Here is a 53,936-nt window from a genome sequence, read left to right as displayed (position 1 = left end):
TTGGAGCAATGCTTAGTGCCGCAATTGCAGCCAGGAGATGTCATCGTCATTGACAACGCTAGTTTTCATCATCGTCAAGCGATTGAGGAGATCGTCACTCACGCAGGATGTGAGATTTGGTACCTGCCGCCCTATTCTCCAGACTTGAACAAGATTGAGCATTGGTGGTTTGTCCTGAAGAACTGGATGCGACAGCGATGGGATGAGTTTGAAACCTTTGATTGTGTCGACGCTGCTTTCAAAAACTGCCCTAACGTGATTGCGTAGCGCTATACTTGAGGTCTAGTTTATTTTGGATTGTTTTAACCAGCATTGGCTACGCAATCTCTTCAAACATATTGCTGTTTGCCCTCATCACAAAAATCGATCCTCAATCCTTCAGAAGTCTTCTGGCAGCCGCGCTTAATTATGATTTTGGAAGTGGATTAATTCATCTGCTTGGGCTAACGATTCTAGCTTTAGTTCTGTTGAGTAATATTCTAGTTGGGCTATGTCAGTGGCTCTTTTTGCGTCAATCGCTTCACTCAGTTTGGTGGTGGACGTTTATTCCTGTTTTAGCGGGTTTAGCCTGTATTCCTACGTACTTAGGAATTATCGTGATTGCTCGACTATCTTTATCTTTGGAGCTCAATTTCAGTAATAGTATATTTCAGCATTGTTATTGCAATAAACAGTGTTTTCTATGGAGCCATTCAAAGCGTGGGTTTGTGTGGATGTCGGAGGCGTGGCTCTGTATCCTGAAACTCATACGTTACGCTGCGCTAACACATCCTACGACTTTGAACGTTGGGATCATTGGCTTGGTTCTCCCTAGAATTGGGGGCGAGGGGCGGTTCGGAGCATGAGTATCACTTTTCAAATGGGTTCTAAGCGAAGAAACCGATCACCTTTTACTATCAAGTTAAGCGGCTGGCTGGAAACAAGTAGGTTTCTACCGCTAACCCAAGGATCATCGATCACCTAGAGGAAAGCCGTACTCTCTGAAGTCCGATCGCTGGCAGCATCTAGGCTAAAATGGAGCCGTAGTCACCTAGACATTGGATTCTAGACACTCAAAGCACTGCGTCTATGACAACCGCCACCCCCGCCAAAACTCAGTACGAAGCGATTATTGGTCTGGAAACTCACTGCCAGCTCAGGACTGATACCAAGGTTTTCTGTAACTGTTCCACCGAGTTTGGTACGCCACCCAATACCAACGTTTGCCCGATCTGCATGGGAATGCCGGGTGTGCTGCCCGTGCTGAATCAGCGGGTGCTGGAGTATGCCGTGAAAACGGGTTTGGCGTTGAACTGCCAGATTGCCGACTACAGCAAATTCGATCGCAAGCAGTATTTCTACCCTGACCTGCCCAAAAACTATCAGATTTCGCAGTATGACCTGCCGATCGCCGAACATGGCTGGCTGGAAATCGAAGTGCTGGACAAAGCAGGCAACCCGACGCGCAAGAAGATTGGCATTACGCGTCTGCATATGGAAGAAGATGCTGGAAAGTTAGTTCACGCAGGCAGCGAGCGGCTCTCAGGCTCGAAGTATTCCCTCGTAGACTACAACCGCACGGGCGTACCCCTGGTTGAGATCGTGTCAGAACCAGACATTCGATCGGGTCAGGAAGCAGCAGAATATGCTCAAGAACTGCGGCGAATTGTGCGCTATCTGGGCGTGAGCGACGGCAATATGCAGGAAGGATCGCTGCGCTGCGACGTGAATATTTCCGTACGTCCGGTCGGCACAGAAAAATTTGGCACGAAGGTCGAAATCAAAAACATGAACTCCTTCAGTGCAATTCAAAAGGCGATCGAATACGAAATTGAGCGGCAAATCGAAGCGATCGAATCCGGCGAACGCATTGTGCAGGAAACTCGCCTCTGGGAAGAAGGGGCACAGCGCACCATTAGTATGCGGGTCAAAGAAGGCTCGAGCGACTACCGCTATTTCCCCGAACCAGACTTAGCGCCGATCGAAGTCAGTGCAGACCAGCGCAATGCCTGGAAAGATGAACTGCCCGAACTGCCTGCTCAAAAGCGTCACCGCTATGAGACTGAGCTGGGACTGTCCCCCTACGATGCCAAAGTGCTGACTGAGGATGGGACGATCGCTGCCTACTTTGAGTCTGCGCTGGCGACAGGAGCAAGCGCGAAGCCTGCGGCAAACTGGATCATGGGTGACATTAGCGGCTATCTCAACAAAGAGAAGCTGAGCGTGAACGAGATTGCCCTGAAGCCTGAAACCCTGGCAGAAATGATTCAGCTGATTGAGTCCAACACGATCAGCAACTCTGCTGCCAAGGAAATCCTGCCGGAATTGTTGAAGGAAGGCGGCTCGGCAAAGGCATTGGTCGAAAAGAAAGGACTGGTGCAGGTGTCTGACCCGAAGGTGATCGAAGCGGCGATCGATCAAGTCCTGGCAAAGTTTCCCGACGAGCTAGAGAAATATCGGGGCGGCAAGAAGAATATGCTCGGCTTCTTTGTCGGTCAGGTCATGAAGGCAACGGGCGGCAAGGCTGATCCGAAAGTGACCAATCAACTGCTTCAGCAAAAGCTGAACGGTTAGGCGATTTATTCGAGCGAATAAAGGAGATTCGGGGCACAATCATCACCGTTTTGATGACCTGTTTTAGTGACCCGGCTCCTGCTCTAACCACTGCTCAACTGCTCCAGATATCGCTCGATTAGCAGAATCGCTACAATATCGTCGATCGCTCGCGGCGGAGTGCGGAGTCCCCGGGGCAAGAGGCGCGTCAATCCGCGGGGGGGGAACATTTGCCAGTAGCGATCGCGGGCTTCCAGGGTGCTGTAGCGTTCGTTGATCAGGACAATGCGGGGCGGATCGGTGAGCTGCTCGCTGAGCTTCTGCTTCCATTCCTTCGCGCTGGTTTGATTGCCCATGACCAGAGTTGTGATGGGAAACCGCTGCCGAAGTTGTTCGATCGTCTGAATTGCGGCTTCGGCAGCGATGACTTGGTGAAAAAACAGGGTGCGATCGACTCCAACAATAGCCACACCACATTTTTGCCGTCCGGGATCGAAGCCTAGAATCACAGGCTGAGCAGGCGCAGAGGGAACTTGCATGGATGCGGCAGCAGAAAACGACGGGAAAAACAGATTAGTTTCTAGACTTTAGACGATCGACCCAGCGAAGGAAAGAGGCAAAGGACGCGATTCTTATGGAGCTTCGGACGGTGGATCGATCGCAGGCATTTGCAGGGTACTAAACAGGGGTTGCCCATTTTGAACTGCCTGTAGCTCGATTTGCAGCGGGCCAACGGTGCTGATATTGGTGGGGGCAATGACTTGAATGTCGATCGGCTGCTCAAGCGTTTTCACCCGACCCAGAAAAGAGCGAACGGCTTCTGGATCATTGTTTGCCAGGGTTAGGGTTTCGGTCGGAATGCCTGCTCGCCCAGCGCGAAACACAACGGCAGACAGCAACAGATTGAGTTCCTCTAACAAGTCGCTGTTGTCTTGGAGCAGGGGCGGATTGATGGTGGCAGAGGCAATGATTTCGTTTTGGCTAAAGACGCGCTCATTCAAAAACGCGGTGGCATAGACTTTGACGCAAGGTTCGCCTGCCAGCACACAGGGTTCACCCAACACATAGTTTCCCTGCGAGAGAATTCGCACCAGGTAATCGCGCCCGTCTTTGATCTGGTTTGCAAGCTGTTCGACTTCGACATTGGTAATCTGAATCACTTGCTGATTGCGATTTGTGCCGCCTGGAAACACTCTTTGCAAAGCAGAACGATTTGCCTGACGCAAAAGCTGATCAACGGCTTCAGGAGCCGCATCAGGATTGACCACGCGCAGCACGCCCAATGCCAAAGGCTGGTTCCGAAATACGGCAACATTGCCCGATCGCAGCCCTTCGTATTCCTGCCGCAGAATTTCCACATCCTGAGCCAGAAGGGTGCGCTGCTGCTCTAGTGCTTCGAGTTGGGACTGCCGGGAAGCAATTTCCTGATCACGGGCAGCAATTTGCTGGTTGCGCTGGGCAACTTGGTTCTCTGCCTGCCCGATTCGCTGAGTCAATTCTTGACGATCGGACTGAAGCTGCTCAATTTCGTCTTGAAGCACAGCGGCTTGGCGCGAGACAGAACTTAGCAGAGTTTGCGCCTGCTCAAATCGGGACTGAATCTGCTGAAGCCGGGACTGGGTTTGCTCTAGCTGCCCCTGGGTTTGTCGCTGCCGTTCCTGAGAGGTTTGCAGCGATCGGTTAATTTGCTCTAGCTGTCGCTGGGCACCCCGTCGCTGCTGACGAGCCTCCTGTAGCCGATCTTCGACTTCTTCTTTTTCAGTGGTGGCATCTTCGAGATCCTGGCGCGTGGTTTCCAGATCATCCTGAATGTTTTGCAGCTCAAATAGCCCCGTTCGGAGCTGATCGCTGACCGCAAGCAGGACTGCCAGGGTTGAAGCGGAAATAAGTCCTCCAGTCAAAATTGTGATCAGGGTGGCGGTCTGCCGGGGTCGTAGTTTGAATAGGCTCAGACGCGCTTTGCCTACGCGCATTCCCAGACGATCGCCCACCGTGGCAATCACCCCGCCCAGAAGCAATACGGCAAAGATTAGGACCCACCCTGTGGTCATCGTTTCATTGAAGGCACGTTCCAATCCAGCCTACTGTAATTTGGGGCTGAGGTATCAGCTTGGGGCTGAGGTCACTGCCATTGAGGAGTGGCTTTTTGCTGAAAGTTGGTCTCAGAAAAGTTTGGATCAAAGTCTGGATTCAAAAACGTTGGACAGCGCAAAGTTTAATTTTCTTTTCGGCTGGCTGCTCCACAAAGCCCTAGAAAACTTCTTATGCTGGTTTACTAGCGTTTCTTGACATTGATTCATGCCTTTTTTCGATCGGTTCACCCCGCTCTTTTCCTGCCTGAACCCTAAACGCATTGCTCGCATTAGGCATCCTGGGTTACGCCTGCTGGTGATGGGGTTAACGGTGTTCAGTCTGGTTTGGAGCCAGTTTATGCCTGTCGCACTGGCGCAAACCGCTTCTTCGACCAATATTCAGCCTTATATTGATCGCGTCAAAAACCAAATCATGGAATTCACGCTCGATAACGGCATGAAATTTATAGTAATGGAGCGGCATCAGGCTCCCGTGGTTGCATTTGAAACCTATGTCACGATCGGGGCTGCCTATGAGGAAGAAGGCAAAACGGGGGCAGCGCATTTTCTGGAGCATTTAGCCTTTAAGGGAACCAATCGAATTGGCACGACAAACTATCGGGCGGAGAAGCCGTTGCTCGATCGACTCGATCGGCTATTTGAACAGATTGAGGCAGCCAAGGCAGCAAACCGCACCGAACAGGCAAATCGGCTTCAGCAGGAATTTATTCAGGTGCGTCAGGAAGCGACAGCCTTTGTCAGGCAAAATGAATACGGGCAAATCGTGGAACAGGCAGGCGGCGTGGGGCTGAATGCGGCAACTTCTGCGGATGCCACGATGTATTTTTACAGCTTCCCGGCAAACAAGCTAGAACTGTGGATGTCGCTGGAGTCTGAGCGATTTCTCGATCCGGTCTTTCGCGAATTCTACGAAGAAAAGGACGTGATCCTGGAAGAACGCCGGATGCGAACCGACAATTCGCCGATCGGCAAAATGATCGAGCAATTCCTCGAAACCGCGCTGCCGGGGCATCCCTACGGTCGTCCGGTGATAGGCTCCGAGGCAGATATTCGCGGCTTGACGCGCCAGGACATTATTCAGTTTTTTGATACTTACTACACGCCGGATAACATGATTGCGACGGTGGTGGGCGACGTTGACCCCGATCGCGTGAAAGAACTGGCACAAGCATACTTTGGACGCTACAAGGTGCGATCGAGTGCGCCAGATGTGCAGGCAACCCTGCCCAAGCAAACGCAGCCCAAAGAAGTCTTGCTGCAACTGCCGACCCAACCCTGGTATATGGAGGGCTATCAGCGTCCTGCGATTACTGACCCGGATGAGGTGGTTTATCAAGTGATCAGCAGCATTTTGGGCGACGGGCGAACGGCTCGGCTTTATCAATCGCTAGTGCTGAACAACCAGTTGGCACTGGACTATAGCATTTCCAATAGTTTTCCGGGCGATCGCTACTCAAATCTAATGCTGATCTATGCGCTCACCGGGCCGGGACATACCGTTGAAGAAATTGCGGCAGTTTTTGATGCTGAATTCAATCGCCTCAAAACGGAGCCTGTCACCGCCGAAGAACTCGATCGCGTCAAAACCCAGTCCCGTGCCGGACTACTGCAAACCCTTGCCTCGAATGAGGGCATGGCAAGTTTGCTGGCTGAGTACGAAGCCAAAACAGGCTCCTGGCGCAACTTATTTGAGTTGATTCCAGCGATCGAGGCAGTTACTCCAGCCGACATTCAGCGTGTAGCACAGGCAACCTTTAGACCTGAAAAGCAAACGATCGGCAAACTGCTCTCGACGGATGCTCCGGTTCTGCCTGGACGCTAAGAGGATGTTGTACAAATATCTTGTTTTACAAAATTCAGAGCCAAGATAGCCATTCCATTCCTTCTTCTCATAGCCCTTCTATTTCTCACCGCTCATGAAATTTTCGCTTCGCCCCTGGCTGCGTTACAGCCTGACTTCGATCGCCGTCCTGCTCACTGTAATCCTGGGATTCGGACGTGCCCCGGCTCTGGCAGTCACGCCCCGCCACTACAGTGACTTGGAACTGCCTGCTGCACCCGAGATCACCCTGCCCGAATATAGCCGCTTTGAGCTACCCAACGGACTCCGGGTTTACCTGCTCGAAGACCACGAACTGCCTCTGGTCGGCGGCACGGCAACAATCTACACAGGCGATCGGCTAGAACCTGCGGACAAGGTAGGTTTGGCAGGTATTACCGGAGCAGTGATTCGCAGCGGCGGCACAGCAGCTCACCCGCCCGACATGTTAAATCAGTTGCTAGAGCAGCGGGCAGCCTCGATCGAAACGGGCATCGATACCACCGCAGGCAGTGCAGGCTTTAGTGCCCTGAGTGAAGATCTGGAAGAAGTGTTTGGCTTGTTTGCAGAAGTGCTACGCCAGCCTGCCTTGCCTCAGGACAAGATCGATCTGGTGAAAACGCAGATTCGTGGTTCGATCGCTCGCCGCAATGACGATCCAGACTCGATCGCCCAGCGCGAGTTTAGCAAGCTGCTCTACGGAGCAGACAGTCCCTATGCTCGTACTGTTGAATACGCCACGCTGGACAATATCTCGCGGCAGGATGTGCAGCAGTTCTATCAGCAGTATTTCCACCCGAATAAGATGCTGCTCGGCATTATCGGCGACTTCGACTCGGCAAAAATGCGATCGCTGATCGAAGCAAAGCTGGGTGACTGGCAACCCGTCGGAGCAGATAAAATCGATCCGCCTCAAGCAACCCAGGCAAAGCAGGGCGGCGTATTTCTGGTTGATCAACCCCAGCTCACCCAGAGCTCAGTTCTGATGGGACATCTGGGCGGCAAGCTAAACGACCCGGACTACGCGCCGCTCACCGTGATGAATGAAGTTCTCAGTTCCTTTGGCGGACGCTTGGTGAACGAAGTGCGATCGCGGCAGGGACTCGCCTACAGCGTCTACGCTTTCTGGTCACCCACCTTTGATTATCCGGGCACGTTTACAGCAGGCGGACAAACGCGATCGGATGCCACCGTTCCCTTTATTCAATCCACGCTGGAGCAAATTGAGAAAATCCGCACCCGTCCCGTCACCGAAGCCGAACTGAGTCGAGCTAAGGACTCAGTGCTGAATGCCTTTATCTTCCGCTTCTCTACTCCTTTTGCCACCCTGTCGCGGGTCATGCGCTATGACTACTACGGCTATCCGCAGGACTTTATCTTTCAATATCAAAAGCAGGTCGAAGCGACCACTGCCGCAGACATTCAGCGAGCCGCTCAAACCCACCTTCAGCCTGACAAGCTCGTAACGCTGGTGGTTGGCAACGCCAAGGACTTTACGCCACCGCTCCGCTCGATCGCCCCCAACGGTCAGGTCACCCCGATCGACATCACGATTCCGGCGGCTCTAGGGGCGAAGTTTTAGCAATCGTCCCCAACTTTCTCTAACGGATTGGTCTGCTTAAACGGCAACTCCTGGTTGATTGCGTCCATTTCCTGCTGCTCCATTTCGTTGATTTCATCAATATAGGTATGCAGGATTTGGCTCAGCCGGGGCTGATAGAGACGGTGGAGTGAATAGTTAGGGGTTGCCGCGAAGCCGCGCCGTTTTTTGTGTCGTCCGCCTGCGCCCGGATCAAAAAGCTGAATGCCGTTGGCAATGCCCCACTCGATCGGTGTGTAGTAGCAGGTGTCAAAGTGCAGATTATCAAACTCCTGCGTTGCGCCCCAGTAGCGTCCATAGAGCCGATCGCCCTTGGTTAAACAGAAGGACATCCCGATGGGGTGCTGGTTTTCTTCGGTGGAATACACACCAAACAGCACCACACGATCGAGATAGTCGGGATAAAGCTGCTCAAAAAAGCGGCGCGTCAGATATTTGCTGCCCCACCAGCCGAACTTGTCACAGGTATCGGCGTAGAAGTGGTACACATGCGACAGGAGCGATCGGCTAATCTCTTCCCCAGTAAGCGGCTGAAGCCGTAGACCGGCCTGGGAAACTGCTTTTCGTTCGCGCTTGATATTGCGCCGCTGGTTGGCATTAAACGCGCCCAGATAATCCTCAAAGCTTTGAAAGTTCTGATTTTGCCAAATATAGCTGTGGTGCAGCCAGGTAAAAAAGCCGTGTCGCTCCATGGTCGATCGCCATTCGGGATCAACGTAGAGAAAATTGCAGCCAGAAATCTTGTGCCGCATACAGAAATGATCGATCGCGTTGACCATCAGCTCGGTTAATTCATCTTCGTCCTCACCGGGCGCAATCAGAAAGCGATAGCCTTCGGCAGGCGTAAAGGGCGACATCCCCAACATTTTGGGATAGTAGGCAACCCCGATTCGCGCCGCCAGATCTGCCCACTGATGGTCAAACACAAACTCACCATAGCTGTGGCTCTTAAGATAGAGCGGAGCCGCCGCCACAAGGGATCGATCGCGCCAGACCGTGAGGTGAGTCGGCAGCCAGCCCGAGTTCGCACCGACGCTGCCCGATGTTTCCATGTTGTGCAGCCACGTCCACTCCAGAAAAGGCGTTTTGAGTGGCACAGCGATCGCATCCCATTCTGCTTGGGGAATTTCCTCGATTTTGTGAATCCACTGGACGGCGTAGCGAGGCTGGAGTTTTTCAAACATGAGGAAAAGGATGGAGGGGTGGGAGGAGTAAGGGGTAAGGAGATGGGGGAATGAGGGAGTGAGGGAGGAGCGTTCTTTACATTAGTTTAGATGAGTCTTTTGCTGGACGCGGTAGTGCAGGAACACCTCTTGATCGATCGCCTCTGCCGAGAGCAGTTCTAGCCGGGGCGCGAGATTTGCTGGAAAGCCGCTTCCTTCGACTGGGGTTGGAGCAATTGTGCCGCCAAGCAGCAACGGGCAAACGGTCAGCCAGAGTTCATGGACGCGATCGGCTGCCAGCAGAGAAGCCACCAGTTCGCCGCCGCCCATCACCAGCAGTTTATTTAGACCCAGTTCGTTGAACTGTTGAAGGACAGTATTCCAGTCAAACGGCTCAGGAAAGGGCAGAATGCGATCGAACTCAGTGCCCTCAGTCCCTTTGCAGGACTGCCAGCATTTTGCACCTGATTCGGTTGTCAGTAGCCAGCGCGGAACTCCCTGCTTGAAAAAGGGAAGTTGAGGATTGAACTCGCCCGAGGCAGAACAAACGATGTGAAAGGGCTGGGGCGGTTTGTGCTGTTGCTGCCGCTGAGCCAGCAAAGCCGGATTTTTGATCAGCAGCGTTGTGCCATACGCCCGCAGTGTCCCTGCGCCAAACAGAGCTGCATCGACTTCTGCAAGTCTGGCTTCTAGATGAGCCTTGTCCTGAGCCGAGCCGAATCGGGCAGCCGATCGATCGCGATCCGCAATTTTACCGTCTGCACTCATGGCAAGCACGACGATTGTATAGGGCAGGCGGGAGGAAGCAAACGCAGAAGTCATCAGGAGCCATCCGGAAAAACGATTGAACAACAGAATTTATACGGAATTGTGCGGCATCCGGCAGGCGATTTGTACCAGATTTCCAGCCCCGTGAAGCCCCACAATCGATCGCATCAGTGAAGCTTTAATCAGGTTTTGTCAGGAGTCTAAAGGAACCATTGCCACAGGGGAACCCTTGAGCAGTATTGAACAGTATCGTCTGAGAAGTATTGTCAAGGGCGATCGTTCAAGTCATTCCCAAGACAGCAGGATTCGGGGCGGCATTATGCAGGGCATCGTTGGATTTTTGCTTCAAAACGCGCAATCGCTGTTTTTGTTGATCTTATGCGGCGTGATCGGCTGCGGAGTTTACCTTCTGGTACGGGAGCTTCAGGATCAGAAATCATCGCCTCGCCGTCAGCATTCCTCTATCCGCTCTACCCCTATCCGCTCCAGCCCTACCCGCTCCAGCCCTCAAAATCGCAGCATCAAACGAAATACTCCCGGTCGATTTCATCTAGCCCATCCCCTGCACGGCAAACTGGTTAAACTGCTGGGCGGGGATCAAAAGGCAGCTATCCGGCTGATTGCCAGCTATCAAGCCAAGTTTCCCGACAAGCCTAACCAATGGCACTACGAGAAGGCAATTTATGACTTGAGCCGCGATCGCCACTGAGCAGTCGTTTGAAGTGCGTCGAGTGCCTGTGTCTTTTCAAACCTCCCTGCTGCGGGATCGCTACTGAAGCGAGGTTTAACTTCTGAGTAAAGAATGTTCGCCACTGCACCTCGATCGCAAAAGTTTGATATTACGATTAAGCCAGTTGGTTCACGGTCTTTTTAAAAAAAGGCTTTGTGTGAGGAGAATTTGAAATTATTCCGTTTGCCTGTGGATGCCAAGCCGTCGTGATCCATTGAGTATTAATGTGGATACATTACGATGGAGTTCTGCATGTGATTGCGGAGTCGTTTTAGCACTCAAACAGCGGTTACGACTATGCTTGGTCAGTCTTCCTTCCGCCGAATACTCCTGCTGCGGATTCTCCTGCTCAGCATCCCAATTCTGTTTCTGGGGATGGCAGTCACATTTCGCAATGCTCGCACGAGCCTGCTACACACCGCCCGGTTAAACCTGGAACAGAGTGCCATTCGCAAAGCCGACACGCTGCAATCGTCGATTCAATCGCTCCAAACGACCCTCTCGGTCACGAGTCAGACTGCAATTTTAAAGTCGGGTTCGCCGACCACCGTGCAGCCCTTTTTGACGCAGGTTCAAAGCCAGTTGCCTAGCGTTCGCTGCCTTCAGCTCCGAGATTTTTCAACTCAGGTTTTGGTAGCAAGCACCTGTGGCAACCGGGTTCTGGATTTTGTACCGTCGAAAAACTGGAGCCCCAAGCGTAGCCCCGCTGAAGCCAACCAGTTTTCCCCCTTTTCGATCGTCCCCAATCGCCTGAACCCGCCCCAGCAGGACGGCATGATGAGCCTGATTAATCTGGTCATGGGCACACCTGTCTACAGCCCGGCAGGACAGCTCAAGTACACCCTTTCCGCGCAGGTCTCGCTTCAGCAAACCGAAGATGTTAATCCATGGCTATTGCAGGGTTACACTGTCCTGCTCAATGGGGATGGCATGGTCTTGGCGCATCCGATCGCAAGCAGAGTGGGAACAACGATTGCCCAGGAGCCAGACAAAGATCGGCTAGAAGACATCCTGACGAACGTATTTCAGCGCGAAATGACCGGAGCCAGACACCTGTATGGCTTAGCAGGGGATTCGCACGAATGGATCGCAGGCTTTAGTCCGATAACGCTCAAGCTGAGCAACAACCAGTCCTCGACCTGGGCAATCCTGGCGGTAACGCGAATGGACAGCGCGCTTCAAGGACTTGAGAAGATTACCCAAATTCTGCTGATCCTCACAGTGGGCTTGCTGGCGGCGCATCTACTGGCAATGCTTTATATGGCGCGAGATCTCGCTTTGCCGATCGAGCAGTTGGGCAAGTACGCCATGCGGATTCACAAGCGCGACAAGCTAGAACGTGCGCCTAAAAACTTCCGAATTCGCGAACTCAACCACCTAGCAGAAGTGCTAGACAACATGGTGGGCAGGCTGGAGGAACGGGCAAAAGAGCTAGAATCTGCCTGGCAGGAAGCAGAAGCTGCGAATCAGCTCAAGAGCGAGTTTCTGGCAAATACGTCCCACGAGCTGCGAACGCCCCTGAACGCCATCATCGGCTGTATTCGATTAGTGAAGGACGGCTGCTGCGATACCAGAGAAGAAGAAGAGGAATTTCTGGAGCAGGCAGACAAAGCAGCGATTCACCTGCTGAAAATCATTAACGACCTGCTCGACATCCAGCGCATTGAAGAAGAAAAACTGCCTTTGTCGATCAAAACAGTCGATTTGCGGCAGATTATTCGCGAGGCGATGAACTTGCAAGCTGTACCAATTCAGCAAAAAGGCTTGACCCTCACCGTCACCGATCTTTCTGAGCCGATCTGGGTGCAGGCTGATCCCGATCGCCTCAAGCAAGTGCTGCTCAACGTGATCTACAACGCCACCAAGTTCACCGATCAGGGCGGAATCACGATCGACACCCGCATCCAGCCTGCTGCCGAACTGCCCACCTATTATGCTCAGCAAAACGGGCATCGCGATAGTGAAACGGCAAGCCAGCCGTGGGTTGTAATCGCAATTCAAGACACCGGAATTGGGATTGACCCTTCGCAGCAGCAAAAGCTGTTCCGTCCGTTTGTGATGGTCGATGGCTCAACCACACGCAAATTTGAAGGCACAGGCTTGGGTCTAGCAATTTCCCGCAATCTGGTTGAAATGATGAGCGGGCAGATCACGCTGCATAGCGCAGGCTTAGGACAGGGGACGACGGTTAAGATTGCGATGCCGATCGCCCCTCAGCCGGCTCAAGGTCTTGCTGCTCAGGTAACCAGTCCGAGTACAGCAGTTGAGCGATCGATGATCGGCGGTTAAGAGAATCAACGGCTAAAGGTAACTCATTGGGTCAACGGGTTCTCCATTTAGGCGCACTTCGAAATGAAGGTGGGGTCCGGTGGAGAGCCCAGTTGTGCCGATCGCTGCGATCGCCTGTCCCTGCTGAACGGACTGTCCCTCCGAGACGTAGAGTTCGCTGGAGTGCGCGTAGAGGGTGGTGAGGTTGTTGCCGTGGTCGATAATGATGGATTGACCGTAGCCGCCATACCATCCGGCAAAAATCACCACGCCGGAATCTGCGGCAAAAATTGGGCTGCCCGTGTCGGCTCCAAAATCGACGCCTGCATGAAAGCGGTTATAGCCCAGAATGGGGTGCATCCGGTAGCCAAAGCTGCTCGTCATTTCGCCGATGCTGGGATATGCCATCTGCCCTGTACCCCGAACTGCGATGCGCGATCGATTGCCAGCCAGTCGCTGAATTAGGACAGCCAAATTGCGTGAATCCCTGGCGAGCTGTTCTTCAGCGGCTTCTAGCGCAGCTCGATCTTGGCGCAGACGGTTGATGAGTTCCTGCTGAGATTGTGCCTGCGCCTGATATTCAACTTTTTGCGCCTGAAGCTCCTGAGTGAGCAGCGCAACTTCGTTTTTTTGTCCTTCCACCTGTCGCCGCTGTCGCTCGATCGCCACTGCTGCTGTTTGCAGCTGAGCCAGTGCTGTGCGATCGGCTTCATACACCCGCCGGAGCTGATGGCGGCGATCGAGAAATTCGTTCAGGTTTTCGCTTTCGAGCAGCAGTGCCCAGCCCCGACTTCCCTGCTGACGCTGCAAAAACTTGAGCCGTGCCACCGTCGCAGACTGTTTGCCCTGATAGCTTTTTTCGGCTTTGGCAAGCTGTGCCTCAAGCTTCACAAGCTCTTGGTTTGCCGCTTTGAGTTTTGCCTGGTTTTGGGCAATTTGGGCAGCCGTGGCGCGAATGCCTTGCTGAATTCCGCCGAGCCGCTTTTGTGCCGATCGTTCCAGTCCCTCAAGCTGATCCTGCTGCCGTTGCAAGCGCGATCGCTCTTCTTCTTTGCGCTGCTGCTGTCGCTGAAGCTCTTCGACAGAGTTAGTTACCTGTGCCAGGTAGGGTGTTTGGGGCGTGGAAGAAAAGAAATGTGAGGATAGCTTGGACAGCGAAACCGCAGGTAGACTCCAGCCCAGACCAAGCAAACCACTCAGCCCCAGCAGCAGCACCCCGGCCAGTAGCCTTTGATAAGCGCGTTTAACCATGTTTTTCAGGTAGGCATCCTGCTTCCAATACCGTCTCCCTGGTAAGCCAATTTTGGGGAGAACCGTGCCGACTCCGCTCCCGTTCAAAGTCCCCCAACGTTAGGGAATTTAGGGGGAATGTTCAGGAGCTTTTATCCTCCTCACCCCCCCTTAAAGGCGATCGGCAGAAATGAACCTTGCCATTATGCCTCTTCCAGTGAAGCACTGGCTCATCAATCAATCTCTTCCACCTCTCCCACCCATTTTCCCTAGCCAGGGGAACGGCTTCATACTGCTACCTTAAACTCAGAGCAATGATGCCAAAGGTAAGCAGCACCAGACCGGAAATGCGGTTGAGCCAGCGTAGCCAATTGCTCACGCGAGGAACCTGCTTGGCATCCGCACTGAAACGGGCACGAAACCAACTCACACTGCCGCAGAGCAATAGCCACCACAGTGCAGAACCGATAAACACACCCAACACTAGTACCGTCGCTTGAGGGTAACTATTCTGGCTGTTGGCTAATCCTAGCCCCGCAAAAACTGCCACGAAGGAGAGAATTGTCGCTGGATTGGTCAGCGTCAGAAACACAGTCGAAAAATAAGCCCCAGCCAAAGCTTTCGCCTGATGACGACGAATTTGCCGATGCAAAGCAGCTTCTCTTTTGAGGCGATCGCCTGGCGGCTGACCCTTTATCGGAACATTCGCAGCTTCGTCGCTGGGTTTGTTGAGAAAAATCCTAATGCCCAGATAGCAAAGAAACAGACCGCCCAACAGCCGCAGCCAGAAAGCTTGCTGAATCAGCAGATTCGACACTGCCGTGAGTCCAAATCCGGCGATGCTGCCATAGATCGCGTCGGCGGTGGCTGCGCCCAGTCCGGTGAGCAAGCCGATCAGTAAGCCGTCGGCGAGGGTACGCCGAATACTAAGAATGCCGATTGGTCCAACCGGGGCAGCGATCGAAAAACCAATCAGTAATCCGCGCAGCAGAAAATTAGAGTGGATCATGGGTTCTCCTCTTTATTTCTCCTCTCGATCGGTCTTTTCTTATCGGTTTTATCAGTCTTGTCGGTCTTATCAGTCTTGTCGGTCTTATCGTTCCAGAGGGGCAAATCGGATGTTTCCTTAACGGTGGAAAGGACGATCGTGGTGCGGGTGCGGAGAATGCCGGGAAGTGCCTTAAGTTGTTCACTGAGCAGGTGTTCCAGGTCTTTCGTATGGCGGCAGCGAATTTTGAGCAGATAGTCATCGTCTCCGGTGACGTGATGGCATTCCTGGATGGCGGCAAGCTGCTGCACGGTTTGCACAAAGCCTTCTCGATAGCGGGGATGTTCCAGCGTGACCGCAACAAACGCTGTAAGATGACAGCCGATCGTCTCTGGATTAACCCGGGCAGTGTATCCCTGGATCACGCCTTTGTCTTCAAGTCGGCGGACGCGATCGGCAGCCGCAGGGGCGGAAAGTTCCAGCCCATTTGCCAGCTCTGCCCAGGTCATGCGTCCCTGAACCATCATCTGCTGGAGAATTTTAAAGTCTGTCTCATTTAGCTCCATAAAATTAAGATTCAAAAGCTGAATACTAATATCACTTTCTTTTCTAAAGAATTCAAGTCGCTTTAGCTTTTTTTAGATTCTTAAGTCTATCGCTCGATAGGGGAAGCGTTGTGCCTTGTGAGATACGGGGATCAAAATGCTCTCAACTCAGATCAATCCATCTAAGCAGAAGCAGATCCCCACTCGGATGAAGGGAGGTTTTGGCTGGCTAAACCACAATAAAAATATCAGGAGTAGTTCGTCAGATTCGATGAGTGCTGGGGATTGAGGGTATCGCTCTACGAAATGCCTTCAATCCCGCTTTTTTTGAGTTCCTCTTTTTACAAGCAGCGGAACTTATAAGCAGTAGAACTGGATAGCAAGCTCCTATTGATTTGCCTATAATTTGCCTATTGAGTTGCCTAACTGACTTTGCCTAACTTATTTGCCTAATTTCTGCCGCATCTGTTGCTGCAAACTGAGGGCATCTGGATAATTGGGTTGAATTTGGGTGGCACGTTCTACCGAGGCAAGGGCTTCCTCAAAGCGGCGCAAACTCCACAAAGCTGCTCCCCGATTGTTCCATGCCTCCGCCAGGCTAGAATCAAGCTCGATCGCCCGATCAAAGGCGGCGAGTGCTTCCGATGGACGGTTGAGCTGTATTAGCGCAGTTCCCTTGTTGCTCCAGGCTTGGGCAAAATTGGGCTTGCGATCGATCGCCTGCTCATATAGCGTTAGTGCAGCTTGGTCTTGTCCCTGTCGATCGAGTGCGTAACCTTTGCTCCACAGCGCTTCTGCATAGCCAGGGTTGAGCTTCAGGGCACGATCGCAGGCTGTAATCGCGTTGGCAAATTGCTCTAGCGTGTTCAAGCTATAGCAGCGTCCCCAGTGAGCTTCCGGGGCATTCGGATCAAGGGCGATCGCCTGGTCATAAGTTTGAACTGCCTGCTGAAATTGGTTTTGTTCTCGCAGCTTGTCCGCCTGTGCCAACAGTGGAGTTGCCTGTGTTTGTGGGTCTGAGGAGGCAGCAGGACTGGGGGATGCGGGAGAGGATGCAGGACTGGCAGTGTTCACGGTTTCTGCCGAATCGCTGGCAGGACGAGGAGAAAATAGCGGTTTCACCAGCGAAACCAACAGGACTGATCCGACAACACCAGCCGCAAATAACCCCATTTTCTTTGGCTGAGAACGGGCAAACTGCTTCAGTTGTCCTGCCCTGGCGGTCATTGTCATCGGGCTAATGGGCAGCGTTGCGTTTTGGCTCAACGGCGCAGTCGCAGGAATTTCCCCTGAAGCACCCGAAGTCAACGATCGCGCTTGAGTGACAGGCAGGGGAGCCGTGGTTCCCACCGGGACAAACGAAGCCACAGAACTTCCAGATGCTGTAGCAGGAGGAGCGGTCAGGGGAGGCGGTTCTGCCGCAATGGGAACTTGATCGATCGCTGTCAGGGCTTCAGCCGCAGTCGAATAGCGAGCGCGAAAGTCGTAGCGCACCATTTTGTTTAAAACGGCAGCCAGATCCGAATTCACTTCTGAATTCGCTTTAGCCACCCGGTCTTGCCATTCGATTTCGCTGGTCTGAGGATTTTGAGGAAGCGATCGGGGGGAGATGCCCGTCAATGCATGAATGCCAATCATGCCAACCGCAAAGATATCGCTGCTAAAACGCGGATTGCCTGCCAGTTGCTCGTTTGGCATATAGCCTGGTGTGCCGATCGCGATCGTCAGCCTGGATTGAGCCGCTGTGTTCAGTAATTGCGTTGTAGCTTGCTTGACTGCGCCAAAGTCGATCAGCACAATTTTGCCGTCTGCGTGACGGCGGATCAGGTTGTCAGGCTTGATGTCGCGATGAATCACATTTTGCTGATGCACAAATGCCAGCACTTCCAGAATGTCTCGCATCAGCCCAACCACTTGCGCCTCGCTCCAGGGATGTCCGTTTTTCACCTCCTGGCTGAGGCAGTGTCCCACAACGAGTTCTTGAACCAGATAAAACTCCTGATTCTGCTCAAAGTGCGCCAGCAGCTTGGGAATCTGATTGTGGTTTCCCAGAGCGTAGAGCGTTTGCGCTTCGGTATCAAACAAACGTTTTGCCGTTTGCAGGGCAGCCGGATCGCTAAACTGAGGCTGCAACCGCTTGACCACGCAGTGCGGGTTCCCCGGCAGGTGCAAATCTTCTGCCAAAAAGGTTTGACCAAATCCGCCCGCGCCCAATTGCTTCAGCACTTTGTAACGTCCGCCCAGTAGGGTGTTTGGCGATTCTAATTGAAGAAATCGTAAGAAGTTCACGCTGCTCAATCTGCTGGGTTTAACAAGGACAACCTAATCCACTCTTCCCCCAAAGCGATCGCCATCAGGCAGTCAAAGGAAGTCTTAACCCTGATCTTTTTTCCAGCAACATCATGGCACAGCCTCAAATCCTTCGCAGTCTTTTGAGCGGAAAGTTGCGGCACTCCAGGCTTTGGCTGTTGGTGATGACGACCCGATACCAAACAGGTTACGAAATCGTGAAAAGGAGCGTTGTTTCCGTCTATCAATCGGACAATAGCTGACAATAAGACTATCCTCGGCAGTTGGCTGTATCCCCATGCGATCGTCGCTTCGTCGTACTCTGCTAAAACCGCTCGCCAGCCTTTCTAAACGAGTTCCGCTGCGGGCAATTTTGATCATCCCGTTTCTGCTGCAAATTGTGGCGATCGTGGGAGTGACGGGCTATTTGTCCTATCGCAATGGGCAGGATGCGGTGCGCGATCTGGTCAGCCAGCTCGAGCGAGAAGCCAGTGATCGAACCCGGCAAACCCTCGAAACCTATCTGCGAATTCCTCAGATTGTGACCGAGATGAACGCCGACAATGTGCGGCTGGGCTTGCTTGATTTCGAAAATATTTCCAGCCTGGAGCCGTATCTGTGGGAGCAGTTTCAGCAGTTCAGCAATCAGCCCTTTAATCCGACCAGTTCTTCGGATCAGCGATGTTTCAAACCAACGACGGCTCAACCGAGCGGATTAACCTTTATTGCGCTTGCAACCGAAACGGGTAGCTACATCGATATCGGCTACAACATAGACAATCAGCTTGAACTTAGCATTCGCGATATTCGCAGAGACGGCATTTTGCGGGTTTGGTCGCTCAACCAGTGGGGCAGGCGGATCAAACTGACACAAACAGTGCCCACCTACGATCCGCGTCGTCGCCCCTGGTATCAATCCGCAGTGCAGGCAGGTTCACTGGTATGGGTTGACCCGTACTACACTGTGACCGATAACGCTCCGGTCATTTCCGCCGATCGCCCCTTTTCCGATCGCCAGGGCAATTTGCTGGGCGTTGCCGATGCCACCCTCAGCTTGGCAGGAATCGGACAGTTTCTCTGCGACCTGAAGGTGGGCAGCACGGGGCAAATTTTCATCCTGGAGCCAGACGGCGACTTGATTGCCACCTCCACCGGAGAAAAGCCGTTTCGCCTGGAAGAACAGGAAAAAAAGCTGATCAACGTCCGGGACAGCCAGAATAGCCTCACCCGCGCCACTGCCAGTTTCCTACAGCGAAGCTATGGCAATTTGAGCAACATTTCGCGCTCCCAGGAGTTTGAGTTTCATGAGAACGGCAAGCGGCGATTTGTGAAAGTACAGCCTTTTCCAGGCATCGATCGCCGAAGTGGGTTTCGCGGCTTAGATTGGCTCGTCGTCGTCGTGATTCCCGAAGAAGAATTCATGGCGAAGATTAATGCCAACACGCGGATCACCATTTTGCTTTGTCTGATCGCGCTGCTGGTGGCGATCGCTTTGGGAATTGCAACGAGCCGCTGGATCGCCCGCCCGATTCTGGAAATGAGCCGCGCCGCCGAAGCCTTAGCAGAAGGAGACTGGGATCGGGAAGTGCAAATTCAGCGATCGGGCGAACTGGGCACCCTGGCAGGGGCATTTAACCACATGCGACATCAGCTCAAGCAGTCCCACCAGCAGCTTGCCGAATACTCGCAAGGACTGGAGCAAAAAAACAAGCAGCTCGAAACCCTGGAAGCCGAACTGCGCCGCCAGCTCAATTTATTTCTGCACGCTGTTTCCCACGATCTTCGCAACCCCGTGTTGGGAACGGCAATGGTGCTCAACAACCTGAGCGAACAGTCCGGAGACGACCTAAAAGTACCGCGCAAAATCCTGACCCGAATGCAGGAAAGCAACCAGCGACAGCTCGAACTGATTAACTCTCTCATTGATAGCCATGCCGCCGAGATCTGGGGCATCGCCCTTCACCCAGAACCAATTGCCCTCTGCGATTTAGTGCATTCCGCAACCTCAGACCTACAACCCATGTTTGAGAAAGAGCGCACCAGCCTGATCGATCGCATTCCCACCGATCTCCCTTTGATCAAAGCTGATCCGCTTCAGCTCGCCCGAGTGTATCAAAACCTGATGGCAAACGCCCTCAAGCACAACCCGCCCGGACTCACCATCACCCTCACCGCTGAACCCCGCGACGAATGGATCTTCTGCACCGTAAGCGACAACGGCATCGGCATCAAATCCGAACAGCGCGATCGCCTCTTTGACCCCTACTATCGCGGCAGCAAAAAACCCAAATCCGTCGGACTCGGACTCGGACTCTATCTTTGCCACCAGATTATTGAAGCGCATGGCGGGGCGATCGGGGTCGAGAGTGAGCCGGGGCAGGGGACGTTGTTTTGGTTTACGTTGCCAGTGGCGTGAGGGTAGATGCGTGAGGGTGGATTGGATGAGTGGATGAGTCCCTCTACCCCTCCAATTCTCGCTTCGATCGCCCCATCACCATCTGCGGCTCCACCACCTCCACCGAATCGATCGCTTCCAGTCGGGGCAAAAGGCGCAGGGCATCGGCAATTTCACCGGATTGGGGGCGTAGCCAGGCGGCATTGGGGGCATAAACAAGGATTTGGCTGACTTGATAGCCCGCTTGCTGGATGAGGGTTTGGTGAGTTTCGATCGGAACGCCATCGACGAGGCGCAAAAAGACCTGTCCGGTGGGCACAGCGATCGATCCGCCCGGTTCTAAGGCATAAACGGCACTGATGGCTGCTGGTTGCGCAGCGGTCGATCGATGGGTGTCGGGGCTGCCGCGAAAGATGGCGATGCGTTCTTCCAGCGTGAGGACGGCTTCGGAGGCGATGCGAGAAACGGGCAGCAAAGACTGGAACGACTGCTGAAAATGCACGGCGAAATAGTTAGACTGCCGCACATAGGCGAGGCTCTGCCGTTCTCCCTGCGGGGTAGTCGATTCCTGAATTTCAACTCGCGCTGGAAACTGCTCAAATGGGTTGCTCTGAACACTCACGCTGCACCCGCTTTTATCAAAATGATCAACGATGAAGGAAGGATGGATCAAAAACCGGCTATTTCATTTCACCCTACCGCAACCTTAGCCAGAATCATCTTTCGGTAAGGTTATCTTTATGGCTGGGTTTGGCAGAGCAGGGAATTGAGGGGGTTACTCCCTGCACTCTGTCCCGATCGGTTGAGCGATAGATTGATCGCACGAGACAATCGCATGGCGATGTTAAATTTCAGCAAGGCTGACCCAATCCATTGTCAGCCAGGGCTATAACTCGAAGGAAGTAATACGCATTTGGTTATCCACAACAAAGGAAGATTGCAATGGTTCGGGTTCAGTATGGGGGCAAAAACGGGCAGCGCTACGAGTTCGCTATCAGCCAGGAGCATTTAGCCGTTCGCACAATCAACCGGGCAGCCATGATGAGTCGGCGATCGTTTGAGGTTGCCCCGCTCTCGCAGCAGGCATACCAGATGTTGAACCAAAACTTTGAGCTGACGATGCGCTTTCGCCAGGCCGGGGTCGAAGTGCTGAAAACCAAGGCTCCGCAGTCGGATACGTCTTTGTGCGATGCTGCCCGCGAAATGCTGAGCACTGAATCCGAACTGGAATTTGCCGGACGGGTGCTGATCAATCCTGCGTCAATGCAGCCCGTACTCTACAGCGAGAATTTATTCATTAAGTTTTTCAAAGATCAGTCGCCGGAGGCGTGCGAAGCGTTGCTGGTTCGCTATGGGTTAAGCATAAAACGACCCCTAACCTACGCCCACAATGCCTATTTTGTGGCGGCGACTCAGGGAACAGGCTTGGCAGTTTTTGATCTGGCAGAAAGGCTGCTGCAAGAATCGATCGTCGAACTTTGTCACCCAGAACTGATCAGCGACACGCGGACAAGGCAGGTCTTTCCATACCAGTGGCATTTGGCAACGACAACGATCGACGGACGCGAAATTAATGCCAGTGCGAATGTCGAATCTGCCTGGGAACTGAGCCGGGGCGCAGGCACGATCATTGCAGTGATTGACGATGGGGTCGATATCGACCATGAAGAATTTCGGTCGTCTGGTAAAATCGTCGCGCCCAGAGATGTCACTCGCCAGACCGACGATCCGCGTCCCGGACAGGGCGAAGACCACGGAACTGCCTGTGCGGGCGTTGCCTGTGCAAACGGCAATTTTGGCGCGTCGGGTGTGGCTCCACAAGCAAAGCTGATTCCGATTCGGCTGGCATCGGGACTTCGATCGCAGGCAGAAGCCGATGCCTTTGTTTGGGCAGCGCAAAATGGCGCAGATGTGATTTCCTGTAGCTGGGGTCCGCCCGACGGCGCATGGTGGGATCCAAACGATCCGCTGCATCAGCAGGTGGTTCCCCTCGCAGATTCGACCCGACTGGCGATCGACTATGCCGTAACGCAAGGACGCAATGGCAAAGGCTGTGTGGTGCTGTTTGCTGCCGGAAACGGAAACGAAAGCGTTGATAACGACGGCTACGCCAGCTATTCAAAAGTGATCGCCGTGGCTGCCTCTAACGATGTTGGCGTGCGAAGCCTGTACAGCGACTATGGCAAAGCAGTCTGGTGTGCCTTTCCCAGCAATGACGGTCAACCTTCGCTCACACCCGGCATCTGGACGACCGATCGTTCTGGAGCAGTAGGCTACAATCCGGGTGACGCTGTGCGCGGCGATCGCGTGGGTAACTATACGAATGCCTTTGGCGGCACGTCGAGTTCGACTCCGGGTGTGGCTGGGGTGGTGGCGCTGATTTTGGCAAGAAATCCTGATTTGAGGTGGGATCAGGTGCGCGACATTTTGCGGCAGTCCTGCGACCCGATCGATCCGGAAGGTGGACAGTACGATGCCACCGGACGCAGCCCGTTTTATGGCTATGGTCGGGTGAATGCCCGAAAAGCGGTTGAACTCGCCCTGCCGAGCAGCGATACCCTAAAGCAACTTTATCGGGTTGTGCAGGATGTCCCCATTCGCGACTTTGAAACTGCCCGATTACTGCTCGCCGTGGGCAGCATTGAGCCAATGCAATCGATCCAAGTGACGATCGACCTTGAGCATTCTTACATTGGCGATCTGGTCGTGATACTGTATCCACCGGAATCGCTCAGTCAGCAGCCCATCATTCTGCACGATCGCGCTGAGGACGATACCGATAATCTGCAAAGAACCTTCGATCCGGCAAATGTTCCTGCGCTGGAACCGCTGCTCAACCTGGCTCCGCAGGGAACCTGGACACTCGAAGTCACTGACAAAGCCGCACGAGATACGGGAATGCTCCGCAGTTTTGCGATCGAGATTAGCGTTTAGGAAACTCTGCAAATAAACCAGCGGCAAACCGACCAGCAGCAAACAATCCTTCGCTAGAGGATGGGCAGTTGCTTCTGAAGATGGAGCGCAGGAAAGAGGGGCGATTGCTACCATAACGGTAGTCTTGAATGAGCGAGTTGGCTTAACCCAGGACGAGGCTTTGCATTCGCAATTTGCTCAGTCATTGGCTCAGTAGTCAATTTGCTTAGTCGTCCAGGTGGGTAACCTGTTAACGCGATGGTTACATCATTTTCTTCGGGTTCTTCAACGGGGTTTAGCAGCTTCTCTAACAACACGACGGGCAGACTGACCTCTGGCTCAACTCAGTTTGATTCCAGCAGTATCAGCACGTTTAACGACCCACTTTCTAACAGTTCCAACTTCAATAACACAACGGGTGAAACGGTGGTTAACTCAAACCGGGTTAACACGACGGGAACGAGCGGCAACAGTGCTTCTGGTGATACCCTAACGAATAATTTGACCAATAACCTGACAAATAACAGGTCGGGTTTTACCGCGCAGCCGCAGACGAACTTCTTCTCGACGGGCAGCTTAGCGAACGCTGGGCTAGGCAATTCGATCGGACGTTCAGGGAATGCGGGTTTCGGGAATTCAACGGGCAATAGCGCAGGCAATACCTTTAGAAATTCAAGCTTTGGCAGCTCTAACTTAGGCGGCACTTCCAATCGAGGCGGCGGCAGTTTTGGTGGCAGTTTCGGGAGCGGCAGTTTTGGCGGCAATTTCGGCAGCGGAACCGGGATTGACCTCTCTGGCTTGATCGATCTAAGCAACTTTCGCGGCAATATTAATCAGCTTTTTGCCCCTGGCGCTTTGGGTGGAAACGGCGGCAGTACAGGCAGAACCAACCGTCGCCAGATCCCGATCGCAGGTAGTGCAGCAAACGACGTGCTTATCGGCGCAAATCGCAGTGAAATTTTGGTAGGCGATCGCGGGAATGACGTGATGCAGGGCAGGGGCGGGGCAGATACCCTGCTGGGCGGCAGGGGCGATGATCAGCTCTCTGGTGGACTTGGAAGCGATCGGCTCTCAGGCGATGGCGGTAATAATGTCCTGGTCGGTGGCGCCAACCGCGATATCTTCAGTCTTCAGCGCGGCAATGGGGTTACGGTAATTCAGGATTTCCAGCCCGGACAGGATCAAATTCAACTGCCGAGCAATCTGGAATTCCGCAGCTTGGGCATTCAGCAGCAGGGAGCCGATGCCGTTCTCCGCGCTGGTGCAGACGTGCTGGCAGTCGTGGCAAATACACAAGTCGATCGATTAAGTGCAAGCCGTTTTGTATAAGACGTCTGTATGAGATTGGATTATGAGCTTGGATTAAAAGTCTGAGGCTGAATTAAAACGTGAGATTGGATTAAAAAGGCTCTGCCTCATCCAGCAGTGTCTCGATCAGCAAATCTACCTGCTGCTGCTGCCGATTAAGAAACGTTTCGCACTGGCGCAGTTGCTCGACTGCCGTCGCAAACTGATCGAAAACTTCGGCAAGCTCCAGCTCACCCTGCTCGATGCGATCGATAATGCCTTCGATCTGAGAAACGGTTTGCTCATAGCTCCAGTCGGGTGGAAAGAGCGAGTCGCCACCGGGACGGGTACGCTGAGCAGGCATCGAAGCGGGCAAAAAGTCTGGTTCGTTCATTGCTGGGATTTAGGGCTGAGATGGGGGTTTAAGTCTGGAGCCGTTGAATTTGGATGGGTTAAATCTGTGGGGGCAGGCATTACTTCGGTCACGATCGCTTTTACCTGTCCCTGGGCAAGCTGAAGGGTGAGCGGCTGTCCGGGCTGAAGCTGCTGAGCCGATCGCACATCTTCTCCGTTCTCCTGCCGAATCATGGCATAGCCGCGCTTCAAAACGGCACTGGGGTCGAGGGCACTCAGTTTTTGATGCAGAAGTTCGCAGTGTTGCTGGGCAGCCTGAAGCTGCTGATTCATGCTCTGCGTGAGCCGCTGTTGCCGCCAGCCATTGAACTGCACCTGTTCGCGAATCAGGCGATCGAGATGAAGCCGCCGCAGCCGCCCCTTGAGTCGATCGAGCTGCTCCACTGCCCCATCCACAGAAGTACCCACCGCCTGACTAAGCGCAAGAACGCGCTGCTGATGTTCGGCAAACAGATCGGCTAATAAGGGAACTGCCTGCTCCGCGGCAGCGGTGGGTGTATGGGCATAAATATCGGCAACCAGATCCGCCAGCGACTCATCCCGCTGATGCCCAATTCCAGCCACAACCGGAATGCGACACATTGCCACTGCCCGCACAACCCGCTCATCGTTAAAGCAAGCCATGTCCTCGGTTGCGCCGCCGCCCCGCGATAGGATCAGCACTTCTGCCCGTCCGTCTGCCTCAACGCGCTCAATTGCCCGCACGATCGCCTCAGGAGCCTGATCGCCCTGCACCAGTGCCGGAGAAAACAAAACGTGCATTCCCGGATAACGGCGCTTTAGCGTGCGCTGAATGTCCCCCCAGGCAGCAGCTTGCGGGGAAGTGACGACAGCGATCGTCTGCGGATAAAGCGGTAAAGGACGTTTGCGATCGGGGTCGAACAGCCCCTCAGACTCCAGCCGATTGCGAAGCTGACGATAGCGCAGTGCCCGCAAACCCTCGCCCGCCGGAAGTGCTTGCCAGATAATGAGTTGATAAGTCCCGCGCTGAGGATGCACATGAACTCGCCCCAGCAAAATAAGCTGATCGCCCGGAACGGGCACGGTTGCCAGTCGATTGAGCTGACTGCTCCACACCACACAGTTGATCGCTGCCTGCGCGTCCGGGTCTTGCAGTGTGAAAAACAAGCCACTTCGATAGCGGGAAGCACTCGATACCTCGCCCGTAACCCACACTTGCCGAAGCTGATGATCTTGCTCCAACAATGCCTGAATATAGTCCGTCAACCCTGTCACCGACAGAGCTGTATCTGGAATCAGCAGGTTGGGCAGATTAGAGGTCATGGGCGATCGAACTCAGGGCAATCAGTCAGGTTAATCAACAATCATCAGAAGGGAAGCAGGAAAGGCAAAAGGGCAGTATCGCATCAGGAAAAGAACTAAATCTAACCTTAGCGGAGGAATCAAGCGTTGGACCTCTGGTTAAATCTTATTTTATTTAGTACGTTTGTATGGTCGAAGAAAAAAGGACTAAAATATAAGTAGGAGTAGCAGGACTTCTTTCTAAGGTAACGAAAGTCGGTTGAATCAGACAGTTCTCTGGGATGCAGAACCTCTGAAGCCCAGTCAGGAATTCCATTCGTTGATTGCATTTCATTGATTGCATTCCTGAATTACACCACTGAATTACATACACTCTTGTTTTGAGGTGCGAATGGCTAAAGCGACGAGTAACGACACAAACGGACGCGAGACGAACGGACGCGACACAACCAGTCGGGAAACTAATGGACGCGACCCAGGACGGGAAAAAGCCCTGAATCTGGTACTCACTCAGATCGATCGCACCTTTGGCAAAGGCACGATTATGCGGCTGGGCGACGCAACCCGGATGAAAATTGAAACCATTCCAAGCGGCGCACTCACCCTCGATCTGGCACTGGGCGGCGGGTTTCCTAAAGGCAGAATTATTGAGGTTTACGGTCCAGAGAGTTCAGGTAAAACAACGCTTGCCCTTCATGCGGTCGCCGAAGTTCAAAAGCGGGGCGGTGTGGCGGCATACGTGGATGCAGAACATGCCCTTGACCCTGCCTATTCCGCAGCGTTAGGCGTCGATATCGAAAACCTGCTGGTATCTCAGCCCGATACGGGTGAAGCCGCGCTGGAAATTGTCGATCAGTTGGTGCGATCGAATGCCGTTGATGTCGTCGTGGTGGACTCGGTCGCAGCCCTGGTTCCTCGCGCAGAAATTGAAGGCGAAATGGGCGATGCTCACGTCGGCTTGCAGGCCCGTCTGATGAGCCAGGCACTGCGGAAGATTACGGGCAACATCGGTAAAACAGGCTGTAGCGTCGTCTTCCTCAACCAGCTCCGCCAAAAAATTGGCATTTCCTACGGCAACCCGGAAACAACCACGGGCGGTAACGCGCTCAAGTTTTATGCTTCGGTTCGCCTCGACATTCGCCGGGTGCAAACCCTGAAGAAGGGCACTGAGGAGTTTGGCATTCGCGCCAAAGTCAAAGTCGCTAAAAACAAAGTTGCACCTCCCTTCCGCATCGCTGAGTTTGACATCATCTTTGGTAAGGGCATCTCGACGATGGGCTGTCTGGTTGATATGGCAGAGGAAACCAGCGTTTTGGTGCGGCGCGGCGCATGGTACAGCTACAACGGCGAAAACATTAGCCAGGGACGCGACAACGCGATCAAATACCTGGAAGAAAAGCCGGAATTTGCTCAGGAAGTCGAAAAGCTGGTGCGCGAAAAGCTGGATAAGGGCGCAGTGGTTTCCGCGAACTCGGTGGGTTTACCGGACGAAAGTGATGACGACGGCGATGAGCTGCTCGATGAGGAGTAAGGCTTTTCGCAGCTTGTCAGCCTCACGAGCGATTTAAGCAAAACTGAGCAGTTTAGACAGGGGGCTTTTTGCCCCTTGTTTTTTGTCGGGCTGATTCGAGAATCAGGGCTGAATTTGTGCTTAAGTGAGATCGATGTTTTTGCCGATCGACACCGTGCCCGACGCAAAGAAAACGGCTGACCCAAAGAAAACCCGATCGCTGATGACCATTGCCGGAATTGTGGCAGTGGCAACGCTGCTCAGCAAAATCTTTGGACTGGTTCGCCAGCAGGGAATTGCCGCAGCCTTTGGGGTCGGTCCAGCCTACGGCGCATACAACTTTGCCTACGTGATTCCGGGGTTTTTGCTGATTTTGCTGGGCGGTATCAATGGTCCGTTTCACAGCGCGATGGTCAGCGTTTTGGCAAAGCGCAAGCAGGAAGAAGTCGCGCCGATCATCGAAACCATTACCACGCTGGTGGTCGGAGTGCTGCTGATCGTGACGATCGCCTTAATTGTGTTTGCCGAACCGATGATGCGCCTGGTCGCACCCGGACTCTACATTTCAGCGGCAGAAGCACAGGCACAGGGCATTTCTGTGGCAACCTACGCCACTCTGGAGCAAACCAGGGCGATCGCGATCGAGCAGTTTCGCATTATGGCTCCGATGGCGGTTCTTGCCGGGCTGATCGGGATTGGCTTCGGTGTGCTAAATGCTGCCGATCAATACTGGCTGCCCTCGGTGAGTCCTCTGTTTTCCAGCGTCACCGTGCTAATTGGATTAATCGGATTAGCTTTAACACTCGGCGAGCGCATGACCCAGCCCGAATACGCGGCGATCGGCGGGGCAGTGCTGGCTTGGTCTACGCTGGCAGGAGCTGTTTTGCAGTGGCTGATTCAGCTTCCGGCGCAGTGGCGATCGGGCTTGGGCGGATTTCGGCTACGGTTTGAGTTTCAGCGTCCCGAAGTGCAGGAAGTAATTCGCATCATGGGTCCGGCAACTTTTTCGTCGGGAATGCTGCAAATCAACGTCTGGACGGATCTATTTTTCGCCTCGTTTATCCCGAATGCGGCGGCGGCAGTGTCAGCAATGGGCTATGCAGGCTTGCTGATTCAAACCCCGATCGGCGTGTTGTCAAACGTAATTCTGGTTCCGCTGCTGCCTGTATTTTCACGGCTGGCGGCTCCTGAACACTGGGACGAACTGAAGGACCGAATTCGCCAGGGACTTCTGATGACCGCGATTACAATGCTGCCCCTGAGCGCGCTGACGATCGCCCTCGCCGTCCCCATCTGTCGCGTCATTTATGAGCGATTTGCCTTCAAAGAAGAAGATGCTCGGCTGACTGCCACCGTGCTGATTGCCTACGCCGTGGGGATGTTTGTGTATCTGGGGCGCGATGTGCTGGTGCGGGTGTTTTATGCGCTCGAAGATGCCGACACGCCGTTTCGCATTAGCATCGTGAATATTGTCATTAATGCAGTTTTGGACTTTCTGCTGGTGAAACCGTTTGGCGCACCTGGCATCATCCTGGCAACGGTGGGCGTGAATCTAATTTCTACGGTGGCAATGATAGTTGTGCTAAATCGCCGTCTGAATGGATTGCCAATCGCCCAGTGGAGTCAGCCCTTTGTCGGACTCGCGATCGGCAGCGTGATTGCCGGATTTGCCGCCTGGGGCACACGCTACGGCTTAGAGCAGGTGCTGGGAACAGATAGCTTTGGGGTGCTGCTGCTCCAGGTCTGCCTTGCCGGACTTGCCGGATTGGTTGTGTTTGGACTGTTTGCCGTCCAGATGCGCTTGCCAGAAGTGAATCAGTTGGTCGATCGCCTCCTGAGACGCAGCAGAACGAGAACTTAAACGGCGGGCTTGCCGAGTGTTGTAGAATCACCCGATAGCAGAATTATGAAACAGCCTCATCAGGGAACAACAACATCACCGGATAACTGTGCCCCTTCCTGAGAAACTTCCAACGCTCAAAGTTCCGGGCTAATGGGGAATAAGGAGGCTGCCCAGCAAGGTCAAACCTAGCCCCGCATTCTTCAATTCAGCAACGCCGTTCTCCTCAGCTACACTGCACTTGCCACCGCAACGGGTTCATACAGATACTCAAACCAGTTTCCCTCCGGGTCGCGTCCGTAAAAGGAAGCAGTGCCGTCCCGATGGTCGTGAATTTCCGTGAGATGGACGCCTTCTGCCTTCAGCTTCTCGTAAGCCGATTGAACTTCAGCCCGATCGTGGAAAATAAAGCCAAAGTGCGCACCCGCGTGCTTATAGCTCGGACTCAGCAATGCCAGCCCGTCTTCCCCCGCTTTGAGATATGCCCAGTCTGCATCTTTCCAAACCAGGTTCATTCCTAAAGCCTGGTAAAACTGCGCGGCGCGATCGATATCTTGAACACAAATGGCAACGTGACCAATTCGCTTGAGCTGCATACGCCTCACCTTCCTTCAAATAGGCTCCTCTAGCTCTATTGTAGGTCAGGCATTTCGCGATAATCTGGGGTTGGATTCCTTCCATTTGGCGGCTGATACAAGATCTATGAACACTCCTCACCCTGCAAATTATCGAACCCACTTTTTTCAACAGTTTTTGCATCTTTCCTTTGCAGCGCTCGTAACTGTCACCCTAGCTTGCGGCTTATGGTTTGGCTCTGCCTCCTTCGCCCCGATCGCAGCCGCAGTCACTCAAATTTCGCTGAGCGATGTTACTTATCACGAATGTCCGGCGGAACTGTCCGAAGGGGCTATTACCTCTGGCGGCACGAGTATGCGGGCAAAGTGCTTTATCGTCACGGGCAAAGCTAACAACTCATCGGGCAAGCCCGTACTCAACGCTGATATTTTTGGACGAATCTACGATGCCAACGGCAATTCGGTAATGGAAAATCGGACTCGGTTGGGGTCGATCGAAGAAGTGCCGCCCGGAGTGAGCGATTTTGAGCTTCGCATCTCGATTCCGGCAAACCAACCGACCCCGCTTCAGCTTGAACAGTTCAAAGCTGCCGGATTTGCAGGGAAAGTTCGCCGCTAGGGTCTAAGGCAGTGTTTGAGAGGGGCAAATGGCTCCCGCTTTGAGGAACTGCGAAGCGATCGGAACTGCCGATTTTCCGCTTTAGTTCCCCACTTGCCCTCTCATTCTCCCAGGCTGGGAGCTTTGAGATTTTTATTAAGCTTTATTGGTTGCCTCGATCGATTGCGTGACGAATTCCATCAGACCGATTACAATTTCCTTCGGTTTGTGGGTGTGCAGTGGCAGTTTTCAGGCTGCCTAAACTTCCCCAATTGCCCCTTTCCCAGTGACGACGCTATGCCCTCAGGGACTACCCAACCCCATTCGCCGCAAACTGCTCAGCAGAATTTTGGATCTGCCGCATCCGAGAAGGCTCAAACCGTTCCCCCCCGGTTTGCTCAGGCTCATCCTGATTTATCTGGCTCTGATCAATCGCCTCAGTCCGCAGAACCGATCGTCGAACTGCACCAGGTTAGCAAAATCTACAGCAATGGCTGTGCTGCGCTGCTCGACGTGCATTTGCAAGTGCGGAGGGGCGATTTTCTGTTTGTCACGGGTCCATCCGGTTCAGGAAAATCAACGCTGCTAAAGCTGCTCTACGGCGAAGAACGTCCAACCCAGGGCGAAGTCATTGTCAACGATCAGTCGATCGCCCAGCTTCGTGGCAACGAACTTTCTAAGCTACGGCGGCAGGTCGGCGTAGTATTTCAAGACTACAAGCTTATTCCGCGTCGCACGGTTTCTGAGAATGTTGCTTTTGTGCTGTGGGCGCAGGGCTTTACGCGCAAAGAAATTCATCGACGGCTTTTGCCAACCCTTCGCATGGTGGGCTTGCAGGATAAAGCAAACTGTTTTCCCGATCAGCTTTCCGGCGGCGAACAGCAGCGCGTCAGCATTGCCCGTGCGATCGTCAGTACGCCCCCCATTCTCTTAGCCGATGAGCCCACCGGAAACCTCGACCCAGACAACTCCTGGCAGGTAGTCAAAATTCTGCAAAAGCTGAATGCGGTGGGCATCACTGTAATCATCACAACTCACGATGAGCAGCTCGTACGGGCATCGCATCATCCGGTCGTGCAAATTCGCAACGGGCGATTATTTCGAGAACGATAGGTCTGGAAAACAATAGGTGGTGTTGCTGAATCGGAGTATGACCCCCTCTAGCCCCCAACTTGGGGGGGAACCAGAATTCAAAGTCCCCCAGCATTGGGGGATTTAGGGGGCGATACAGAAGCTAAATTTGCACCCTTCATATCCCGGATTCAGCAATGCCCAATAGGTCTGGAAAAAGGTTCAAACCCCTAAATCTGGGACAGCCGATCGCGAATATTGGTTAGCTGGCGGCGCGAGTTAATCGGATCACGCGGTTGGGGCAATTCGGTATTGGGCCAGTCGGGAAGATCAGAACAGGGACACTCGCCGCTCGTCTGAACCCCTAAACCCAGCATCGGCACAGGCATCGCGCATCGGGCACAACTCGAAATATCCCACTGCGACGACAGCAGTTCTTCGATCGTTTGAATGGTTCCTTCCAGATAGCTCGATTTCCAGGCTCCGCTTGTGATGTGCTGCCAGCAAGCCTCAAACTCAGGACTGTATCGATCACCCTGGATCACCGCTTGGGGCAGAACCTTCGAGCGTCCGTCACTCGTTTTGCCGTTCACAATCAGCGGCTTGCCAAGCTGAAACCAGTAGGCAAGATATTGTTTGACCTGTTCAAGTGATGCCATAGGAAAATGCGGTGAAGGAAACTCTTAGCAGGGAATTGCAATCAGTTGCAAGTCATCATGGGCTGAGCCGTTGCCCGAATCGTTGCCCTCCTCTATCACGCCGACGCCGAATTGCTCCCACCTTGGTTTGATTTCTCATTGCGATTCGCCTTGACCGACCGCACTAAATCCAATTGCACTAAATTGCATTTTGGGGATGACAACTCACGTTGCTTGATTAGCAGATAATTATCTTTGATCTTAGTGATTCTACGATCGTTTAAGTGCGCTGTAATCCGCAGGAAAGATTAAGCTTTGCCAGAGGAAGTATTAGTCATTTGCGGTTAGAGGCGATTTCAACAGGAGACGTTCTATTGAGCTACCATTACCGCTCAGCATTCAGTTCTCGATCGATCGACTGCCCCAGCTCGCTCAGGTTCAGCACATAGCCGCCTGTTGCTAGATAAACAGTGTCTGCGATCGTGCCAATTCTTCGAGTGAGATCGCCCAGTCGATCGCGAAACAGTCGCCCGATCGGATAAGCAGGCACAATGCCCCAGCCCGTTTCCTCCGCTACAAAAATAATGTGAGTTTGGGTGTGGTGCAGTGCGTTTAACACCTGGGCGATCGTTTGCTGCCAGGTGTCTTCGTTTTGCTCCAGCAGGTTGGCAAGCCAGGTTCCAAGGGAATCGATCAGCAGGCATTCTTGATTTGCGCTTTCGATCGCCGCTGCCAGGCCGATCGGCACGGACAGGGTTTTCCAGGCAGGAGGACGGCGTTGCTGATGACGCTCAATTCGCGCCTGCCATTCAGCATCTTCGGGATTGAGCTGAGCCGTTGCAAGGTAAATCACCGATCGCCCCGAACGTGCTGCCAGGGCTTCTGCCCATTCGCTCTTGCCCGATCGGGCTGGACCCGTCACTAAAACTATCTGTCTGGAGGAGTTGGCAGAGGAGGGCATAGGTTTCTATAGTGGGGTAATCGCAAAAATCGCTAAAATAAGCTAGCTACAATAAGCGATAAATCGGGGTCGTGCAGGTCGTTTTGTTATTCTCTCCACATTCTCTGATCCTGCTGAGGCTGGCAGTATGAAACCTGACAAGCACGAACTGAAGCGGATTGAGGCAACGCTGGATCATCTGGATTCGGCAAATCTGCCAGCCGATACTGAGCTTTCCCGCCCTCCAGCGACCTTCCCTGCTGCCCGGTCTGTGCAGCCTTTTCCGATTCGAGAAAACAGTCCCTCTACGCCGCTGCCGAAATCAAAGTTGCCTCAAGTTAGCTCCCAGCGTCATGCGACAAATCCGCATTTATCGATCGGCTTATTGCAGGAAATTGAGGCGATCGTGCAGCAGTGGCAGAGCGAATTAGAGCAGGTTTCGCAGCAGATTCATGCCCTTTATGCTGAAGGTCCGATCGTGGATGGCTGGCTCGAAGCACAGCCCCCTGAAGCTTATCAGACGATGCAGCCCATTGGCGCAACTACGCTGCGTCATGCCGAAATCGAACATCTTAAAGAATATGTAGATGCGATTTGCAGCATGCCCCAGCCACCCTTTACCGACAATCAGCCTCGCAGCGGCTACCGCCTGTGTGGACTTGATGCCGACGGTCAGCTCTGGTCGCGCCCCTGTCCACCGCAGCAAGTTGCCTACGTGAGTTTGGCGATCGCTCGCTATCAAAAACTGCGAACGCTGCTGGGCAAAAAGCAATCGCTCGAAAATCGCCTGATGAAACTTGTGAAGGATTTGACACTGCTGCACGGACAAATGCAGGAAGACTAACAAACTAGATTGCTATAAATTCGTTGAAATTGCCTGTACCGGACAGGTCGGAATGCACTGTTCGCACACGACGCATTTCGATCGCGTAAACGTTAGCTTAAAACTCTGGCGATCGAGGCTCAGTGCCTCTGTAGGACAAACACCCGTGCATAAGCCGCAGTGAACGCACAAATCTTCATCGATCAAAATTTCGCGGCTGGCAAGGGAAATGCCGATATCCTGTGCCCGCATCCAGTCGATCGCTGCATCCAACTGGTCGATATCACCGGATAACTCTACAACCAGCGTCCCAATCTGATTCGGCGTGACCTGTGCCCGAATAATATTTGCCGCAACGTTAAAATCCTTTGCCAATCGATAAGTGACAGGCATGTGCACCGATCGCTTCGGAAAGGTGAGCGTAACTCGTTTTTTCATTTTTGAAATTCTCCTGCTAGAAACCTACTAAGAACGGCAATCGCCTACAGCCCCGCTTTCACGCCTGATCGAAAATTCGCTACGCTAAAGAAAGTGAGCGTTCACTCTTGCTCTTAGCTTTTTCTTGTTCTGTCTCGCGTTCAACGTTTTCTTGCCATGACTGCAACGCCTTCTAGTCCTACTCCCCAGTCTAATCCGGCAGCCCGAATTCGGAATTTGATTATCCTGCTGGTTGCGATAGTCCTTAGCCTCTCGATTTTTCTGGGCGTGCGCTTTGGCAGCAATACCGGAACCCTGGCGGCAATGGCAGAAACCGCAACGCCGCTGGATGTCGCCCTCAAAAACGAACAGCCGACGCTGATTGAGTTTTATGCGGACTGGTGTACCTCCTGTCAGGCAATGGCAAAAGACATGAGCGATCTTAAAGATGAGTTTGGCGATCGAGTGAATTTCGTCATGCTCAACGTAGACAACACAAAATGGCTGCCTGAAATGCTCTCCTATCGGGTTGATGGCATTCCCCACTTTGTTTTTCTTGACCCGCAGGGAGAATCGATCGCCAGTACGATCGGAGAACAGCCGCATACAGTGATGGCAGCTAACCTCGAAGCCTTAGCAACAGGTTCACCGCTTCCCTATCTTCAGTCGAGAGGACGCATCTCCGAAGTGGAGTCTCCCACTGCCCCTAAAGCTCAAAATGATGATCCGCGAGGTCATGGAAGTCAGGTGAAGGAGTAGCCCCAGAAATACAAAAAAGCCAGAGCAAATACTCTGACTTCAAGGTTGAACTTAAGCTGATTTTATAAGATTAGGTCGTTTAACTAAATGGCTGACGCGAAACAAACTTCTCAAATTCGGCTTGCGTTTCGTGAAGCAATTGCCCACGACTATCCGTCATTTTGCCCAGGGTTGGAACCAGATTCCGCGCCTGTAATGCCATGTGAAGCTGGAGATGTGCAACGTATTCGCTGAAGTCTTCACGGGTTGAAGGGTTAGATACCGACTTGAAATTCACAGCCAAAATGCTCTCCTCTCAAGAACTGCGTTGCAAAAGTCAATGCTATTGAACGTAACATAATGCGATTTCTCACATAAGTGTTTGCAATGAACTGTTACTTTCTGCGTACTTCTTTTGACTGATGAAAATGATTGAGGAAAAACCGATCGCTATTTTTGGCTAAGCGGCAGCTTAAAACATGACTCATCCCGGAGCCTTTCTTGCAGGTGAAGCAGCAGGGGTCGGAGGGGGTTGCGATCGATTCAGGCTGCCTGCTTTGTTTGTGCCCAATATTTGTGCTCAATGCTTGTGCCCAACTTACGCCAGATTAGCGCTTCGCCAGCTAACCCTCGACGTTGCGAATTAACACCCCAGGCTGTTTTTGAATCGGCAGCGAATCCAGCACATCGGTTTGGGCGCAGTATTTCAGATCGTCTAGACAGTCGAGCCGCAGCAGTCGCTTGCCGTGGGTTGCCTGGTGCAACAGTCCCAGCAGATTGTTTTGCCACTGGCTATAGAGCGCGACCGCCCCAAAGACTTCATCATTTCCGGCAATTTCCGGCAGGGAATGTTCTCCTTCAAGCTGTTGGCTGATCTGATGCACGATCGCCCCTGCACAAACGGTATCTTCCAGGGAGAAACTGCCTTCCCAGCCAGAGCCAACGATCCACACGGTTTCAGGACGGTGCTTGAGCAAATAATTCACCACCGCATGCCGGTTAATCAGCGCAGCCGTTAACACCGTTTCGGCATCCTGAAGCCGTTCCAGGCAGCGAGTTCCATTCGTGGTGCTGATAAAGAGGCGTTTGCCGGAAACCAGTTCGGGAGTACAGTCCAGCGGGGAGTTTCCCAAATCACAGCCTTCTACTTTTGCGCCACCCCGTTCCCCTGCGCGCAGCCGCTTGTCAGGAAGCCACTGTTCGCTCACGTGCATCAGCTCTTCCATGCTGCTAAACACCTGAACTCCTTCTGCGCCTGCAGCGAGAGCGGTTGCAATAGTTGACGTTGCGCGAAGCACATCAACCGCAATTGCACAATCAGGAATTTGGGCGATCGGGGTCAGTTCGGGCGTGTGGTATATGGAGAACTTCACGGGCAGCGGATTTTAGGGTAAAGGTAAACAGGAGATATGAACAGATCCTATAAATAATCAATTAAAGAGCTGTAAGAAAAATTAATGCCTATTGCCCTCCATTCTATCGGGTAATGGTCAGGGAATAGGGCGATCGATTGCTCTAGACATTGATTTAATTTAAGTATTTATGCTTATTGATAAGTTAAGCTTAGGTTATCAGTCGGGACGTGAGCAATGGGAAGTAGAAGAGTAGATGGATCAGGGATAACGCTTGTATTTCGGCATTGCCGTCATTCTAGAGCGAGACAAAGCCCTATCTCTATCTCCCATTTATCCCAGATTTGAAACGATTCAAAAATCCAGGATCATAAGGCTCGGAGATGCGGTTATTCTAAGAAGCCTGTCATGTTTCCGCTCCCTTTCTGCTCTTTGAAATTAAGCTATGGATCGCTACTTTACCGTTGAAGCTCTCTCGCGCACGGCAAACGCCCAGCAGGTGATTTATGCTGCGATGCACCAGGATTATGCGGAGGCATTTGTCTGGGAGGAGCGCGATCAATTTCCCGATGAAGTCAAGGCGGGCGAATTGGTGGTTCGCAACCTGCTAGCAGGCAACCGGGGACACTTCGGACCGCTCGAACATCCTCAGATCGTGCTGAACTGCGGCTATTTTCCCCACTCGACGATGCAGCAAATCAGAACGCATCGCGTTGGAATTTCGTTTGATGTTCAATCGTTTCGGTACACTGGAGCCCGAATTACTGACGTGGTGCAAGGCAAGCGAGACGTTGAAGAAGTGTTTTATCTGCGTCCGATCGGCTCTTATACGGATCGTCAGGGTAAACGCTACGACTACACCGAAGAACTACGACAGGAAGATCTGAGCTGGTGTCTGGAGGGCTGCAAGCGATATCAGCAGCGAATGGAGCAGGGTTTTTCTGAGGAACATGCAAGAGGACTCATTCCTTTTGATGTGCGGCAGCATTGGGTGATGTCTGCCAACGTTCGATCGCTGATGCACCTGCTCGATCTGCGCTGGAAAGCCGACGCTCAGCTAGAGGCACAGCAGCTTTGCGAACTGATCTGGACGCAGTTTCAGGATTGGGTTCCCAGCATTGCAGACTGGTATGAATCAAATCGGGCGAAAAAAGCACGCCTTGCACCATGACGCTTTCTTTTTGTGCGATCGTTAAAAACGAAGCCGCCAATCTGCCACGCTGCCTGGAGAGTGTGCAGGGCATGGTCGATCAGATCGTGATTCTAGATACGGGATCAACCGATGAAACAGTGACGATCGCCCAATCCTTTGGCGCAGAGGTGCATCACTTTCCCTGGAATAATTCTTTTGCCGCTGCCCGCAATGAATCCCTAAAATACATCACGGGCGATTGGGTCCTTGTTCTCGATGCCGACGAAGCCCTCAACTCGCAGATTATCTCCTCGCTTCGGCAGGCAATGCAGCAGCCCCAGGCGATCGTCATAAACCTGATTCGGCAAGAAATTGGAGCAGCTCAGTCGCCTTATTCGCTGGTGTCTCGCTTGTTTCGCCGCCATCCAGAGGTTTATTTCAGCCGTCCCTATCACGCAATGGTGGATGACAGCGTGGCTAAACTGCTGCAACGGGAACCGCAGTGGCAGGTCATTAATCTACCGGACGTGGCAATCCTTCACTACGGCTATAAGCCCAGTACCATCGCCAGCCGTGACAAGCTTCAGAAAGCCAGACAAACAATGGAGGTCTTTCTGGCAGATCATCCCGACGATCCCTATGTGTGTGCCAAGTTGGGTGCGCTTTATGTGCAGATGGGGGACGTGCAGCAGGGACTTGTGCTGCTTCAGCGGGGGCTCCAGAGCGGACAGAGCGATCCGCCTATCCTTTACGAGCTGCACTATCACCTGGGCATTGCCTATCGTCAATCGGGCAATTTACCCCTGGCAGAACAGCACTACCACGCCGCCCTGCAACAGCCCATCCTCGATCGCCTCAAGTTAGGTGCACAGAATAATTTGGGCAGTCTGTTGCTGGCTGAGGGAAATCTTAAGCGCGCGAAAGACTGCTTTGAAACCGTCATTCAACTTGATCCCACCCTGGCGATCGGATACCACAACCTGGGGATGACCTGCAAAGCGATCGGACAATTTACCCAGGCGATCGACCACTATCAGCAGGCAATTCGCCTCAAGCCCGACTACGCAGAGGCATATCAGAATTTGGGCGTCGTGTGGCTCAAGCTCGGTCGCGTGAATGAAAGTCTGGCTGCGTTTCGGCAGGCGATCGATCTGCATCAGCAGCAGAATCCCTCAGAAGCCGATCGGCTCCGGCAAGGACTGCGCGAGATGGGCTTTCAGGTTTAGTTTTCGGGCTTAACTCGATAATTCAGCTAAAAACTGGCGGATTACGCCGATCGTCACCGCAGGCAGTTCGAGTTGGGGCGTTAAGCCGACCCCTTCCAAAACTTCGACGGCTTTGATAGCGCGAGGGTTCAGTTCGGCAAATCGCTGTGCCAGAGCTGGAGGGCTGAGCTGTGCCTGTCGCCCCCAGAGAATTGCAGTCGGAACAGTGAGATCAGGAAGATATTGAGCCAGGTCAAAGCACAAATCACCCCGCACTAAGGACAGAGCACTGGCTTCGGCATTGGGCTGGAGGGCAGAAGCGAGATAGGCATCCACCACTTCAGGGGAGACGCGATTTGACTGGGCAAACTGCCGCTGCTCTAAAAACGTCCGAATTCCGAATGGGTTCGCAATCACAGTGCTATACAGCAGCCGATCGACTCCGGGAATACTGACAATTGAGGCGATCGGATTTTGATAGGGCTGTCCAAAGTCTGCCAGCCCGGTGGGGGCACTCAGGATCAGCGATCGAATCAAGCCGGGATAACTCACTGCGACTCGCACCACAAAGGCAGCGGTCAGCGAAGAAGCCACCACGATCGCAGGCGAAGGAGCAACCTGCTCTAGAAATTCGCGAATGGTGATCAGGTAGTCTTCGATTTGATAAGGGCGCGTCAGGTGGTTCGATCGTCCCCAGCCCAGCAGATCGGGAGCGATCACCTGATATTCGGGCACAAATGCGGGATAGACCTTTGACCATTCATAAGCCGATGAGCCACCGCCAAAGCCATGCAGAAAGACGATCAGCGGTTGATCTTCAGGCGATCGCTTTCTGGTAGATTGCGATGCCGGCGAGGTTGCTTGATCCGCAGTGTAGTAGACGATCGATCCCAGGCTGGTTGAAATCGAGTCTTGACGAAAACCGGGCGGTTGCAGCATAGACTGAGAAAAAAATTAAATAAAGTCGTAAGCAGAGATAAAACTCTTGAAGCAGGGCAGACAACTATTAAATTATGTTAAGATTTGCAGTAAAAATACTACTTGTATGAGCGATCGGAATTGGCAATTCCTTAAAAACGTACAAATCGCAACTTTTTTAAGTGATAGTTGCGTAATAATACGAGTAAGTCAAGAACGACGATATCAGACTGATAGGGTAAGTGACGCAGGCATCAGCAAAACTTCCTCTATTGTCTCAGGGTTTCTACCAGATTGTTTAGCCCAGGCTGTTTAGCGTCTACTAGCTGCTTCGACGGCTGCTTGGACAACACTCAGCTTTTGAATCAGGGCTTTTAGGGTCTTCCTCGGCGCGACAGTTTCCAGGGAAATTGCTTTGCGCTAATAGACTCAAACTTTATCTTCAATCGTCACTACTTCTCTGCAAACTGTAAGGTCTGGTCAACAAGCTGGAACCTCTACTTTGCAACTCTGCCCAGCCAGCAGGGTATTTCTGCATCTGCATTCCAAACGGTCAAGGAGCGCAATTGGGTCTGGCACTGTCCTTCTGCAAAAAGCCTGCGCTTTGTTTTGCAAGAGCACTTTGTTTCACAAATTCTGTGTAAAAAGAGCCTGTGCAAAAAAGAGACCAAGTTTCGCTCAAACCCTAACCTGCCGATCGAACCATCAGAGTGTGACGATCGTTCGGAAATTAATCCCAGCAGTGTCTTTAGAGCAGCATTTGCTTTTAGTTTACGGTTGTCGTCTGCTTTGTGGTGAGAGAGAGGCTGAATCGACTGCATCAGAAACCATCATAAGGGAGCCTATCGTGAGCAATGCTTTTCGATCGATTGATCACAATCCTCAATGCGGCTCGACTTTCAGATCTGCCGCAAACAAAAGTCCTGGAGTGATTTACTCACCTGCCTATGCCGAAGAAGAGGTGCGAACCGTGCCTCGGCTGGATGAGCTAGATCTCAGTCCTGCCGCTGTGCTAATGCAGCAGTCGGTCTGTGTCCGCCTCGATTGGGAAGATTTGTCGCGCTTTGCGATCGTCGATCGCCAGTTTGAGCAGTGGGGCGTGGTCTTTGCCAATGCGGTTGCCGTCTGTCCTTCAAATCCTGCCTATCCGCCCTACTCCGGCACGATGGCAGTGATGGGCGCACCCAAAGGCGGCTGGCTCGAAGCCAGATTTTTGCGCCCGGTGAAGTTTGTCAGCAGCTTTGTCACCAGTTCTCGCCGCACAACGCTCAGTGCCTATGATGCAGACGATCGCCTGATTACCTCGGCTAAAACCCCCGCCCCAAACCTGGCATACTCCGACTCTGAATGCCCCCCAAATGTCTGGCTCAACCTGCGAAATTTAGACATTCATCGTGTTACGTTTCATGCCTTTGATGGGCAGTTCATCCTCGACGACTTCTGCTTTTGCTTTTAGTGCCCAGCTTATTGCCCAACTGGTTTCTCAACTGGTTTCCCAGCTTATTTCGCCTGAAGAACAAATCGCTCGATCGCCACAGCCGCTCCGTCTGATTCCACATCAGGGGCAACCCAGTGAGCGGCAGTCTTCACCGCATCGGGCGCAGTTCCCATTGCCACGCCAATTCCTGCATACTGAATCATTTCCAGATCATTAAAGTTATCGCCGATCGCCATCACGTTTTCTGGACGCAGTTCCAGCATTTCTTCTGCAAGATAGCGGACGGCGGTTCCTTTGTTGACGAGGGGATGGGTTGCCTCAAAGAACGTCGCAACGGATTTGGTGAAGTAAAGCTCTGCCGGAGTATATTGCTGCCGTAGCGAAGAAAGCAGGCGATCGATCACGGCGGGATCATGGCAAAGGGCAAGGATTTTAGTCGGCTCATGATCCACCAGCATCCGCCGCAAATCCCCTACTGCAAACGGCTGGATTTGGCTGCGCTGGGCGTAGAGTTCTGTTTCTGGCGTAATCTCGCGCACATACAGCAAATCGTTTATATAAAAGTGAATCGACAGCAGATCGTGCAGTTCCGGCTGCTCAAAGTAATCGAGCAACTGCAGGGCTGCCTCGCGAGACACGGTGAGATGGCGATAGATTTTCTCGGTGGTCGGGTCTTTGATCAGTGCCCCCTGATAAGTCAGCAGCGGCAGCGTTAAGGCATTGCGAAGCCTTTCTTCCTTCGGAGCAATGGTTTGATAAAAGCGCAGGGCAGACTGAAACATCCGCCCCGTGGCGATCGCCACCTGCACGCCTTTCTCCTGAGCTGCCTGAATTGCCTGCTGCACGGCAGGGGTCATTTGGTTCGACTCGCCCACCGTGGTTCCGTCGAGGTCGATCGCAATCAAGCGAATCTGAGGCGAATGCGTTTCAGCGGCAGGATTTGCCGTCAGATTTAGGGTGGAATTTGACATAGAATTTAGTCGCAAAATTGCTTACGGAATAGGTCACAAAAAGAATCTAAATCCAAGAACACCGATCCAAAAATACCGATCCAAAAATACCGATCGAGGGACAACACACTTGTGCCCCACCCCCCAGGTAGGGACATCCCCATTCTCGCGAATCCCGATCGTCCCGTCTGATAAGGCACACTGGAATTTGGCAGCTCAGCACTTGCTGAAGGTTTCAAGTTCAACACTTGCTGACTGGTTCAATTATTGATAGGTTACTGAAAAAAAGCATGATTCGGCTCTTTAAGCCCCGGTTTCGCAAGCAAATTGCACGAATTGAAGTCTCAGGCGCGATCGCAGGTGCAACCCGTAAGTATGTCCTCGATGCCCTAAAAACAGTCGAAGAAAAGAAATTCCCCGCTCTGCTGTTGCGGATCGACAGCCCTGGCGGAACGGTGGGGGACTCCCAGGAAATTTACAGTGCCCTGAAGCGGCTGCGTAATAAAACCAAGATCATCGCCAGCTTTGGCAATATTTCGGCATCGGGCGGTGTGTATATTGGCATGGGCGCAGAACACATCGTTGCCAATCCGGGAACGATCACGGGCAGCATTGGCGTGATCCTGCGCGGCAATAATCTGGAACGACTGCTCGACCGCGTCGGCGTTTCCTTTAAGGTAATCAAATCTGGTCCTTATAAAGATATTCTGTCGTTCGATCGCGAATTGACCGAGCCAGAACAGCAGATTCTGCAACAGCTCATCGACACCAGCTATAACCAGTTTGTCCAGACAGTTGCCGAAGGTCGTCGCCTCAGTGTGGATGCCGTTCGTAGCTTTGCTGACGGACGCATTTTTACCGGAGAACAGGCTCTAGAACTAGGAGTCGTCGATCGCCTGGGAACCGAAGAAGATGCGCGTCGCTGGGCAGCTGAACTAGTCGGACTCGACCCCGAAAAAACCCAGCTCCACAACATTGAGGAGCGCAAAAAGGGATGGCTCAGCCGCTTCCTGCCGGGTCGAAGCCAAAGCCGCAGCCAAAATAAAGGCCTCCTCGGCGGGCTGAATTGGCTGGAGTTTGAAATGGAAACGAACGGACTGCCCCTATGGATGTTTCGCCCCTAATCCATAAAACACTGCTGAAGACAGCATGGGCATGATCGCACTTGACTCTTGAATTCAACTTGTCAATTCAGCCTGTGAATTTTTAAGTTGTGAATTTTAAGTTAAGTCCTTGGCATTTCAAGGCAGAACTGAGGAGGATAGATTGTAGACATCAGACCATTAGACTTTAAACTGAAGCCTGATGGAATGAAGCGATCGATTGTCTGGTCTACACAGGGCTGTTTTGTTTGCACAAAGCTGTACAGAGCTGTTTTGTTTACACAAGAGCTATGCGAAGCAGTTCCCCTTCAGGGTAGCCGGGCAAATCGAAGCGATTGGAAGCGTGTTGAAACATTAGGAGGCGATCGACGTGGGCTGGAAAGTAAGGGCAATTCGTGGGGCAACAACGGTTTCAGAAAACACGGTAGAGGCGATCCGGGAAGCTGTCGCCGAACTGCTAGACGAGCTAGAACGCCAAAACCCCATCGACCCTGACGATATTATCAGTGCCACATTTTCTGTCACCCGCGATCTCGATGCAATTTTTCCCGCATCCGTTGCCCGTCAGCGTCCGCACTGGCAGGATGTGCCGCTTCTGGATGTGCAGCAGATGCACGTCGAGGGCAGTCTGGAACGCTGTATTCGCTTCCTAATCCACATCAACACGCCCGATCCCTTCGTCAAAATTCACCATCCTTATCTGCGGCAGGCGAAATATCTGCGCCCGGACTGGAGTATGGCGACGATCGAGCATTAATTCTTCCCGCGACTTTCCAGTTTCAGGGTCGAAAAATCCCTACTCGCAACCAGTTGACTCGATCGCTATGATCGAGATAGAGCAACATTGGAGGAAATCCAACGGTTTACACCAAGCCTTTAGCTCGTTTAATTGAGCAATTTCAGCGATTGCCCGGTGTGGGTCCAAAAACCGCACAGCGTCTCGCGCTGCACATTTTACGAAGACCAGAGGCAGAAGTTCATGCCCTGGCACAGGCACTTGTTGAAGCCAAGCAGCAAGTAGGGCTATGTTCGGTGTGCTTTCACCTGTCGGCTGAGCCAGTCTGTGAAATTTGCCGCACCCCCAATCGCGACCCGAATACAATCTGTGTGGTTGCCGATTCCAGAGATGTGATTGCGCTGGAGAAAACCCGCGAATACAAAGGCAAGTATCACGTCCTGGGCGGATTGATTTCGCCAATGGATGGCATCGGTCCCGATCAGCTTCACATTACGCAGCTCGTGCGGCGCGTCAGCAAGCAGGACATCAAGGAAGTAATTCTGGCGATCAGCCCTAGCGTCGAAGGGGAAACCACAACGCTCTATGTCGGTCAACTGCTGAAGCCATTCACCAAAGTTACCCGGATTGCTTTTGGTCTGCCGATGGGTGGCGATCTGGAGTATGCCGACGAAGTAACGCTTGCCAGAGCCTTAGAAGGACGGCGGGAACTTGATTAGGTTCTTGAACCAGGCTTAGTGGGTAACAAGCTGGGCTGCTTGGTTAAAGAATTGGCGATCGAGTCCCTGAATCAGCAGAAATGTGGTGCAGAGGGTTGCAAATGCCAGAATAAACATAATCAGCATTTGATAGACTGCGGCATCGAGCGGATTTACGCCGCTCAGAATTTGTCCGGTAATGGTTCCTGGCAGCGTCACAATTCCGACGACCAACATTTGATTCAGGGCAGGGATTAGTCCTGCTTTGATTGCCTCACGGCGATAGGCGGTAGTTGCCTGCTGCGGAGTTGCGCCTAAGCTCAACTGGGTTTCAATCTCTTGGCGGCTATTGTTGAGTGTACTAACAAACCGTTCTCCGCCGATCGTCGCCCCATTCATCGCACCTCCCAACAAAATTCCTGCCAGTGGCACAAGGTACTGCGGCTCAAACCAGGAATCGGGACGCAGAACTAGCAGATTCACATACGCCAGCGTCAGAGCGGTACTGAGCAGAATTGACCCCCCGACCACTGGAAGCAGTGCCGGGATTTTTTTACTGATTCGGTTTCGGGCAACGACAGCGGCGATCGATGCCATGGCTGCGATAATCAGCAGCACCGCGATCGGATTATTCAGGGCAAACACAATTTCCAGAACGTAGCCCACTGCGGTGAGCTGCACGATCGTTCGTCCCGTCGCAACTGCAAGATTCCATGCCAATCCCAGCCCTTGCCAGGCAGATAGGGCGATCGCAATCAGCACCAGTCCCAGGGCAAACCCCATCCTGACCAGATCTAGCTCGATTAATTCATTCATTGCCCGTTGGATCCGCTGAAATGTGCAAATTTTAGCTTTGATTCCGCTGTTTTAACTTGTATTTCAAGTTTCCCATCGCCGATTGCCAGCGCTTACACTGGGGCATTCTCGATAGAGTGCATTTACTTCGTATTGAATTTGTGAGTTGCTGTCATGAATCTGCCATTTATTGTAGATGTTGCGATCGGGCTAGTTTTGATTTACCTCATCCTTAGCCTGCTCTCTTCAGAAATCCAGGAGATCCTGGCGACCATTTTGCAGTGGCGAGCCGCCCACCTGAAGAAGTCGATCGAAATTCTCTTGATGGGAGATGGCTCTGTGCAGGGCGATTACCTGAAGCTGGCAAACCAGGGAATTTTTCAAACGCCTGCCGAGGTTGCACAGCACACAGTGAGTTTCCTGCCGGATTCTGACCCCAATAAGCCGGCGATTCAAGACCTGATCCAGAGTCAGCTCGAAACGCTCAGAGGAACTGCCGAAGAACAGACAGCGGCGATCGTTCAGGCCTTGGACTCAAAAGGGTTGGTGAGCGGTGATGGTGTGACTGAAACAGGTTCAACGATTCCAATCAAATCTGAAATCTCGCGACGACTTCGGGATGCGCTGCTGATTGAAGAACTCTATCGCGCAAAAGCCGTTACCCAGAAAATCTATAATGACCCCTTGATTCGCAACATCAGTCAGGATGCGCGAGAAGGGTTTGAAGGCTTGATTCGTGGCGTAACGCGATCGGTTGTCACCGTAGGCAGGAGCAATACGACGCTCGATCGGGGCAACGAGCCATCCTACATTCCGTCTGAAACCTTTGCTACGACACTGTTGGAAATCCTCAACATTCCGCAGTTCACTCGTCGCTTAACCGCTCTAAATCTGCAAATCCTGGTTCAGGATCAGATTATTTCTGACATTGAAGATGCAGTGAAACGGTATCAGAGTCAGGGAAAAAGCCAGGAACTCAATCGCTTTATTGATGCAGGCTTCAATAAGTTCAGCGACAAACTGCATCTCGTCCTCAAAGCCTTTGTCGATCAGCGGCTCAGCCTCGAAATGACGATTAGCCTGATTCGCGGCGAACTGGTTGAGTATGTCAACAACGCGCAGGCGATCCGCAAAAAACTGGCGGCATCTCAAGACACAAACCGCGCTCGATCGATCGCCCCTGAAGATCTGGAAGTCTTTGATGCTTTTGCAAATCAACTCGTCTCAATTCGGCAGCTCGTCTTTTACGAAGACCCTCAGGGCGAATACCACAACACCAACGAGCTGATTCAGCAGCTTCAACCTAGCGTCGCCCAGGTCATGAAAGCCTTTCGCAGTGACCTGCAGGACATAGATCAAAAATACAGGCGGTTTACTGATAGTGAATCGCTGAGAAGCAATCCAAACCTCTCCGGCTACCAGGAAATTATCGCCCTCTACAACGAAATTCATCGGGATGCTCAGCAGATTGCCCAGACGCTTCCCTTCTCGGTGCGAGTCAGTCTTAATGCGCTGGCAGACCGTGCCCAAATTAACCCCACTCAGGCTAAAGGTGAAGTAAGACGTGCTCAGGACGACCTGTATCAGTTCAAAACGGAAGTCGAGAAATGGTTCGATCGCTCGATGGAGCGCGCCTCTGGTGTGTATAAGCGCAATGCGAAGGGCGTAGGTTTCCTGATTGGATTGACGATCGCCCTTGCCGCAAATGCCGACACGATTCACATCGCCCAACGACTTGCCTCCAGCACTACGCTGCGTCAGGCACTTGTCTCTTCTGCCGAAATCGTCACCCAATCCTGCCCCAGACCGATTTCCCCTACCAACCCTGAAGCAGCTCCTGCCACCAATCCTGAACCCGTCCCTGCGCCTGAAGTTGCTCCGCCTGTCATTCCACCTGCCCCCGAGGCGGCTCCCGTTGCTCCACCCGCCGAGCCTGCTCCCGTTTCCCGACTATTTTTCGAGCAGCCCGCCTATGCCCAAGCTCAAGCTGTTCCGTCTGCACCTGAAGCTTCCTCAGCTTCTACTAATTCGTCAGTGAACTGTATCGAACAAGCAGTTGGGGATGTGACACAACTACCGCTAGGCTGGGGCGAGGAAAACCAATCGCAGCAAATGGCAATCAAGCCGATCGACAGCAACGGCGACGGCAAGCCTGAAGAGCCGGCTCCCTGGATGCCACTATGGAATCAGCTCAAGCGCGCTATCGGCTGGATCGTAAGCGGTCTGGCAATCTCAATGGGAGCTGCCTTCTGGTTTGAGTTTCTCAGCAAGCTGGTGAACGTACGAAACACGGGCAAGCGTCCGGACGATCGCCCGGCAACTTGACCCGGGTTTAATTGTTAGATTCGCTCAAGGTTTGCGACTCAGGCAGCCCTAAAGCTTCAGCACTGCCATAAATGCCTCTTGCGGAACGTCTACAGTGCCGATCGCCTTCAGGCGTTTCTTACCCTTTGCCTGCTTCTGCAAGAGTTTCTTCTTTCGGGAAATATCGCCACCGTAGCACTTCGCTAACACGTCCTTTCGCAGGGCGGGGATATGTTCGCTGGCAATAATCCGGGAGCCGATCGCCGCCTGAATCGGAATCTTGAACTGGTGACGGGGGATGAGCTCTTTGAGCTTTTCGACCAGGGCTTTGCCGACGTAGTATGCCTTGTCTCGGTGAACGATCGTCGCCAGGGGATCAACTTTCTCACTGTTGATCATCACATCCAGCTTCACCAGATAGTTTTCCCGGTAGCCGATCAATTGGTATTCCATGCTGGCATAGCCGCGCGATCGAGACTTCATCTGATCAAAGAAATCCGTTACGACTTCTGCCAGAGGAATCTCGTAGATCAGCGTGGTTCGCCCCTTAGTGAGGTACTTCATGTCTTTGAATTCGCCCCGCCGGCTCTGGCTCAGCTCCATTAGCGGACCCACGAATTCCTCGGGCGTAATCATGTCCACCTGCACGTAGGGTTCCTCGATTTTTTCGCGGTACTGCGGGTCGGGCAAGAGGCTGGGATTGTCAATATACAGCACTTCGCCGTCGATTTTGGTGACGCGATAGATTACCGAGGGCGCAGTGGTAATCAGATCCAGGTCATACTCGCGCTCTAGTCGCTCCTGCACAATTTCCATGTGGAGCAGACCGAGGAAGCCACAGCGGAAGCCAAAGCCCATCGCGCTCGAAGTTTCCGGCTCGTAGCTGAGGGCGGCATCATTCAGGCGCAGTTTTTCCAGTGCCTCGCGCAGGTCGGTATACTCGTCGGCATCGGTGGGAAACAGTCCGCAAAAAACCATCGGTTTCGCTTCGGCGTAGCCCGGTAGGGCTTCAGGAGCGGGGGCGTATGCCAGGGTAATCGTGTCGCCCACTCGCGCATCGGCAACAGTTTTGATCGAGGCAGCAAAATAGCCCACTTCGCCTGCGTGCAGCTCATCGACCTCAATTTGGTTTGGCGACAGTACGCCCAGTTCATCGATCTGGTATTCTTTGCCGGATGCCATCAGACGCACTCTGTCGCCTTTGCGAACTTTGCCATCCATTACCCGGAAGTAGACGATCACGCCACGATAAGCGTCGTAGTAGCTATCAAAAATCAGGGCGCGGAGGGGTTTGTCTACCGTATCTTCAGGCGGCGGAACTAGATAGACGATCGACTCCAGGATTTCATCGATCCCGATCCCTTCTTTGGCTGAGGCTAAAATTGCGCCGCTGCAGTCCAGACCGACGATTTCTTCGACTTCTTCCCGGACGCGATCGGGTTCGGCTCCCGGCAGATCAATCTTGTTCAGCACCGGAATGATTTCCAGATCGTGTTCCAGTGCCAGATAGACGTTTGCCAGCGTTTGCGCTTCCACGCCCTGGGATGCATCGACCACCAGCAACGCCCCTTCGCAAGCAATCAGCGATCGAGACACCTCGTAGGAAAAGTCTACGTGTCCCGGCGTGTCGATCAGGTTCAGCACATATTCCTGACCATCTTTTGCCGTATAGCTCATCCGCGCCGCCTGAAGCTTGATCGTGATGCCCCGTTCACGCTCCAGTTCCATATTGTCGAGAAATTGCTCTTTCATCTCCCGATTGCTCACTGTTCCCGTTACCTGAAGCAACCGATCGGCGAGGGTCGATTTCCCGTGATCGATGTGAGCAATGATGGAGAAATTCCGAATGCGAGAAACAGGTACGTCGGTCATATCACGCAGTATGAGGGGGAAAGCGAGGAATTTGCGTCTCAGAATCGATCGGGTTACTTGCTCCGTTAGGATTATCCGTCGGAATTCGTGTCATGAGATCCAGACAATCGGAGTCTCAATGGAAGTCTTGGCGGATTGGGTGAACCAATATGTCATCTGCTTAAAACATTTTAAGCTGTTCGTCACGCTGCGGGAATCCGGCAAAAGGCTTTCCTCCGCTGAAATGGCTCGCTTCAGTAAGATTTTTAGGAAATTAGGGGAAGGATTTCTGCTGTTCGCAACGATCGTGAAAAGGATAAGGTTTAATAGTGATGTGAGAAACACGCCCCTTTCCCAAAGAGAAAAATAAAAACGGCTGTTCCTCAATATTGTTCTTGCTGTTGTCCTCCTGTTGCGGCTTCCCCTCCGCCCCTAACTGGCTTATGACTGACCCTGCTGTAGATTCTAAATCCACCTCCGACTCCGAAAAGGTAAATCTGTCGATCGAAATTGATGCTGACCTGCTTGAGCAAATCAATCATCTTACGGGCAATCCCAGTAAGGTGATCGAAGTTGCTGTACGTCAATGGCTGGGTGGAGGCAGCCGTCGAGATGATGATTTAACCCGATCGATTCGCCGCAACCCACCCGTTCCGCCTAAAGGCGAATGGAACGACTAGCCGTCGCTTAACCCATCGCGCTTTTTCCCCTCTAAAATAAGGCAAATAGGGTAAAAAGTGAGGCAAGCCTTGACAGGTTGAATCAATCTTTGGGGTGTTACAAACATTTAGACTTAGCTGAACTTGAAGCAATTTCAGTGAAACCACTGATAATAGTAAAAGGTTTAAGCAAAAGCGGGAATTCTAGATTTGCTGATGAATAATTAAGCTTGTCAGTCGCAAGCTTGTCAGTCACAAAGCATTTGCAGGTTGCATCTACGCATCGTATCTACCCTTACCGCAAACCTGGGACAGTGCTTGACCCTATTCACTGTGTACTCTGAGTTCTACGCTGATGACTCTGCCTAGCGATCGTTCACCTTCGACAACTGAGTCAATCCATCCGGGTACGTTTCAACAATTCGACGGGTCTCTTCCGGCTGCCGATCTGGTTTTCACTCAGGACGGCTCTGGGCAGTATTTGTCGTTCTATTGGCGCGATGCCGATCGCTTTGGACTGAAACTCGATCAGGTCATTGGGCAAGCTGTAGAAGCTGCTTTCGCGCCTGCGGCGATTGCTTCCTATCTAGAGCGCATTCACCAGGTTTTGAGCGATCTGATTCCGCTCCGGTTTGAGTCTGCGTTTCAAGTTGCCAATCAGCATCTCGTTTTTGAGCTCACGGTCAGCCCAATCCTGATGCCGCACGGCACGGCAACCAGCGTTCTGGTCATGGGACGCTTTCTCTACACCACCCCTCAAGAACCTGTTACCGAGGTCGTTCCCGGATCAAAGCAAGGGCATTTGCTGCGCCTTGCCGATCGCCCTGAAGAGAGAACTGCTCTACATCGCCCCGAAGCAGAAACCGCCGCGCATCGCTATCAAAAACGCCTGACCGAGCTAGTCTGGAAAATTCGCCGCACTCTGGATTTAGAAACCATTTGGCAACAGACAGTAGAAGGATTGGGAGAAGCGTTTAGCGTGAGTCGCTGCCTGATTTTTCCCTACACGCCTGGTCATAACGAAGTCTGTGCAGTGGCAGAATATTGCAGTCCAGAGCTGCCCTCCCTGCTCAATCGATCGTTTTCGATCGTCCAGGAAGCCTATTTTGCTCAGGCATTGACCACCCTAAAACCGATTGCTTGCAGCACTGCCGAAGAGCAGGACAGCGAGTTGTCTGCCTCTGTAGTGACGATTGCCACCTGCTACCAGGATCAGCCAAATGGCTTGATTGTGCTGTACCAGACGGATCGATCGCGAGTCTGGAGCGATATCGAGATTGACCTGCTGAGAGAGATCGCTGATCAAGTGGGAACTGGGATTGCCCATGCTTCACTGTTTGCACAGAGCCAGAATCTCGCATCGGAACTTCAGCAGGCCAACGACAGCCTGGTAAAAAAACATCAGGAACTAGAAGATGCCCGCCAGCAGGCAGAAGCCGCTTCTCGACTCAAGAGCGAATTTCTTGCCAACACCTCCCACGAGCTACGGACTCCCCTCAACGGCGTGATTGGCTTCCTCAAGCTAATCATGGACGGCATGGCTGACGACCCGGCAGAGCAGAGCCAGTTTCTTCAGGAAGCGTATGGCTCAGCAATCCACTTGCTCAATATCATTAATGACATCCTGGACATTGCGAAAATTGAAGCCGGGAAAATGCAGCTTGAGCTGAATCCAATCAAGCTGGATGATTTGCTCAATGCCGTTGACAATTTCACCCGCCCTCAAGCGCAGCAGAAAGGGTTAAGCTTTGAAATTCGCACGCCTGCCACCCGCGACGAAGTGATTCTCCACGGCAATTACCAGCGATTGCTGCAAGTCATGCTCAACCTGGTGGGTAATGCAATTAAATTCACCCATGAAGGCGGACTAACCATCAGCGCAGAAATTCTCTCTAAGCGAATGCCCCACAGCGAAGACAAGCAGGAAAAGCCGGGCATTGTCAAAATTAGTGTTGCTGATACTGGAATTGGGGTATCTCTGGAGAAGCAGGACAAGCTATTCCAGTCGTTTAGCCAGGTAGACGGTTCACGTACTCGTCAGTATGGCGGAACTGGCTTGGGACTGGCGATCTCCCAAAAGTTGGTTGAGGCAATGGGCGGAGAAGTCAATTTTTACAGTATGGGCGAAGGACTGGGATCAACCGTTACTTTCACCGTTCCCTTGTTTCACGATCCTTTAATAGTAACGGCTCCCTTACCCGATGCAGCCGATTTGCTTCTGTAGTCTGCTGCGCTACTGCGGTCTGCGACGTCCAGAGGTTACGGTTACGGAGGCTTGCTTTAGACTGAGAAATAGCATTCTTTGAATGTCAAGAGAATGTCAAGAGCCATATTTTTTGTTTGCTACGCTGGTTGCGTGCCCTCACGATCGCTGTAAACCAATCTTGAAACTTGTCTTCGATAGGGCTGCTTGAGGTTTATACCATGATCGAGGTTTTTGCCGCTCTTGCGCTCTCGACGGCGGCTGGTATGAGAATTGCTCTTCCCCTGCTACTCATTGGATTGCTCTACAGCGACAATCTTTGGGCAAACATGCCGCTATTGTCCCAGATTCCCCCCCGTATTGTTCTGGGTGTTTTGGTGAGCTGGTCAACCGTTGAGCTCTTTCTCTCTAAAGGCAGACTCGGACAGCGCGTTTTGCAGATCGTGCAGCTTGTGGGCAGTCCTATCGTGGGGGCGATCGTCGGCATTGCCGTGGCGCGAACCGCTCTGTTTCCCGGCTGGTTTACGGTGCTGATTGGCACGGTTTGTGGATTGATTGCCCTGGTGCTACAACTTGTTCAGATCGGCTGGTTTTATCGCCTGCGGGGTTTGCCCATCTGGATGATTTTTGCCCAGGATTTTTTGTGTGTGCTGCTGGTTCTGCTAGCTTTTGATGCCCCAACTCAAGGCGGCATTATTGCGCTGCTGTTGTTCTGGCTCATGATTCGGAGTTCGGTAGGCTGGCGAAAGTGGTATCAGGCACAGGCAAAACCAGGCGAGCGCAAAAATCCACGCCGATACAAACAGGAGCCAGATTAGCTCCTAAGTTTAAGAATTTAATTTGGTGCTCCTTGAGGACTTCTGTTCACAACGGCATCGCTGGCAAATTTGCCTGAGTACAATCCTTCAATTCTTTTCAGGGACTTAAGAAGCGATCGCTATTACTTGTTAAAAGCCAACTGAAAAGCAGCGGAAACCCACTTAATTGCTACACTCAACGAATGCAAAAAGACACCCTCCTTGAGGAGGGTGTCTTGATTGCTAAGCAGCGAGAGCTTAACCGTGGATAGCGGGAGCGGTGACTGCAACAGGAGCAGCCTCACCCGCAGCCAGGTCAAGCGGGAAGTTGTGAGCATTACGCTCGTG

General features: G+C 52.7%; 48 protein-coding genes. 26 read left to right on the top strand and 22 right to left on the bottom strand.

Annotated features, from left to right (window positions below; genetic code table 11):
- The coding region (locus tag NDI45_RS22380) for a transposase (RefSeq protein ID WP_348247740.1) at positions 1 to 267 on the top strand (267 nt) is incomplete at its 5' end.
- An 801-nt stretch (positions 268 to 1,068) separates the two neighbouring features.
- Positions 1,069 to 2,553 (top strand): Asp-tRNA(Asn)/Glu-tRNA(Gln) amidotransferase subunit GatB, encoded by a 1,485-nt coding sequence (gene gatB, locus NDI45_RS22375; RefSeq protein WP_348248818.1) that lies wholly within the window; start codon positions 1,069 to 1,071, stop codon positions 2,551 to 2,553.
- A gap of 83 nt (positions 2,554 to 2,636) precedes the next feature.
- Here the strand turns inward: gatB and NDI45_RS22370 are convergent, their stop codons facing one another.
- Both NDI45_RS22370 and NDI45_RS22365 read right to left on the bottom strand, forming a co-directional pair.
- Positions 2,637 to 3,071 (bottom strand): pre-16S rRNA-processing nuclease YqgF, encoded by a 435-nt coding sequence (locus NDI45_RS22370; RefSeq protein ID WP_348248816.1) that lies wholly within the window; start codon positions 3,069 to 3,071, stop codon positions 2,637 to 2,639.
- A 93-nt stretch (positions 3,072 to 3,164) separates the two neighbouring features.
- Complete coding sequence (locus tag NDI45_RS22365) at positions 3,165 to 4,583, bottom strand: DUF3084 domain-containing protein (protein WP_348248814.1); 1,419 nt, start codon at positions 4,581 to 4,583, stop codon at positions 3,165 to 3,167.
- A gap of 379 nt (positions 4,584 to 4,962) precedes the next feature.
- Between NDI45_RS22365 and NDI45_RS22360 the strand changes: the two genes are divergently transcribed.
- Positions 4,963 to 6,447: a pitrilysin family protein gene (locus NDI45_RS22360; RefSeq protein ID WP_348248823.1), complete on the top strand. Its 1,485-nt coding sequence runs from the start codon at positions 4,963 to 4,965 to the stop codon at positions 6,445 to 6,447.
- A gap of 94 nt (positions 6,448 to 6,541) precedes the next feature.
- Positions 6,542 to 8,026 (top strand): pitrilysin family protein, encoded by a 1,485-nt coding sequence (locus tag NDI45_RS22355; RefSeq protein ID WP_348248812.1) that lies wholly within the window; start codon positions 6,542 to 6,544, stop codon positions 8,024 to 8,026.
- On the opposite strand, the gene NDI45_RS22350 is transcribed toward NDI45_RS22355, so the two are convergent.
- Both NDI45_RS22350 and NDI45_RS22345 read right to left on the bottom strand, forming a co-directional pair.
- The gene (locus NDI45_RS22350) at positions 8,023 to 9,228 is read right to left on the bottom strand and encodes a GNAT family N-acetyltransferase (RefSeq protein WP_348248810.1); all 1,206 of its coding nucleotides are present in this window, start codon (positions 9,226 to 9,228) and stop codon (positions 8,023 to 8,025) included. The two genes, NDI45_RS22355 and NDI45_RS22350, sit on opposite strands and share 4 nt — an antisense overlap.
- Positions 9,229 to 9,309: 81 nt before the next feature.
- Complete coding sequence (locus NDI45_RS22345; RefSeq protein ID WP_190791118.1) at positions 9,310 to 10,029, bottom strand: RibD family protein; 720 nt, start codon at positions 10,027 to 10,029, stop codon at positions 9,310 to 9,312.
- A gap of 175 nt (positions 10,030 to 10,204) precedes the next feature.
- Between NDI45_RS22345 and NDI45_RS22340 the strand changes: the two genes are divergently transcribed.
- Positions 10,205 to 10,684 (top strand): hypothetical protein, encoded by a 480-nt coding sequence (locus tag NDI45_RS22340; RefSeq protein ID WP_348248808.1) that lies wholly within the window; start codon positions 10,205 to 10,207, stop codon positions 10,682 to 10,684.
- Here the strand turns inward: NDI45_RS22340 and NDI45_RS22335 are convergent.
- Positions 10,657 to 10,788: a hypothetical protein gene (locus tag NDI45_RS22335; RefSeq protein WP_277879076.1), complete on the bottom strand. Its 132-nt coding sequence runs from the start codon at positions 10,786 to 10,788 to the stop codon at positions 10,657 to 10,659. The genes NDI45_RS22340 and NDI45_RS22335 overlap by 28 nt on opposite strands.
- A gap of 214 nt (positions 10,789 to 11,002) precedes the next feature.
- Between NDI45_RS22335 and NDI45_RS22330 the strand changes: the two genes are divergently transcribed.
- Positions 11,003 to 12,994, top strand: coding sequence for a sensor histidine kinase (locus NDI45_RS22330; RefSeq protein WP_348248806.1), 1,992 nt, complete (start codon positions 11,003 to 11,005; stop codon positions 12,992 to 12,994).
- Between the two features lie 12 nt (positions 12,995 to 13,006).
- Here the strand turns inward: NDI45_RS22330 and NDI45_RS22325 are convergent, their stop codons facing one another.
- From NDI45_RS22325 to NDI45_RS22310, 4 genes are all read right to left on the bottom strand, one after another.
- Entirely contained in the window at positions 13,007 to 14,311 is a 1,305-nt protein-coding gene (locus NDI45_RS22325) for a M23 family metallopeptidase (protein ID WP_242067330.1), read from the bottom strand.
- A gap of 187 nt (positions 14,312 to 14,498) precedes the next feature.
- Positions 14,499 to 15,209 carry a LysE family transporter gene (locus NDI45_RS22320; protein ID WP_348248821.1) on the bottom strand — a complete coding sequence of 237 codons (711 nt, stop codon included), beginning with the start codon at positions 15,207 to 15,209 and terminating at the stop codon, positions 14,499 to 14,501.
- Positions 15,209 to 15,772, bottom strand: coding sequence for an Lrp/AsnC family transcriptional regulator (locus tag NDI45_RS22315; protein ID WP_242067329.1), 564 nt, complete (start codon positions 15,770 to 15,772; stop codon positions 15,209 to 15,211). The genes NDI45_RS22320 and NDI45_RS22315 overlap by 1 nt, the downstream gene beginning before the upstream one ends.
- A gap of 405 nt (positions 15,773 to 16,177) precedes the next feature.
- Positions 16,178 to 18,025, bottom strand: coding sequence for a serine/threonine-protein kinase (locus NDI45_RS22310; protein ID WP_190791961.1), 1,848 nt, complete (start codon positions 18,023 to 18,025; stop codon positions 16,178 to 16,180).
- Between the two features lie 298 nt (positions 18,026 to 18,323).
- Here NDI45_RS22310 and NDI45_RS22305 point away from each other — a divergent pair, with 298 nt between their 5' ends.
- On the top strand, positions 18,324 to 20,441 hold the full coding sequence (locus NDI45_RS22305) for a sensor histidine kinase (protein WP_190791960.1): 2,118 nt from the start codon (positions 18,324 to 18,326) through the stop codon (positions 20,439 to 20,441).
- Between the two features lie 43 nt (positions 20,442 to 20,484).
- On the opposite strand, the gene NDI45_RS22300 is transcribed toward NDI45_RS22305, so the two are convergent.
- Complete coding sequence (locus tag NDI45_RS22300; RefSeq protein WP_190791959.1) at positions 20,485 to 21,042, bottom strand: hypothetical protein; 558 nt, start codon at positions 21,040 to 21,042, stop codon at positions 20,485 to 20,487.
- Positions 21,043 to 21,362: 320 nt separating this feature from the next.
- Here NDI45_RS22300 and NDI45_RS22295 point away from each other — a divergent pair, with 320 nt between their 5' ends.
- Positions 21,363 to 23,354, top strand: coding sequence for a S8 family serine peptidase (locus NDI45_RS22295; protein WP_348248803.1), 1,992 nt, complete (start codon positions 21,363 to 21,365; stop codon positions 23,352 to 23,354).
- A 237-nt stretch (positions 23,355 to 23,591) separates the two neighbouring features.
- Positions 23,592 to 24,662, top strand: a complete 1,071-nt coding sequence (locus tag NDI45_RS22290; RefSeq protein WP_348248801.1) for a hypothetical protein — start codon at positions 23,592 to 23,594, stop codon at positions 24,660 to 24,662.
- A gap of 70 nt (positions 24,663 to 24,732) precedes the next feature.
- Here NDI45_RS22290 and xseB read toward each other — a convergent pair whose 3' ends face one another.
- Positions 24,733 to 24,984, bottom strand: coding sequence for an exodeoxyribonuclease VII small subunit (xseB, locus tag NDI45_RS22285; protein WP_190791963.1), 252 nt, complete (start codon positions 24,982 to 24,984; stop codon positions 24,733 to 24,735).
- Between the two features lie 26 nt (positions 24,985 to 25,010).
- The gene (gene xseA, locus NDI45_RS22280; protein WP_190791956.1) at positions 25,011 to 26,318 is read right to left on the bottom strand and encodes an exodeoxyribonuclease VII large subunit; all 1,308 of its coding nucleotides are present in this window, start codon (positions 26,316 to 26,318) and stop codon (positions 25,011 to 25,013) included.
- Between the two features lie 370 nt (positions 26,319 to 26,688).
- On the opposite strand from xseA, the gene recA reads away from it, so the two are divergent.
- Positions 26,689 to 27,828, top strand: a complete 1,140-nt coding sequence (gene recA / locus NDI45_RS22275; RefSeq protein ID WP_348248799.1) for a recombinase RecA — start codon at positions 26,689 to 26,691, stop codon at positions 27,826 to 27,828.
- 133 nt (positions 27,829 to 27,961) lie between these two features.
- Positions 27,962 to 29,668, top strand: coding sequence for a murein biosynthesis integral membrane protein MurJ (murJ, locus tag NDI45_RS22270; protein WP_190793249.1), 1,707 nt, complete (start codon positions 27,962 to 27,964; stop codon positions 29,666 to 29,668).
- Positions 29,669 to 29,877: 209 nt separating this feature from the next.
- Here the strand turns inward: murJ and NDI45_RS22265 are convergent, their stop codons facing one another.
- On the bottom strand, positions 29,878 to 30,243 hold the full coding sequence (locus NDI45_RS22265) for a VOC family protein (RefSeq protein WP_190793248.1): 366 nt from the start codon (positions 30,241 to 30,243) through the stop codon (positions 29,878 to 29,880).
- Positions 30,244 to 30,349: 106 nt separating this feature from the next.
- Here NDI45_RS22265 and NDI45_RS22260 point away from each other — a divergent pair, with 106 nt between their 5' ends.
- A complete protein-coding gene (locus NDI45_RS22260) occupies positions 30,350 to 30,841 on the top strand; it encodes a hypothetical protein (protein WP_242067465.1) in 492 nt (163 codons plus the stop codon).
- 276 nt (positions 30,842 to 31,117) lie between these two features.
- Entirely contained in the window at positions 31,118 to 31,933 is an 816-nt protein-coding gene (gene ftsE / locus NDI45_RS22255) for a cell division ATP-binding protein FtsE (RefSeq protein WP_190793247.1), read from the top strand.
- 188 nt (positions 31,934 to 32,121) lie between these two features.
- Here the strand turns inward: ftsE and NDI45_RS22250 are convergent, their stop codons facing one another.
- On the bottom strand, positions 32,122 to 32,550 hold the full coding sequence (locus NDI45_RS22250) for a hypothetical protein (protein WP_348248796.1): 429 nt from the start codon (positions 32,548 to 32,550) through the stop codon (positions 32,122 to 32,124).
- A 364-nt stretch (positions 32,551 to 32,914) separates the two neighbouring features.
- Positions 32,915 to 33,490, bottom strand: a complete 576-nt coding sequence (cobU, locus tag NDI45_RS22245; RefSeq protein ID WP_190793245.1) for a bifunctional adenosylcobinamide kinase/adenosylcobinamide-phosphate guanylyltransferase — start codon at positions 33,488 to 33,490, stop codon at positions 32,915 to 32,917.
- A 127-nt stretch (positions 33,491 to 33,617) separates the two neighbouring features.
- Between cobU and NDI45_RS22240 the strand changes: the two genes are divergently transcribed.
- Entirely contained in the window at positions 33,618 to 34,313 is a 696-nt protein-coding gene (locus NDI45_RS22240; RefSeq protein WP_190793244.1) for a hypothetical protein, read from the top strand.
- A gap of 12 nt (positions 34,314 to 34,325) precedes the next feature.
- On the opposite strand, the gene NDI45_RS22235 is transcribed toward NDI45_RS22240, so the two are convergent.
- Positions 34,326 to 34,730 (bottom strand): NIL domain-containing protein, encoded by a 405-nt coding sequence (locus tag NDI45_RS22235; RefSeq protein WP_190793243.1) that lies wholly within the window; start codon positions 34,728 to 34,730, stop codon positions 34,326 to 34,328.
- Positions 34,731 to 34,886: 156 nt separating this feature from the next.
- Here NDI45_RS22235 and NDI45_RS22230 point away from each other — a divergent pair, with 156 nt between their 5' ends.
- Complete coding sequence (locus tag NDI45_RS22230) at positions 34,887 to 35,468, top strand: thioredoxin family protein (protein WP_348248793.1); 582 nt, start codon at positions 34,887 to 34,889, stop codon at positions 35,466 to 35,468.
- 79 nt (positions 35,469 to 35,547) lie between these two features.
- Here the strand turns inward: NDI45_RS22230 and NDI45_RS22225 are convergent, their stop codons facing one another.
- Complete coding sequence (locus NDI45_RS22225; RefSeq protein WP_348248791.1) at positions 35,548 to 35,751, bottom strand: hypothetical protein; 204 nt, start codon at positions 35,749 to 35,751, stop codon at positions 35,548 to 35,550.
- Positions 35,752 to 36,070: 319 nt separating this feature from the next.
- The gene (locus tag NDI45_RS22220) at positions 36,071 to 36,820 is read right to left on the bottom strand and encodes a 2-phosphosulfolactate phosphatase family protein (RefSeq protein WP_190793240.1); all 750 of its coding nucleotides are present in this window, start codon (positions 36,818 to 36,820) and stop codon (positions 36,071 to 36,073) included.
- Between the two features lie 424 nt (positions 36,821 to 37,244).
- Between NDI45_RS22220 and thyX the strand changes: the two genes are divergently transcribed.
- Both thyX and NDI45_RS22210 read left to right on the top strand, forming a co-directional pair.
- Positions 37,245 to 37,970 carry an FAD-dependent thymidylate synthase gene (gene thyX, locus NDI45_RS22215; protein ID WP_190793239.1) on the top strand — a complete coding sequence of 242 codons (726 nt, stop codon included), beginning with the start codon at positions 37,245 to 37,247 and terminating at the stop codon, positions 37,968 to 37,970.
- The gene (locus NDI45_RS22210; RefSeq protein WP_348248789.1) at positions 37,967 to 39,157 is read left to right on the top strand and encodes a tetratricopeptide repeat protein; all 1,191 of its coding nucleotides are present in this window, start codon (positions 37,967 to 37,969) and stop codon (positions 39,155 to 39,157) included. Before thyX ends, NDI45_RS22210 begins: the two co-directional genes overlap by 4 nt.
- 9 nt (positions 39,158 to 39,166) lie before the next feature.
- Here NDI45_RS22210 and NDI45_RS22205 read toward each other — a convergent pair whose 3' ends face one another.
- Positions 39,167 to 40,075 (bottom strand): alpha/beta hydrolase, encoded by a 909-nt coding sequence (locus NDI45_RS22205; protein WP_348248787.1) that lies wholly within the window; start codon positions 40,073 to 40,075, stop codon positions 39,167 to 39,169.
- Positions 40,076 to 40,901: 826 nt separating this feature from the next.
- Here NDI45_RS22205 and NDI45_RS22200 point away from each other — a divergent pair.
- Positions 40,902 to 41,510, top strand: a complete 609-nt coding sequence (locus tag NDI45_RS22200) for a hypothetical protein (RefSeq protein WP_348248785.1) — start codon at positions 40,902 to 40,904, stop codon at positions 41,508 to 41,510.
- A 44-nt stretch (positions 41,511 to 41,554) separates the two neighbouring features.
- Here NDI45_RS22200 and NDI45_RS22195 read toward each other — a convergent pair whose 3' ends face one another.
- Positions 41,555 to 42,463 carry a Cof-type HAD-IIB family hydrolase gene (locus NDI45_RS22195; protein WP_190790743.1) on the bottom strand — a complete coding sequence of 303 codons (909 nt, stop codon included), beginning with the start codon at positions 42,461 to 42,463 and terminating at the stop codon, positions 41,555 to 41,557.
- A 269-nt stretch (positions 42,464 to 42,732) separates the two neighbouring features.
- Here NDI45_RS22195 and sppA point away from each other — a divergent pair, with 269 nt between their 5' ends.
- From sppA to recR, 3 genes are all read left to right on the top strand, one after another.
- Positions 42,733 to 43,566, top strand: coding sequence for a signal peptide peptidase SppA (sppA, locus tag NDI45_RS22190; protein WP_348248783.1), 834 nt, complete (start codon positions 42,733 to 42,735; stop codon positions 43,564 to 43,566).
- A 349-nt stretch (positions 43,567 to 43,915) separates the two neighbouring features.
- Complete coding sequence (gene aroH, locus NDI45_RS22185; RefSeq protein ID WP_190790227.1) at positions 43,916 to 44,302, top strand: chorismate mutase; 387 nt, start codon at positions 43,916 to 43,918, stop codon at positions 44,300 to 44,302.
- Positions 44,303 to 44,388: 86 nt separating this feature from the next.
- The gene (recR, locus tag NDI45_RS22180) at positions 44,389 to 45,000 is read left to right on the top strand and encodes a recombination mediator RecR (protein ID WP_190790233.1); all 612 of its coding nucleotides are present in this window, start codon (positions 44,389 to 44,391) and stop codon (positions 44,998 to 45,000) included.
- 15 nt (positions 45,001 to 45,015) lie between these two features.
- On the opposite strand, the gene fetB is transcribed toward recR, so the two are convergent.
- Complete coding sequence (fetB, locus tag NDI45_RS22175; RefSeq protein WP_348248780.1) at positions 45,016 to 45,795, bottom strand: iron export ABC transporter permease subunit FetB; 780 nt, start codon at positions 45,793 to 45,795, stop codon at positions 45,016 to 45,018.
- Positions 45,796 to 45,948: 153 nt separating this feature from the next.
- On the opposite strand from fetB, the gene NDI45_RS22170 reads away from it, so the two are divergent.
- Positions 45,949 to 48,099 (top strand): hypothetical protein, encoded by a 2,151-nt coding sequence (locus tag NDI45_RS22170; RefSeq protein ID WP_348248778.1) that lies wholly within the window; start codon positions 45,949 to 45,951, stop codon positions 48,097 to 48,099.
- 48 nt (positions 48,100 to 48,147) lie between these two features.
- On the opposite strand, the gene lepA is transcribed toward NDI45_RS22170, so the two are convergent.
- The gene (lepA, locus tag NDI45_RS22165) at positions 48,148 to 49,950 is read right to left on the bottom strand and encodes a translation elongation factor 4 (RefSeq protein ID WP_348248776.1); all 1,803 of its coding nucleotides are present in this window, start codon (positions 49,948 to 49,950) and stop codon (positions 48,148 to 48,150) included.
- A gap of 118 nt (positions 49,951 to 50,068) precedes the next feature.
- Between lepA and NDI45_RS22160 the strand changes: the two genes are divergently transcribed.
- The 4 genes from NDI45_RS22160 (at position 50,069) to NDI45_RS22145 (ending at position 53,609) form a co-directional block, all read left to right on the top strand.
- Positions 50,069 to 50,299: a hypothetical protein gene (locus NDI45_RS22160; protein WP_348248774.1), complete on the top strand. Its 231-nt coding sequence runs from the start codon at positions 50,069 to 50,071 to the stop codon at positions 50,297 to 50,299.
- Between the two features lie 73 nt (positions 50,300 to 50,372).
- Positions 50,373 to 50,609, top strand: a complete 237-nt coding sequence (locus NDI45_RS22155; protein WP_190790230.1) for a hypothetical protein — start codon at positions 50,373 to 50,375, stop codon at positions 50,607 to 50,609.
- Positions 50,610 to 50,943: 334 nt separating this feature from the next.
- On the top strand, positions 50,944 to 52,812 hold the full coding sequence (locus NDI45_RS22150) for an ATP-binding protein (RefSeq protein ID WP_190790231.1): 1,869 nt from the start codon (positions 50,944 to 50,946) through the stop codon (positions 52,810 to 52,812).
- 200 nt (positions 52,813 to 53,012) lie between these two features.
- Entirely contained in the window at positions 53,013 to 53,609 is a 597-nt protein-coding gene (locus tag NDI45_RS22145; RefSeq protein ID WP_190790232.1) for a DUF4126 domain-containing protein, read from the top strand.
- The last annotated feature ends 327 nt before the right edge of the window (positions 53,610 to 53,936 follow it).

The sequence above is a fragment of the Leptolyngbya sp. GB1-A1 genome, from assembly GCF_039962475.1.
In the GTDB taxonomy this organism is placed as follows: Bacteria; Cyanobacteriota; Cyanobacteriia; order Elainellales; family Elainellaceae; genus Leptolyngbya_A.
The sequence above is the reverse complement of the archived record's forward strand: the minus strand, read 5'-3'. Positions and strand labels throughout refer to the sequence as shown.

What these genes read in the sequence shown, in the direction of transcription:
- xseB (WP_190791963.1), bottom strand. Translation starts at nt 24,984, where the DNA reads ATGCCTGCTCAGCGTACCCGTCCCGGTGGCGACTCGCTCTTTCCACCC.
- NDI45_RS22155 (WP_190790230.1), top strand. Translation starts at nt 50,373, where the DNA reads ATGACTGACCCTGCTGTAGATTCTAAATCCACCTCCGACTCCGAAAAG.
- NDI45_RS22365 (WP_348248814.1), bottom strand. Translation starts at nt 4,583, where the DNA reads ATGACCACAGGGTGGGTCCTAATCTTTGCCGTATTGCTTCTGGGCGGG.
- NDI45_RS22205 (WP_348248787.1), bottom strand. Translation starts at nt 40,075, where the DNA reads ATGCTGCAACCGCCCGGTTTTCGTCAAGACTCGATTTCAACCAGCCTG.
- NDI45_RS22145 (WP_190790232.1), top strand. Translation starts at nt 53,013, where the DNA reads ATGATCGAGGTTTTTGCCGCTCTTGCGCTCTCGACGGCGGCTGGTATG.
- NDI45_RS22150 (WP_190790231.1), top strand. Translation starts at nt 50,944, where the DNA reads ATGACTCTGCCTAGCGATCGTTCACCTTCGACAACTGAGTCAATCCAT.
- NDI45_RS22360 (WP_348248823.1), top strand. Translation starts at nt 4,963, where the DNA reads ATGCCTGTCGCACTGGCGCAAACCGCTTCTTCGACCAATATTCAGCCT.
- recA (WP_348248799.1), top strand. Translation starts at nt 26,689, where the DNA reads ATGGCTAAAGCGACGAGTAACGACACAAACGGACGCGAGACGAACGGA.
- NDI45_RS22195 (WP_190790743.1), bottom strand. Translation starts at nt 42,463, where the DNA reads ATGTCAAATTCCACCCTAAATCTGACGGCAAATCCTGCCGCTGAAACG.
- NDI45_RS22230 (WP_348248793.1), top strand. Translation starts at nt 34,887, where the DNA reads ATGACTGCAACGCCTTCTAGTCCTACTCCCCAGTCTAATCCGGCAGCC.
- murJ (WP_190793249.1), top strand. Translation starts at nt 27,962, where the DNA reads ATGTTTTTGCCGATCGACACCGTGCCCGACGCAAAGAAAACGGCTGAC.
- NDI45_RS22250 (WP_348248796.1), bottom strand. Translation starts at nt 32,550, where the DNA reads ATGGCATCACTTGAACAGGTCAAACAATATCTTGCCTACTGGTTTCAG.
- NDI45_RS22240 (WP_190793244.1), top strand. Translation starts at nt 33,618, where the DNA reads ATGAAACCTGACAAGCACGAACTGAAGCGGATTGAGGCAACGCTGGAT.
- thyX (WP_190793239.1), top strand. Translation starts at nt 37,245, where the DNA reads ATGGATCGCTACTTTACCGTTGAAGCTCTCTCGCGCACGGCAAACGCC.
- NDI45_RS22295 (WP_348248803.1), top strand. Translation starts at nt 21,363, where the DNA reads ATGGTTCGGGTTCAGTATGGGGGCAAAAACGGGCAGCGCTACGAGTTC.
- NDI45_RS22290 (WP_348248801.1), top strand. Translation starts at nt 23,592, where the DNA reads ATGGTTACATCATTTTCTTCGGGTTCTTCAACGGGGTTTAGCAGCTTC.
- gatB (WP_348248818.1), top strand. Translation starts at nt 1,069, where the DNA reads ATGACAACCGCCACCCCCGCCAAAACTCAGTACGAAGCGATTATTGGT.
- NDI45_RS22370 (WP_348248816.1), bottom strand. Translation starts at nt 3,071, where the DNA reads ATGCAAGTTCCCTCTGCGCCTGCTCAGCCTGTGATTCTAGGCTTCGAT.
- NDI45_RS22355 (WP_348248812.1), top strand. Translation starts at nt 6,542, where the DNA reads ATGAAATTTTCGCTTCGCCCCTGGCTGCGTTACAGCCTGACTTCGATC.
- NDI45_RS22330 (WP_348248806.1), top strand. Translation starts at nt 11,003, where the DNA reads ATGCTTGGTCAGTCTTCCTTCCGCCGAATACTCCTGCTGCGGATTCTC.
- NDI45_RS22235 (WP_190793243.1), bottom strand. Translation starts at nt 34,730, where the DNA reads ATGAAAAAACGAGTTACGCTCACCTTTCCGAAGCGATCGGTGCACATG.
- NDI45_RS22170 (WP_348248778.1), top strand. Translation starts at nt 45,949, where the DNA reads ATGAATCTGCCATTTATTGTAGATGTTGCGATCGGGCTAGTTTTGATT.
- sppA (WP_348248783.1), top strand. Translation starts at nt 42,733, where the DNA reads ATGATTCGGCTCTTTAAGCCCCGGTTTCGCAAGCAAATTGCACGAATT.
- cobU (WP_190793245.1), bottom strand. Translation starts at nt 33,490, where the DNA reads ATGCCCTCCTCTGCCAACTCCTCCAGACAGATAGTTTTAGTGACGGGT.
- NDI45_RS22260 (WP_242067465.1), top strand. Translation starts at nt 30,350, where the DNA reads ATGAACACTCCTCACCCTGCAAATTATCGAACCCACTTTTTTCAACAG.
- NDI45_RS22265 (WP_190793248.1), bottom strand. Translation starts at nt 30,243, where the DNA reads ATGCAGCTCAAGCGAATTGGTCACGTTGCCATTTGTGTTCAAGATATC.
- NDI45_RS22160 (WP_348248774.1), top strand. Translation starts at nt 50,069, where the DNA reads ATGGAAGTCTTGGCGGATTGGGTGAACCAATATGTCATCTGCTTAAAA.
- fetB (WP_348248780.1), bottom strand. Translation starts at nt 45,795, where the DNA reads ATGAATGAATTAATCGAGCTAGATCTGGTCAGGATGGGGTTTGCCCTG.
- NDI45_RS22305 (WP_190791960.1), top strand. Translation starts at nt 18,324, where the DNA reads ATGCGATCGTCGCTTCGTCGTACTCTGCTAAAACCGCTCGCCAGCCTT.
- NDI45_RS22210 (WP_348248789.1), top strand. Translation starts at nt 37,967, where the DNA reads ATGACGCTTTCTTTTTGTGCGATCGTTAAAAACGAAGCCGCCAATCTG.
- ftsE (WP_190793247.1), top strand. Translation starts at nt 31,118, where the DNA reads ATGCCCTCAGGGACTACCCAACCCCATTCGCCGCAAACTGCTCAGCAG.
- xseA (WP_190791956.1), bottom strand. Translation starts at nt 26,318, where the DNA reads ATGACCTCTAATCTGCCCAACCTGCTGATTCCAGATACAGCTCTGTCG.
- NDI45_RS22345 (WP_190791118.1), bottom strand. Translation starts at nt 10,029, where the DNA reads ATGACTTCTGCGTTTGCTTCCTCCCGCCTGCCCTATACAATCGTCGTG.
- lepA (WP_348248776.1), bottom strand. Translation starts at nt 49,950, where the DNA reads ATGACCGACGTACCTGTTTCTCGCATTCGGAATTTCTCCATCATTGCT.
- NDI45_RS22350 (WP_348248810.1), bottom strand. Translation starts at nt 9,228, where the DNA reads ATGTTTGAAAAACTCCAGCCTCGCTACGCCGTCCAGTGGATTCACAAA.